The organism is Mesorhizobium sp. M0587 (assembly GCF_040320945.1).
Lineage (GTDB): Bacteria > Pseudomonadota > Alphaproteobacteria > Rhizobiales > Rhizobiaceae > Mesorhizobium.
In genome coordinates, this window is record NZ_JAMYQP010000040.1 from 1 (window position 1) to 49,962 (window position 49,962).

The 49,962-nt window shown below is 64.8% G+C and carries 38 protein-coding genes and 3 pseudogenes; 8 read left to right on the forward strand and 33 right to left on the reverse strand.

From position 1 onward, the window contains the following. Window positions 1-274 precede the first annotated feature (274 nt). The 12 genes and pseudogenes from NKI49_RS27300 to NKI49_RS27355 form a co-directional block, all read right to left on the reverse strand. Window positions 275-5,875, reverse strand: coding sequence for an autotransporter outer membrane beta-barrel domain-containing protein (locus NKI49_RS27300; protein WP_352605762.1), 5,601 nt, complete (start codon window positions 5,873-5,875; stop codon window positions 275-277). Between the two features lie 33 nt (window positions 5,876-5,908). Further along, window positions 5,909-5,956 (reverse strand): annotated as a pseudogene (locus tag NKI49_RS27305) (hypothetical protein); the annotation flags it as partial. A gap of 326 nt (window positions 5,957-6,282) precedes the next feature. Beyond that, a pseudogene (locus NKI49_RS27310) lies at window positions 6,283-11,628 on the reverse strand (beta strand repeat-containing protein); the annotation flags it as partial. A gap of 460 nt (window positions 11,629-12,088) precedes the next feature. After that, a pseudogene (locus NKI49_RS33495) lies at window positions 12,089-12,367 on the reverse strand (integrase core domain-containing protein); the annotation flags it as partial. Next, entirely contained in the window at window positions 12,261-14,105 is a 1,845-nt protein-coding gene (gene atzF / locus NKI49_RS27320) for an allophanate hydrolase (protein WP_352605764.1), read from the reverse strand. The gene atzF and the pseudogene NKI49_RS33495, both read right to left, overlap by 107 nt. Next, the gene (locus NKI49_RS27325; protein ID WP_352605766.1) at window positions 14,102-14,452 is read right to left on the reverse strand and encodes a cupin domain-containing protein; all 351 of its coding nucleotides are present in this window, start codon (window positions 14,450-14,452) and stop codon (window positions 14,102-14,104) included. The genes atzF and NKI49_RS27325 overlap by 4 nt, the downstream gene beginning before the upstream one ends. Continuing rightward, a complete protein-coding gene (locus tag NKI49_RS27330) occupies window positions 14,445-15,113 on the reverse strand; it encodes a cysteine hydrolase family protein (protein WP_352605768.1) in 669 nt (222 codons plus the stop codon). The genes NKI49_RS27325 and NKI49_RS27330 overlap by 8 nt, the downstream gene beginning before the upstream one ends. After that, a complete protein-coding gene (locus tag NKI49_RS27335) occupies window positions 15,113-16,645 on the reverse strand; it encodes an ABC transporter ATP-binding protein (protein WP_352605770.1) in 1,533 nt (510 codons plus the stop codon). Before NKI49_RS27335 ends, NKI49_RS27330 begins: the two co-directional genes overlap by 1 nt. A gap of 10 nt (window positions 16,646-16,655) precedes the next feature. Continuing rightward, complete coding sequence (biuH, locus tag NKI49_RS27340; RefSeq protein ID WP_352605772.1) at window positions 16,656-17,357, reverse strand: biuret amidohydrolase; 702 nt, start codon at window positions 17,355-17,357, stop codon at window positions 16,656-16,658. A gap of 16 nt (window positions 17,358-17,373) precedes the next feature. Next, window positions 17,374-18,300, reverse strand: coding sequence for an ABC transporter permease (locus NKI49_RS27345; protein ID WP_352605774.1), 927 nt, complete (start codon window positions 18,298-18,300; stop codon window positions 17,374-17,376). Then, the gene (locus NKI49_RS27350; RefSeq protein ID WP_352605850.1) at window positions 18,300-19,388 is read right to left on the reverse strand and encodes an ABC transporter permease; all 1,089 of its coding nucleotides are present in this window, start codon (window positions 19,386-19,388) and stop codon (window positions 18,300-18,302) included. The genes NKI49_RS27345 and NKI49_RS27350 overlap by 1 nt, the downstream gene beginning before the upstream one ends. 55 nt (window positions 19,389-19,443) lie before the next feature. Beyond that, window positions 19,444-20,571: a BMP family ABC transporter substrate-binding protein gene (locus NKI49_RS27355; RefSeq protein ID WP_352605776.1), complete on the reverse strand. Its 1,128-nt coding sequence runs from the start codon at window positions 20,569-20,571 to the stop codon at window positions 19,444-19,446. A gap of 292 nt (window positions 20,572-20,863) precedes the next feature. Between NKI49_RS27355 and NKI49_RS27360 the strand changes: the two genes are divergently transcribed. Then, window positions 20,864-21,550 (forward strand): GntR family transcriptional regulator, encoded by a 687-nt coding sequence (locus NKI49_RS27360; protein WP_352605778.1) that lies wholly within the window; start codon window positions 20,864-20,866, stop codon window positions 21,548-21,550. Between the two features lie 117 nt (window positions 21,551-21,667). Here NKI49_RS27360 and NKI49_RS27365 read toward each other — a convergent pair whose 3' ends face one another. From NKI49_RS27365 to NKI49_RS27395, 7 genes are all read right to left on the reverse strand, one after another. Continuing rightward, entirely contained in the window at window positions 21,668-22,021 is a 354-nt protein-coding gene (locus tag NKI49_RS27365) for a cupin domain-containing protein (protein ID WP_352605780.1), read from the reverse strand. Between the two features lie 281 nt (window positions 22,022-22,302). After that, on the reverse strand, window positions 22,303-23,196 hold the full coding sequence (locus tag NKI49_RS27370) for a sugar phosphate isomerase/epimerase family protein (RefSeq protein ID WP_352605782.1): 894 nt from the start codon (window positions 23,194-23,196) through the stop codon (window positions 22,303-22,305). A gap of 70 nt (window positions 23,197-23,266) precedes the next feature. Next, entirely contained in the window at window positions 23,267-24,205 is a 939-nt protein-coding gene (locus tag NKI49_RS27375; RefSeq protein ID WP_352605784.1) for an ABC transporter substrate-binding protein, read from the reverse strand. Between the two features lie 80 nt (window positions 24,206-24,285). Further along, window positions 24,286-25,278: an ABC transporter permease subunit gene (locus NKI49_RS27380; protein WP_352605786.1), complete on the reverse strand. Its 993-nt coding sequence runs from the start codon at window positions 25,276-25,278 to the stop codon at window positions 24,286-24,288. Continuing rightward, a complete protein-coding gene (locus tag NKI49_RS27385) occupies window positions 25,275-26,819 on the reverse strand; it encodes a sugar ABC transporter ATP-binding protein (RefSeq protein ID WP_352605788.1) in 1,545 nt (514 codons plus the stop codon). Before NKI49_RS27385 ends, NKI49_RS27380 begins: the two co-directional genes overlap by 4 nt. Beyond that, window positions 26,816-28,198, reverse strand: coding sequence for a carbohydrate kinase (locus NKI49_RS27390; protein ID WP_352605791.1), 1,383 nt, complete (start codon window positions 28,196-28,198; stop codon window positions 26,816-26,818). The genes NKI49_RS27385 and NKI49_RS27390 overlap by 4 nt, the downstream gene beginning before the upstream one ends. Then, complete coding sequence (locus NKI49_RS27395) at window positions 28,195-28,977, reverse strand: DeoR/GlpR family DNA-binding transcription regulator (RefSeq protein WP_352605793.1); 783 nt, start codon at window positions 28,975-28,977, stop codon at window positions 28,195-28,197. The genes NKI49_RS27390 and NKI49_RS27395 overlap by 4 nt, the downstream gene beginning before the upstream one ends. A gap of 189 nt (window positions 28,978-29,166) precedes the next feature. On the opposite strand from NKI49_RS27395, the gene NKI49_RS27400 reads away from it, so the two are divergent. From NKI49_RS27400 to NKI49_RS27410, 3 genes are read left to right on the forward strand one after another with little or no spacing between them, the layout of a single operon-like run. Next, window positions 29,167-30,210: a class II aldolase/adducin family protein gene (locus NKI49_RS27400; protein WP_352605795.1), complete on the forward strand. Its 1,044-nt coding sequence runs from the start codon at window positions 29,167-29,169 to the stop codon at window positions 30,208-30,210. A gap of 1 nt (window position 30,211) precedes the next feature. Beyond that, window positions 30,212-31,537, forward strand: coding sequence for an FGGY-family carbohydrate kinase (locus NKI49_RS27405; RefSeq protein WP_352605797.1), 1,326 nt, complete (start codon window positions 30,212-30,214; stop codon window positions 31,535-31,537). Beyond that, complete coding sequence (locus NKI49_RS27410) at window positions 31,534-32,385, forward strand: TIGR01459 family HAD-type hydrolase (protein WP_352605800.1); 852 nt, start codon at window positions 31,534-31,536, stop codon at window positions 32,383-32,385. The genes NKI49_RS27405 and NKI49_RS27410 overlap by 4 nt, the downstream gene beginning before the upstream one ends. Here NKI49_RS27410 and NKI49_RS27415 read toward each other — a convergent pair. After that, window positions 32,372-33,388: a sugar-binding transcriptional regulator gene (locus NKI49_RS27415; protein ID WP_352605803.1), complete on the reverse strand. Its 1,017-nt coding sequence runs from the start codon at window positions 33,386-33,388 to the stop codon at window positions 32,372-32,374. The genes NKI49_RS27410 and NKI49_RS27415 overlap by 14 nt on opposite strands. A gap of 156 nt (window positions 33,389-33,544) precedes the next feature. Between NKI49_RS27415 and NKI49_RS27420 the strand changes: the two genes are divergently transcribed. After that, entirely contained in the window at window positions 33,545-34,348 is an 804-nt protein-coding gene (locus NKI49_RS27420) for a hypothetical protein (protein WP_352605805.1), read from the forward strand. A 115-nt stretch (window positions 34,349-34,463) separates the two neighbouring features. On the opposite strand, the gene ptsP is transcribed toward NKI49_RS27420, so the two are convergent. Genes ptsP through NKI49_RS27445 form a run of 5 tightly spaced genes read right to left on the reverse strand, consistent with a single transcriptional unit; the run spans window position 34,464 to window position 39,172 of the window. Then, window positions 34,464-36,431, reverse strand: coding sequence for a phosphoenolpyruvate--protein phosphotransferase (ptsP, locus tag NKI49_RS27425; RefSeq protein WP_352605807.1), 1,968 nt, complete (start codon window positions 36,429-36,431; stop codon window positions 34,464-34,466). Between the two features lie 55 nt (window positions 36,432-36,486). Next, complete coding sequence (locus tag NKI49_RS27430; protein ID WP_027023386.1) at window positions 36,487-36,867, reverse strand: PTS glucitol/sorbitol transporter subunit IIA; 381 nt, start codon at window positions 36,865-36,867, stop codon at window positions 36,487-36,489. A 26-nt stretch (window positions 36,868-36,893) separates the two neighbouring features. After that, window positions 36,894-37,898: a PTS glucitol/sorbitol transporter subunit IIB gene (gene srlE / locus NKI49_RS27435; RefSeq protein ID WP_027023387.1), complete on the reverse strand. Its 1,005-nt coding sequence runs from the start codon at window positions 37,896-37,898 to the stop codon at window positions 36,894-36,896. 16 nt (window positions 37,899-37,914) lie between these two features. Next, complete coding sequence (srlA, locus tag NKI49_RS27440) at window positions 37,915-38,682, reverse strand: PTS glucitol/sorbitol transporter subunit IIC (RefSeq protein WP_352605810.1); 768 nt, start codon at window positions 38,680-38,682, stop codon at window positions 37,915-37,917. A gap of 52 nt (window positions 38,683-38,734) precedes the next feature. Continuing rightward, a complete protein-coding gene (locus tag NKI49_RS27445) occupies window positions 38,735-39,172 on the reverse strand; it encodes a transcriptional regulator GutM (RefSeq protein ID WP_352605812.1) in 438 nt (145 codons plus the stop codon). A gap of 194 nt (window positions 39,173-39,366) precedes the next feature. On the opposite strand from NKI49_RS27445, the gene NKI49_RS27450 reads away from it, so the two are divergent. Then, entirely contained in the window at window positions 39,367-40,008 is a 642-nt protein-coding gene (locus NKI49_RS27450) for a hypothetical protein (protein WP_352605814.1), read from the forward strand. Window positions 40,009-40,113: 105 nt separating this feature from the next. Further along, window positions 40,114-40,788: an HAD family hydrolase gene (locus NKI49_RS27455; protein ID WP_352605816.1), complete on the forward strand. Its 675-nt coding sequence runs from the start codon at window positions 40,114-40,116 to the stop codon at window positions 40,786-40,788. Window positions 40,789-40,829: 41 nt separating this feature from the next. On the opposite strand, the gene NKI49_RS27460 is transcribed toward NKI49_RS27455, so the two are convergent. The 6 genes from NKI49_RS27460 to NKI49_RS27485 all read right to left on the reverse strand — a co-directional run bounded on the left by NKI49_RS27460 (window position 40,830) and on the right by NKI49_RS27485 (window position 47,958). Beyond that, window positions 40,830-42,017, reverse strand: a complete 1,188-nt coding sequence (locus NKI49_RS27460; protein WP_352605818.1) for a DUF930 domain-containing protein — start codon at window positions 42,015-42,017, stop codon at window positions 40,830-40,832. Window positions 42,018-42,195: 178 nt separating this feature from the next. Continuing rightward, on the reverse strand, window positions 42,196-42,951 hold the full coding sequence (locus NKI49_RS27465; RefSeq protein WP_352605820.1) for a 5'/3'-nucleotidase SurE: 756 nt from the start codon (window positions 42,949-42,951) through the stop codon (window positions 42,196-42,198). Continuing rightward, on the reverse strand, window positions 42,948-44,114 hold the full coding sequence (locus NKI49_RS27470; RefSeq protein ID WP_352605852.1) for an MBL fold metallo-hydrolase: 1,167 nt from the start codon (window positions 44,112-44,114) through the stop codon (window positions 42,948-42,950). Before NKI49_RS27470 ends, NKI49_RS27465 begins: the two co-directional genes overlap by 4 nt. Then, on the reverse strand, window positions 44,114-45,193 hold the full coding sequence (locus NKI49_RS27475) for an ABC transporter ATP-binding protein (RefSeq protein WP_352605822.1): 1,080 nt from the start codon (window positions 45,191-45,193) through the stop codon (window positions 44,114-44,116). Before NKI49_RS27475 ends, NKI49_RS27470 begins: the two co-directional genes overlap by 1 nt. Further along, a complete protein-coding gene (locus tag NKI49_RS27480) occupies window positions 45,181-46,884 on the reverse strand; it encodes an ABC transporter permease (protein WP_352605824.1) in 1,704 nt (567 codons plus the stop codon). Before NKI49_RS27480 ends, NKI49_RS27475 begins: the two co-directional genes overlap by 13 nt. Window positions 46,885-46,971: 87 nt before the next feature. Continuing rightward, window positions 46,972-47,958, reverse strand: coding sequence for an ABC transporter substrate-binding protein (locus NKI49_RS27485; RefSeq protein WP_352605826.1), 987 nt, complete (start codon window positions 47,956-47,958; stop codon window positions 46,972-46,974). A 262-nt stretch (window positions 47,959-48,220) separates the two neighbouring features. Here NKI49_RS27485 and NKI49_RS27490 point away from each other — a divergent pair, with 262 nt between their 5' ends. Then, on the forward strand, window positions 48,221-49,192 hold the full coding sequence (locus NKI49_RS27490) for a sugar-binding transcriptional regulator (protein ID WP_352605828.1): 972 nt from the start codon (window positions 48,221-48,223) through the stop codon (window positions 49,190-49,192). 13 nt (window positions 49,193-49,205) lie between these two features. Here the strand turns inward: NKI49_RS27490 and NKI49_RS27495 are convergent, their stop codons facing one another. Together NKI49_RS27495 and NKI49_RS27500 are read right to left on the reverse strand one after the other, a co-directional pair. Further along, window positions 49,206-49,574, reverse strand: coding sequence for a hypothetical protein (locus tag NKI49_RS27495; protein WP_352605830.1), 369 nt, complete (start codon window positions 49,572-49,574; stop codon window positions 49,206-49,208). Window positions 49,575-49,690: 116 nt separating this feature from the next. Next, on the reverse strand, window positions 49,691-49,962 hold a 272-nt coding region (locus tag NKI49_RS27500; RefSeq protein ID WP_352695838.1), incomplete at its 5' end, for a 2-oxo acid dehydrogenase subunit E2.

Genomic DNA, 49,962 nt, shown 5'->3' on the forward strand with positions numbered 1-49,962 from the left:
GAAAACAGCCCCCATAAACCGCTACTCTTGCAATTCCAAAGCCGCTCTCTGCCTCAATCAACATGCCACATCAACGGCTTGCGGATAGTTCACGGTCGACTACATAGATTAGTTTGGGGATGCGCAAACCTGTGCCTTTCTGTTTCGAACGGCAACCCCGAAGGAGATGCCAGGTGACGGCATGCCGGACCGTCGGCAACCGTCTTTTGGTACCCTGTGAATAGCCATGCCGGAGGCTGTGCTCAAGCGGCACGGCTATTTAGTTTAACCTCGGCTACCATTTCACGCTGAACCCGAGCTTGGCGCCTATGGCATTGCTGTCGCCGAAATCCTGGAGGCTTGTCCGGACGCTGCCCTCTCCGAAAACGGAGTAGCGGCCGTCCACCCAGCTCAGCGAGCCACCGAGGCCGACACCGCCCCACAGCGCCTGATTTTCGCTGACCAGCTTCACGCCCGAGACATCGACATCATTTCCGTCGAGGAAGTCGTAGTAGAGGTTCGCGAGCCCGTAGATATGCGTGCGGCTCACTTGCCCTTCGTCACCCGCCCACTGGTCCTCATAGTCCGCGGAGAGACCGAGGCGACCGACGAGGCTGTCGCTGCCACCAGGAGACACGACGGCGCCAAATGGGTCGGTGAAGGCGTCGAAATCGACCGCCGAATACGCGAGCTGGGCCTGCGGCGTGAGAGACCAGTTGCCGTTGAGGGCGATCTTCTGTCCGGTCTCGACACCCACGCCGTAGCCGAAACCGTCGTTGCCGTCCGCAAGCGTCGTGCCAAGCGTGGCCGACCGGATGTCACTGTCATACCAGGTCGCCTGCGCCTGCGCGTCGACGTAGAAGCCGCTGTTGCCGAACCAGGTGAGCGTGCCGCCGATGCCGTAGCCGGTGGCGGCGATCGACCCCACCCCGAAGATCGAGGAGACGTCTGACGAAGCGGTTCCGTAGTGAGCCGTGATCCCCCCGATCAGGATACCGGTCTCGCTCTCGTGCAATAGACCGTCCACGCCAGCCTGCAGCTTCCAGGTGGTCACGCCATAGTTCGTGCCGGAGGTCGACGTCTCCGGCTTGATCTCGGCATGAGCAGCCTCGATGCGTGCCCAGATTGCCTTGCCGTCGACCGGGCCTTGGCCTGGCAGGTCCGCACCTTGCGGCGTCGCGCCTTCGCCCCACGATCGATTGCCAATGCGCTGCTGCAAGGTGCCCAGTTCATTGAAGGTCTGCAGCACTCCTTCGTAAGCCTCGTACAGCGGCACGCCAGGCTGGTAGAGCGGCCCCTGTGGGCCGGTCGGGTTGACCAGCGCCGAGCGTAGATACCAGTCGCCGTCGGCCGGCGTGCTGACACCGTTCTTGTAGAGCCGGTACGCATAGGCGCCACCCACTATGGCCTGGTCGCCCCGGAAGACATAATCACCGACCAGGCTGAAGGTGCCGTTGGAGGCCCCGCCGATATCGACCACCTTGATGCCTTCGACGGTTTGCGCCCCGCCGCCGCCGAGATTGGTGACCTTCAGATCGGTGGTACCCGACGTATTGCCGGTGACCACGAGCCTGTCGGTCGGCGAAGCATCGTCGACCAGCTGGCTCTCGATTTCCAGCACGCCGCCATTACCTACATAATTGCCGGCCACCGTCAGGGTGCCAGGCACGCCGGGATTGCCGACCGCGATGACGCCGCCGGCGAAGTTGTTCGTGTCGCACACGGTGCCCGTGCCCTCGAGGCGCCCGCCCGAGTTCACATTGACGGTGCCGCACAGGCTGCCCGAGACGGAGAGTGTACCAGCGTCGATCGAGGTCGTGCCGGCAAAGCCCGCGCTATCCGAGGTGACCGCCATGGTTCCCGTGCCGCTTTTGGTCAGGGCACCGGCGCCGGTCAGCGTCCCATCCCAGGTCAGCGTCGTGCCAGCATCGGTCAGCACCGTGCCCTGGCCGAGAAGGTTCATCGCGCGGCCGCTGTTGAAGCTCGCCGTCGTGCGCAGCGTGCCGCCGTTGAAAGCAAGATCGCCGGCCACATCGCCGAGATTGGCGTCGGTAGAGAGCTGCAGCGTACCGCCATTGATCGCCGTGCCGCCGGTGTAGCTGTTGCTGGCCGTGAGCACGAGCGTCCCGAGATCGATCTTGATCAGTTGGGTGTTGCCGGTCAACTGCGAGGCGATGGTGGCCGTGATACTCGCTCCGGCTGCGGTGCCGTCGCCGACACGGATAGTCGATGTCGGGCCGCCGGCGAGTGCCACGGGACCGCCTTGGATGAGATAGCCGCCGGTCAGGAACTGCATGCCGGAAGCCGCGACCTGGCCGAGGCCGTTGTCCACCGTCACCGTGCCGGCCGCGCCTGCGAAGATCGCGAACGAGCCGTCCGTGAAGGGCGCGTTGACCGCGCCTGTGCTGTCCGCCCAATTGTCGTTGCCGGTCGAATTCTGCCAGACCCCGTCGCCGCCTTCGATGACGCCGTTGAACTTCGGACCGGCAGCGCCGTCCCAGTAATTCAGTGTCAGCCCTTCCGTATTGACCAGGTTCACCTGGTTGGCGATTGCCGTCTGGACGAAGTAGTCCGTTGACGGGATCGTTCCGATCGAAAGCCCATTGTCGGTCAGCGTACCGTTGTAGCTGAACACCCGGTATACGCCGGGGCCAAATGTACCGCCGGGCGAAACCGACACGTTGAGCGTGCCGTCGAGCACCAGGTTGCCGCCGACAGTGGTCAGGTCATTGAGAGCCCCGCCCGCCACGTTGGCCTGGCCGAAGCTGTAGTACATTGTTGAGCCGCCGCTCAGTGACAGGTCGCCAAGGATGTTCAGCGTGCCGACCCCACCGCCGGCGCCGCCCGGCGACAGCGTCGCGCCGTCGGCAATCGTGACATTACCGCCAATGGTGCCAGTGCCGCCCAGCGTGGCGCTGCTGGCGATGCTGGTAAGGCCGGTCGCTGCCGTCTGGTTGCCGTCGACGATCAGGCTGCCGGCGGAAACAGTGGTGTTGCCGCTATAGGCATTGGCGCCGGTGAGGATGAGGGCGCTGTTGCCGGTCTTGGTGAGCGCACCGGCGCCACCGATCAGGCCCGACAGTGTCAGATCGGCATTGGTCTCGAAAGTGCCGCCGCCGGCATTGAGCGTAACGCCGCGGGCCGAACTGAACGACGCCGTGTTGCGCAGCGTGCCGCCGTCGAAGCTGAACGCTCCGGCCGCAGCACCCAGATTGCCGTCGCTCGACACCTGCAGCGTGCCGCTGTTGATGGCGGTGCCGCCGGTGTAGCTGTTGGTGCCACCGAGCACCAGCGTACCGAGATCGGTCTTCACCAGTTGGGTGCTGCCGGTCAGGTTCGAATTGATGGTGGCGACATAGGCTGCGCCGGGCGCCGTTCCGTCGCCGACGCGGATGATGGATGCCGGGCCGACCAGCGCGATGTCGTTCCCCTGGACGAGGTAGCCGCCGGTGGCGAACTGCATGCCTGCGGCCTGCACCTGGCCATTGGTGTTGTCGACGGTCACCGTGCCTGCAGCACCGGCGAAGATGGCGAAACTCGCATTGGAGAACGGTGCGTTGATGTCGCCGGCCTGCTCGGTCCAGTTGTCGTCGCCTGCGGCACGCCAGACGCCGTTGCCGCCGTCGACGAGGTTGTTGTTCTTGGGACCGGCATCCCCATCCCAGAAGTTCAGCGTCATTGCGCTAATGTCGACCAGGTTCACCTGGCCGACTATCGAGGTCTGCACCGCGTAATTGGGCAAGCTTTCGGAAAGGCCGAGTTGGGTGAGCGTCCCGTCGTAGCTGATGATGCGGTAGATGCCCGGGCCGAAATTGCCGCCGGGCGTCTCGGCGACGTTCAATTGCCCGTCGAGAACAAGATTGCCATGTACGACCGTGAGGTCGTTGAACGCGCCGCCCACGACATTCGCCTGGCCGAAGTTGTAGTTGAGCGTTGCGGCTGCCCCGAGTGTCAGGTCGCCGTTGATCGTCAGCGTCTGCGGCGTCGCGCCGATATCGCCCGGGTTCAGCGCGCCGCCATCCAGCACTGCGACGTTGCCGCCCACCGTGCCGATGCCGCCAAGCACGCCGCCGGCCTCGACCATGGTTGTACCGGTTGCCGCCGACTGATCGCCGTCGACGATGAGCGTGCCCTCGCGCACGTTGGTGTCGCCGTCATAGCTGTTGTTGGCGGTCAGGATCGTGACGCCGCTGCCGATCTGTTCAACCGCGCCGGTGCCCGAGATAAGGCCGGCAAAAGTATAGGCGTCTGAGCGGTCAAAGGCGAGCGTGGCGTTGTCGAGCACGTCGCCGGTCAGCGATCCCGAGGTGCCGCCATTGCCAAGCTGCAGCGTGCCCGCGGAGACAGTCGTGCCACCGGCATAGGTGTTTGCGCCGGTGAAGATGGTCGTGCCGGTGCCGACCTGGTTCACCACGCCGGTGCCGGAGATCACGCCGGCATAGGTCAGGCTGTCGGAGCGGTTGAAGACGAGCGCGGCGTTGTCGAGCACGTCGCCAATCAGCGAACCCGAGGTCCCGCCACTGCCGAGTTGCAGCGTGCCGGCCGAGATCGTCGTCCCGCCGGTGTAGGTTTCGTCCGCCGTCAGGATAAGCGCGCTGTTGCCGGTCTTGGTGAGCGCACCGGCGCCACCGATCAGGCCCGACAGTGTCAGATCGGCATTGGTCTCGAAAGTGCCGCCGCCGGCATTGAGCGTAACGCCGCGGGCCGAGCTGAACGAAGACGTGTTGCGCAGCGTGCCGCCGTCGAAGCTGAACGCTCCGGCCGCAGCACCCAGATTGCCGTCGCTCGACACCTGCAGCGTGCCGCTGTTGATGGCGGTGCCGCCGGTGTAGCTGTTGGTTCCACCGAGCACCAGCGTACCGAGATCGGTCTTCACCAGTTGGGTGCTGCCGGTCAGGTTCGAATTGATGGTGGCGACATAGGCTGCGCCGGGCGCCGTTCCGTCGCCGACGCGGATGATGGATGCCGGACCGACCAGGGCGATATCGTTCCCCTGGATCAGGTAGCCGCCGGTGGCGAACTGCATGCCTGCGGCCTGCACCTGGCCATTGGTGTTGTCGACGGTCACCGTGCCCGCAGTGCCAGCAAAGATGGCGAAGCTGGCATTGGCGAACGGCGCGGCGAAGACGCCGGTGTCGTCGGTCCAGTTCTGGTCGCCTGCCGCCCGCCAGGTCCCGTTGCCGCCATTGACGACGTTGTTGGAATGCGGCCCGGCGTCACCGTCCCAGTAGCTCAGCATCAGGCCAGCCGAATTGACCAGATTGACCTGGTTGGCGATCGAGGTCTGGACGGAATAGTTGGGATCGCTGACGGTCAGGCCATTGTTGGTGAGCGTGCCATTGTAGTTCATGACGCGATAGAGGCCCGGGCCGAACGTGCCACCGGGGCTGGTGGTGATGTTCATCTGGCCATCCAGCGTAAGATTGCCGCCGACATTGATCAGGTCGTTGAACGCACCGCCGGCGACATTCGCCTGGCCGAAATTGTAGTTGAGGGCCGAGTTGTTGTTAAGCGCCAGACTGCCGTTGATCGCCAGGGTTCCGGGGGCGTTGCCGGCGCCACCCGGATTGATGGCGCCGCCGTCGGCTACCGTGACGCTACCGCCGATGATGCCGGTGCCACCCACAGTCGCGCCGACGCCGACCAAGGTCGGCCCGGTCGCGCCCGACTGGTTACCGTTTACGAGCAGGGTGCCGGCATTGACGTTGGTCGCGCCGCTGTAGCTGTTGGTGCCGGTGAACGTCGTCACCCCGGTGCCGAGCTTGTTCACCACGCCGCTGCCCGAGATCGCGCCGGCGAAGGTGTAGGCGCTGTCGAGGTTGAAGGCGAGCGTGCCGTTGTTGGTCACGTTTGGCGTCGTGAGCGCGCCGGTCGTGGCGCCGTTGCCGACCTGCAACGTGCCGGCCTGGATCGTTGTGCCGGCGCTGTAGCTGTGATTGCCGGTCAGGATCAGTGCGCCCGCGCCCTGCTTGTTCAGGCTTCGAAGCTGGTGACATTGGCGCCATCGAGGGTGCGGCCGCCGACTGTATTCACCTGCAGCGTGTCGCCGGCTCCGCTCTCGCCGCCGGTGCCGGCATTGACGCCGGTGCCGGAAAACAGGGCGGTATCATTGAGCACCAGCGTATCGTTTCCGGCGCCAAGGTTCAGCGCGGCGCCACCCGTGTTGAGCGTGCCGCCGACATTGACGACATCGTTGCCGCCGCCGAGGTCGCCATTGGCAAGCAACGTGCCGCCCGCATTGACGTTGATCGTGCTCGCCCCGGCATCGCCAGTGATCGTTGAAGGCGTGGCGCCGGGTGCCTGCACTGTGCCATTCACGGTCAGCGTGCCGGCGCCGGTCATGGCGATCGTCGCGGTGGTCAGGGCGCCGTTCACTTGCAACGTGCCAGCGCTGATGCTGGTCGCGCCGATGGCGTTGCCTGCCGAGGTCAGCACCGTGGTGCCGGTGCCGATCTGAGCCAGGCTGCCAGGCCCGCTCAGCGTCCCCGTAAAGTTGAACGTGTCGCTGCGATTGATCGACAGCGTAGAGGTCGAGGCGTTGACAATAACGTTGCCGGCGCCGGCATTGCCGGACGTGCCGCCATTGCCGATCATCAGATTGCCGTTGTTGATAACGGTGTTGCCGGTGAATGTGTTGTTGCCGGTCAGCACCCAGGTGCCGCTGTCGTTCTTGGCCAACGTGGTGATGCCGGTGCCGGCGTCGCCGATCGATCCGGCAAGCGTGTTGTTGCCGGTGCTGGTGCCGCCCAGCGCGATCGTGCGCGCCTGGTTGGTGCCCGCAAGCGTCACTGGTCCGGTGTCGGTGAAGACCACCGCGCCCGTACCTGAGGATTCGATGAAGGTGGTGCCGGCCGAAAGCGTGAACAGACGATTGGTGGTGTCGCCCGCGCCGGTGTAGCGCAGCGTCGAGCTGTTGCCGATGATCAGATTGGACGCGGCGGCCGACGACGCGCCGATACTGCTCGCGATGCCGCCATTAGAGAGCTTGTCCACCCCGAGCACGCCGCCATTGATCGTGGTGACGCCGGTATAGCTGCTGCTCGGGTTGTTGAGAATCCAGGTGCCGACACCGTCCTTGGTGAGCGAGCTGACGCCCGTCCCATTGTTGGTGATCCGCGCGGCCAGGCTGTTATTGCCGGTATTGGTGCCGCCGAGCGTCAGCGTCTGACTGGTGTTGGGACTCGAGAACCCGATCGGCCCGGTGCCGGTAAACGCGATCGCACCCGTGCCGGACGCTTCCAGCCTGCTTGTGGCCGAGGCACCGAGCGTGAAAAGGCGATCGGTGCTACCGGCAGCGCCGGTGTAGCGCAGGGTTCCGCCATTGAGGATCAGATTGCTGGCGCTGGCGCTGGAAGCGCCGATCGCACTGTTGCTGCCGCCATTGGCCAGGCATGAAGCTTCGATCACACCGCCGTTGATCGTGGTGCTGCCGGTATAGCTGCTGCTGCAACCCGTGAGAATTTGGGTGGAGGCGCCATTCTTGACAAGGCCGCCGCTGCCGCTGATGGCGCCGGCGTAACTGGCTGCCCCGGAAGGCCAGTTCAGCGTCAGCGTCGCAGTGCCGAGCGTGACGTTGCCGCCGAGCGCACCGCCCCCGTTTAGATAGCCGACGGTGTTGTTGAAGCCGGCAAGATCGAGTGTGACACCAGCGGTGTTTGAGAGCGCGACCCCTCCAGAACCGAAGGCGCTGGTCGAGCCGGCGCGCAAGATACCCGCGGTGACGGACGTGCCGCCAGTGTAGGTGTTGGCGCCGGACAGGACCAAGGTACCAGTGCCCGCCTTCTGCAACAGCCCTGCACCTACGACCGCGCCGCCGAATTGAAGCGTGGTGGCGGGATTGTTGACCGTGAGGGTTCCAGTCCCGCCCAGCGTGAACCCGCGATTGGTGGTGGTGCTGCCGCCGGTGTAGATCAGGTTGCCGTTATTCAGGACCAGATTGGCGGAAGCGCTGCTCGACGCGCCGATGCCGCTGGCAAGCCCGCCATTGGCGAGACAGTCCACGCTCAACGTGCCACCACTTACTGAAGTGGCGCCGGTATAGCTGTTGTTGCAGCCGACGATCGTCTGGATGCCGCCGGCCGTCTGGAAGAAGCCGCCGCTGCCGCTGATCGTGCCGGTGAAAGTGCCACTAGCGCCGCCCGATGTCAGAGTGGCCGAACCCAGGACGACGGAGCCGCCGCCGGCAAGTGCACCGACCCTGTTGGCGAATCCGGCGAGATCCAGCGTCGCGCCGGCATTGACGGTCATCAGTGCGGTTTGGCTACCGAAGGCCTGAACCGAACCCGCACGCAGTGTGCCGGCGGTGATCGTCGTACCGCCTGTGTAGAGATTGGTGCCGGACAGCAGCAGCGTGCCGCCGCCTTCCTTGATCAGCCCGCCAGAACCGATCGCCGTGCCGCTGAGCGTCAGCGTGGCCGCAGGATCGCTCACGCCGATCCGGCCATTGCCAGTCCCCAGCGTGAAACCGCGGTCGCTGCTCACCGTTCCGCCGGTATATTGCAAACCACCTCCGCTCTGAAGCACAAGGTTCGCGGAATCCGCTGTCGAGGCGCCGATGCCGCTCGCCACGCCACCATTCGCAAGCGCGTTGACCGACAGGGTGCCGGCCGATACCGTCGTGATACCGGTGTAGGTGTTGGCGGCATTCGCGAGCGTCAGCGTGCCAGAGCCGGTCTTGGTCAGGCTGGCGTCGTCCGGGCCGACCACTACGCCGCCGAAAGTCAGATTGGCGCCGCCATTGTCGACCTGGATCGTCCGCGACGAACCGCCGTTCACGAGCGTGAAGCCGCGATCAGTCGTCGCGGTGCTGCCCGTATACTCCAACGTGCCGCTCTCGATCACCAGGTTCGATGAGGCCGCCGACGAAGCGCCGATGCTGCTCGCCACGCCGCCATTGGCGACGCTGCTGACGACGAGCGTGCCACCGCTGAGCGTCGTTCCACCGGTATAGCTGTTGGCGCCGGTCAGGGAGACGCGGCCGGTGCCGCCCTTGATGAAGCCGGTGGCGCCGCCATTGTCGACGATCGTCGATGCGATCGTAAACGTGCCGGTGCCCGTGCCGTTGTGCAGGACGCCGACAGCGCCGCCGCCGGCGCTGCCGGTGAGCGCGCCGCCGGTGATCGTCTGGCTGGCATTGCCGACGCTGGAGGCGACGATGATTGTGCCGTCCACGCCGAGCGTGTTGCCGCCGCCGACGGTGACCGTGGAGTTGGCCGCCGCGGTATATTTGAGGCCACCGAGCTGGACGCTACCGGTGACGGTGTTGAAAAAAGCGGTATTGGCCGCTCCTCCAGCATCGCTGACGACATCGCCGGTTAGCCAGGTGCTGGCGTCATCCTTGTTCGCGTAGGCGGTGAAGGCGGTGATGTTGCCCGCCTGCACCTGCGCGTAGTCCGTACCGTTGACCGTGGCCCATCCGAGAGCCCCGTCCGCATTGCTCGTGGTGATCGCACCGCTGGTGGGCAGCGTGAAGTCCATCAGACCGCCCGTGCGCGTCAGCGCGCCGAGGTTCAGCGTCATGCTGCCGCCGGCGCCGGACGTGGCCACGATCCGGTTGTTGCCTGCGGTGACGTTCAGCCCACTGAAGGTCTGGCTGTTCGCCAGACCCGCCGCCCCGGCGAGGGTGAGCGTGCCGCCGGCCATGTTGAGGCCGGACGCGCTCGAGATGATGTCGCTGGCCGGCGCCCCTGCGGCGGCGAAATTCAGCGCCAGCGAACCGCCATTGATCGTCGTGTCGCCAGTGTAAGTACTTTGGCCGGTCAGCGTCAGCGTGCTCGTGCCGCGCTTGACGAGGCCGCCGGTGCCGCTGATGCTGCCGGCATAGCTCGTGCTGGCAGCGCCGTTGACTGTCAGCTCGCCAGTGCCGGTCAATGCCACGCTGCCGCCGGTTCCGGCGAGCGACGTGACCATGATATCGTTATTGTTGAGGTCCAGGACACCGCCATTGACGGTTACTGCATTCGGCGTGCCGAAAGCTTGGCTGCTGCCAGCCTGCAAGGTGCCCGATGTAACGGTGGTCGTCCCGTTATAGGTGTTGGCGCCGCTGAGCAGCCAGATATTCCCTGCGCCGCCGTTCATGACGAGGTTGCCGGCACCCGAAATTACGCCCGACAGGCTGTTGTTGCCCGCGAAGCTGCCGCCAAGGGTGAAGGTGTCGGCAGGAGCCGCGGGATTGAACGCGACCGCGCCGCTGAGCGCCAGGGAACCGCTGCCGTCGTTGAGGACGCTGCTGCCGCCATTGATCGACAGGCCGCGATTGGTGCTGCTCCCGGCACCGATATAGGATAACGTACCGCTGTTGAGCGAGATGGTCCCGACTCCGGCACCCGTCCCTAGCGAACTGGCGGTGCCCTGGTCGGCCAGTGCGTTTGCCCTTACGGTAACGGACTGGATCGTGACGGCACCACCAAAGGTGTTGGCGTTATTCAATGCAATACTGCGGTTTGTCCCGCCGCCGGTGAATGCAAACGGCCGAGCTGCAAGGTTGCTGCTGATGACGCCCAGCAGCGCCAGGTCCGCAGTCTGCGCATCCAAAATGACAGACGCTGAAAAACCTCCCCCCGCGATTATGTCTCCGGTTACCGTTAGCGTGCCGGTTCCCTGATTTCTCAGAGCGGAGGAGCCGGTGCTGGGCGCCATGTTCCAGCCGCGGTTTGAGGTGTCGCCGCTACCAACATAGATGGCGGAGGCGTTGCGGACGGAGACTGCGCCGTTGGCCGCCGTGGTCGCCGCTCCCAGGGCACTCGCCTCGCCCAGATTGCCGATCGAGGTGAAGGACAGTGTCGAGCTATCGGTACCTACCGGCCCGGTGAAATCATTGGTGTCGTCGCTCAGCGTCGTCGCTGCGACCAGGGAAAAACCGCCGGACCCAGTGATGTGGGCCGAGCCGACGCCGCCGCCAATTGCGGAGGAGCCGGAGACCAGCGTAACAACGCGGCCAGCGGCTAGCGCGCCGGTGCTTCGCAGAGTCGTGCCTGCCGACAAGGCGATGCCATTGCCCGCGGCGCCAAGCGACGAGTCGCCGCTGACGTTCAGGGTGCCTCCGGCGATGTTGACGCCGCCGCTGAAGGTGTTGACGCCGGTGAGGGTCAGGACGCCGGCGCCCGCCTTGGTTAGCCCCGCATTGCCGGCAAGAATCGAATTGATCGTGGCGGTGCCGTTGGTGGTGATCGTCGGTGTCGCGCCGGCGAGCGTCAGCGTGCTGCCGGTCAGCGTATAGGTGGTGTTGACGTCGAACGTTAGGCTGTTCGCGATGATCGGCGTGTTCAGCGTCACCGTGGCGGTGGTGCCGTTGGGACCGCCGAAAATCGCATTGTCGATCGCGGCGTTGCTCCAGATGCTGTAGGGGCCGCTGACGCCATCCCCGTTGGGACTCCAGAAAGACGAGCTCGTATCCCATATGCCCGTACCGCCGCGGTTGGGCGCCGTGCCGTTGGGGTCCCAGTATCTGTCGGCACCAGCGGCCGCACCTGCGCCAAGTCCCATCAGCAGCGCCGCTGGCAGAAGCCGGGCGCCCCATGTGCGTGCAACAGACGAGACGAGATGCGCCACATTTGCCGCGTAGCTCGCCGCCTCGCCCTTCCACTTGGTCATGCGACCGCCGCGCAACATGCGCCAATCGAAGGCTGCGCTTGCAAGGTTTCCATGCACGCCAAAGCCGGATTGACTAGCGCCTCCGCCAGATCGAGAGAGCCGATGGATCGTCTCGCGATCGAGCAATTCTGACATGCCGCCCCCGTCTAAGTATTACGGGTGACTAATATGCTCACCCATTCCCGCCGCGACTCAACCCTATACTTGAGAAACATCCCAGAGTTGAGCATTACTGCCCGATATTATTGAGGGCACCTTAATTTTCTGCTCAGTGTCGCATACGCGCCACGGTCGCAACAAAGCGACACGGCACCTGCTCCGCAAAGCCGAGACGTGGGATCAATTAAACAGTTCAAAATGCCGTCGACGAACAGTCGGGAAAACGACGGCTTGTGAGCTCACATTTGGCGTTGACCTGCCACCGAACTTTCATCCAGCGGCGATTAGAGCCCCGGCGGTTTTTACGTGGGACCCGATTTTGGACCACCGGTTGGGGGATTTCCCGGGGTAGCACTCTCGGCGGACCGGATGCGCCGGAGGCATTCATGAGCGTTATGGGTGGTTTGTAACCGATGGCACCGTGAGGTCGAACCTCGTTGTAGTCTCGACGCCATTCCTCCAATTTCCGGCGAGCATCGTTAGGGCTCGGGAACAGGCCAAAAATCCGCTGCGTAGCGGGGCTGCGATGCCTAGGCGGGGATGGCTGTGTTTCCAACCATGCCTGTAGTCCCAACCATGCGTTTGCCGCGATCGACGAAACGGCGCCAGCCGCCGAAGGACGAGATATCGGACGCACCGCTCAGGCCAACGGATTCGACCAGAAAACCCTTGGCCGAACTCCCGTCCTCGAGTTCGATGGTGCCGATGCCGAGCGGCGACGGGATGGCCGCGACGAAGCGGCCGAAGGCGTCGGCCGACAGCCGCCAGATCTCGACCTCGACGGCGGCGCCCCCCTCGGTGACGCGGATCAGCCCCGGCTTGGGCACCGACTGGCCGGCCAGGGCATAGAGCCTGTAGGCGGCGGCGGTCCTTGCCGCCCGCGAGAATTGCGCGCCGAGCTGGCGGAGTTGACCGTTGAGCGGCATGCCTGACAGATGCGCACCGACGACCACGAGATCGACCATTGCGTCATCGGCGGGCGAAACCGCGGGCGCAATGTCCAGTTGCTGCCACCCGGTTGCGCCGAGTGGCAGGCCGCTCCTTGCATGGATGTCGCGTGCGAGTGCAGCGGTGAGGCCATCCATGCCCGCCTCGGCGAGCAAGGTCACGCTCATGGGCAGCCCATCGTCGCGCTCGCCTGTCGGCACGGCGATGCCGCACATGTCGAGCAGGTTGACGAAATTGGTGTAGGTGCCAAGCCGGCTGTTGGTGGCGATCGGATCGGCGAGCACCGCGTCGAGGGCATAATGCGTCGGCGCGGTCGGCACGCAGAACAGGTCGACCGAAGCGATAACAGGGGCGAGCTTGGCCTTGTAGGCCTGAAGCGCATACAAGCCCTTGAAGGCGTCGGCCGCCGACAGGCTGCGCGCGCCGCCGATGATCTTGCGCGTCACCGGATGCATGGCCGCTTCGTTGGCGTCCATGAAGTCGCGGATCGCCGCGTAGCGTTCGGCCACCCAGGCGCCTTCGTAAAGCAGATTGGCGGTCGCGTAGAAATCGCCGAATGGGATTTCGACCAGCCGGCAGCCGAGCGCCTCCAATGTGGCAAGGGCCGCTTCGAAGCCCGCCTGCATCGAGGCGTCGCCGAAGAACTGGAGATCCGACTTCGCCGACACGCCGACGCTCAGCACTGGCGGGCGCTTGGCGAGCGGCTGGACGGCCATGTCGCGCGAATACGGATCGGTGGCATCGCGCGCCGCAGCGACCGAGAATACGTGATAGGCGTCGTCGACGGTCAGCGCGAACACCGAGACGCAGTCGAGCGTGCGGCAGGCTGGCACCACGCCGGCGGCCGACAGCGCGCCGACCGTCGGCTTCAGCCCGACGATGTTGTTGAGGCCGGCGGGAATACGGCCGGAGCCGGCCGTATCGGTGCCGAGCGCGAAGGAGACGATGCCGCGCGCCGTCGCAACGGCGGATCCCGACGAGGAGCCGCCCGGTACCAGGCTGGCGTCGACAGCGTTCCTCGGGATCGGATATGGCGTGCGCACGCCGACAAGGCCGGTGGCGAACTGGTCGAGATTGGTCTTGCCCACCACCAGCGCGCCGGCCGCCTTCAGCCGTGCCACGACGGTGGCGTCCGTCTCCGGCACATAGGCATATTCGGCGCAGGCGGCAGTCGTCGGCATGCCGGCAACATCGATATTGTCCTTGACCGCGAAGGGCACGCCCCATAGCGGCTTGGCCACCGGGTCGAACGGCCCGAGCTCTTGCGCCTGCGCCAGCATCTGCGCCTTGCCGGCGAGATGAATGAAGATGCCTGGATCGTCAGCCGCCTCGATGCGGGCATGAACGGCATCGATCATGGCGGCGACATCGACGCCGGCCGCGTAGGCCGCGTGCAGGCTGCCGATATCGAAGCGGATATCACTCATTTGGCCTCCCCCAGAATGATCACCGGCAGATCCCATTGGATCAGTACGACGCAGCCGTCCTTCGTCCACACCGAATGCTCGGTCCCGACCGGGTTCAGGATCACGCTGCCGGCCGGATAATGCCCGTTCTCGTCGCTCTGCGTGCCTTCGAGCACGACGATGGTTTCCAGTCCGACATGGCGGTGGCGCGGCACGCCGGCGCCGGGCCGGTAGTCGAGGATCGCCACCGACGGTTCGGCCGGCCCGCCCTTGAGCAGCCAGTGCACCGTGATGCCCTCGCGAAAGTGCTCGAACGCCAGATCGCGCCAGCCGCCGTCGAGCAGCCCGGGAAAACCAAGATTAGGCATTGGCAATTCCCTCGAGCACCTGGTCGGTCGTCGCCGTCCAGCCGACGATGGCGCCTTGCGCCCTGATCATGGCAAGTGCGGCCGCTTTGAACTCCGGAAAATAGCTTTCCGTCGCGTCTTCGGCCAACAGGCACTCATAGCCGCGATCATTGGCCTCGCGCATCGTCGTCTGCACGCAGACCTCGGTGGTCACGCCGGCAAAGACCAGCTGCTCGGCGCCGATCCTCTTGAGATCCTCGCCGAAGGAGGTGGCATAAAAGGCACCCTTGCCGGGCTTCTCGATGACGATCTCGCCGGGCAGCGGCGCAAGCTCGTCAAGGATCGCCGTGCCCGGCTCGCCGGCGATCAGCACGCGGCCCATCGGGCCGGCATCGCCGATGCGGATAGACGGATTGCCGCGATTGCGTTTGGCCGGCGGCAAGTCCGAAAGGTCGGGCTTATGGCATTCCATGGTGTGTATCACCGGCAGGCCGGCGGCGCGAAAGCCCTCGATCAGTCTCTTCACCGTCGGCACGATCGCGGTCACCCGGCCGACGTCGTTGCCCAGGCTGGCGCCGAAGCCGCCGGGCTCGGCGAAATCGCGCTGCATGTCGATGACGACCAGCGCCACGGTCTGGGGCCTGAAGGCGAACGGAAACGGCTGCGCTGCGATTTCGGCCATCAATGATGGCCCGCCATGTGCGCGCCGATGGTCTGGACGCTCGCCTGCGCGATCGGCGTCTCGTAGACCAGCGCGCCGTCGGACATCACCAGGATGCGGTCGGAGAGTTCGAGCAATTCGTCGAGATCCTCCGACATCAACAGCACGGCGGCCCCCGCATTGCGCGCCTTCATGATGCGGGCGCGGATTTCGGCCACGGCCGAGAAGTCGAGGCCGAAGCACGGGTTGGAGACGATCAGAAGATCGACCTCGCCGGTGAGTTCGCGGGCGAGCACGGCGCGCTGGACGTTGCCGCCCGACAGCGACGCGATCGGCGAGGACAGCGAGGCAGTCTTGACCTTGAACTGCTCGACCAGCCGGGCGCTGAATGCCCGGATCGCACCGGCGCTGATCCAGTTCACCGGCCTGCCGTTGCCGTCGATGTCAAAGGTGCGGAAGGAGATGTTTTCGGCCACGGTCATTTTCGGTGCGCAGGCGTTTTTCAGCGGTTCTTCCGGGATCAGGCGGACATTGAGCGCCCGCGCTTCGGCACGCGTCGCCGTATAGCCGGAGCCGCGAACCATGACCTCGCCCGCGTCGCGCGCACGCTGTCCGGCCAGAACTTCGAGGAATTCCTTCTGGCCGTTGCCGGAAATGCCGGCAATGCCGACGATCTCGCCGGAGCGCACGCAGAGATCCTCGATGCTGATCGATTTCAGGCCGGTTCTGTCAGGCGCTTTCAGCGATTTGACCTTGAGCACGATCTCCGCATCCGGCCTGGGTTCGGCGCGACTGTCGAGCGCGGCGATCGGCTGGTCTCCGATCATCATCGCCGCCATCGCCCGGTGGTTGAGATCGGCGACGCGGCCGGTGCCGGTAAGCTTGCCCTTGCGCAGCACGCTGACCTCGTCGGCGAACGCCGTGACCTCGTGGAATTTGTGCGAGATCATCAGCACGGTGAGATCGCCGGCCTTGGTCATGTCGCGGACGAGGCCCAGCACCTCTTGGGCCTCGCCGGGCGTCAGCACCGAGGTCGGCTCGTCCAGCACCAGGAAGCTGCGGCCGAGATAGAGCTGCTTGACGATCTCCAGCTTCTGCTTCTCGCCGGCGGCGAGTTCGGCCACCTTGACGTCGAGCGGCAGCTTGAACGGCATGCGGTCCATGAACACGGCAAGTTCGCTGCGTTCCTTGCGCCAGTCGATGACGCCGGGCACCTTTTCGCGCGAGATGACCAGGTTCTCGGCACCGGTCAGCGAAGGTACCAGCGTAAAATGCTGGTAGACCATGCCGAGGCCGAGCGCGGAGGCGTCCCTGGGGCTGGCGATCCCGACCTCGCGGCCGTCGACCAGAATGTCGCCGGAGGTCGGGTGATAAAACCCCATCATGCATTTGACCAGCGTCGACTTGCCGGCGCCGTTTTCGCCGAGCAGCGCATGGAATGATCCCGCCGACACCTTCACCGACACGCCATCCAGTGCCGCGAAGCCACCGAAGCGCATGGTCATGCCGATGGTTTCGACGCCAACCGCCTTCTTGTGGATCGTTGCGCTCATTGCGGCGTCCTCACGGCAGCTGGGCGACGAGCGCGGCCGCGTTCGACACCGTGCCGAAGACGCCGCCCTGCATCTTGATCATCTTGATCGCCGCCAGATGGTTGCCATGGTCCGTCGCCCCGCAGCAATCCTCCAGCATCATGCACTCATAGCCGCGGTCGTTGGCCTCCCGCATGGTGGTGTGAACGCACACATCGGTGGTGATGCCGGTGAGCACGACGTTGCGGATGCCGCGCTGATTGAGGATCAGCTCCAGGTCGGTGGCGCAGAACGAGCCCTTGCCCGGCTTGTCGATGATCGGCTCGCCCTCGGTCGGGTAAAGGTCGGGGATGATGTCCCAGCCGGGCTCGCCGCGCACCAGGATGCGCCCGCACGGGCCAGGGTCGCCGATACCGGCATTGATGCGACGCGAGCGCCAGCGCTTGTTGGCCGGCAGGTCGGCGAGATCGGGGCGATGCCCTTCGCGCGTGTGTATGATGGTGTAGCCCTTGGCCCGCATTGCCGACAGCACCGACTTGATCGGCTCGATCGGCGCCCGCACCAGCGACAGGTCGTAGCCCATATGGTCGACATAGCCGCCCGGCCCGCAGAAATCGGTCTGCATGTCGATGATGATCAACGCCGTGTTGTCGGGCCTCAGATCGCCATTATAGGGCCAGGGATAGGGATCGGCGTCGATGTAGCGCTGGGTGATACCGGCCCTGGCGTTCATGGCAAAAACTCCGGTCTCATTTGGTGATCGACAGTTCGCCCGGCGCACCGGCCAGCGAGCGGCTCGGCGACGAGGTGGCGATCATGATGACGAGGGTGAGGATGTAAGGCGCGGCATAGAAGAGGTAGTAGCCTTGCGTGACGCCGACCGATTGCAGCGCGGGGCCGAGCGCGCCTGCCCCACCGAACAGAAGTGCGGCCGCAAAGCAGCCGAGCGGATTCCAGCGCGCGAAAATGACCAGTGCCACCGCCATCAGCCCCTGGCCAGACGAGATGCGTTCGGTCCAGCTGCCGGGATAATAGAGCGACAGATAGGCGCCGCCGATGCCGGCCAGCGCGCCGCCGACGCCGGTGGCGAGCAGGCGCACCGTATCGGGGTTGAGGCCCATGGCGCGTGCCGCGTCCGAGCTGTCGCCAACCACGCGCACGATGAGGCCGGCGCGCGTGTTGCGGAAGGCCCACCACAGCACGACCGAGAGCACTGCGCCGATGAGGAACAACACGTTGACGTCGAGCGCCGCCTGCACCTGCGGGATATCAGACCAGCCGCCGAGAGGAATGGCCGGCAGGTTGGGCGCCTTCGGCTTGATGAACGGCTTGCCGAAGAAGAAGGCGAGGCCGGATCCGAACAGCATCAGCGCTATACCGATGGCGATATCGTTGACCCGCGGGAATTTGCAGATCCAGCCGTGAAACAAGCCGAAGCACAAGCCGGCACCGGCGGCGGCGAGCAGGCCCAGCCAGGGCGAGCCGGTCATCACCGCCACGGCATAGGCGGTCATGGCGCCGAACACCAGCGTGCCTTCCAGCCCGAGATTGATGCGGCCGGACCGTTCGGTGATGGCTTCGCCGAGCGAGACGAAGATGAAGGGCGTGGAGACGCGGATGGCGCCGCCGAGGATGGCGAGCGGCACGCCCCAGAGGCCGATCCCGCTGGCGTCCATCAGTTGCTCCTCCGCCAAAGATCGGGATTGAAGGCCCTGAAGCGGCCGTAGAAGGTCTCGCTGAACAGGATGACGATGAACAGCATGCCTTGCAGCACCAGGACCGTGGCGTCGGGCAGGTCCATGCGGCGCTGGATCAGCCCGCCGGAGGCATCGATGCCGCCGAGCAGGAAGGCGACCGGAATGATGGCCAGCGGATTGTGGCGGGCAAGGAAGGCGACGAGAATGCCGGTATAGCCGTAACCGGCCGCTAGCGAGGCGTTGGCGCTGCCCTGCACCGCCGCGACCTCCAGCATGCCCGCAAGACCGGCAAAGGCGCCGGCCAGGCCGGTGAAGCCGACGACCAGCGAGCCCACGGCGAGCCCCTGCACCTGGGCCGCCCGGACATTGCCGCCGGCGATGCGGGCGGCGAATCCCCAGCGCGTCTTTTCGATCAGCACCCAGGACAGCACGCAGGCGACGACGCCGACGGCAAGCCCCCAATGGACCTCCATGCCCGGCATGTTTCCGATGCGGTAGATGTCGGCCAGCGGTTGGGTCGAGGGCTTGTTGAGCGAGGCCGGGTCGCGCAACGGTCCTTCGACCAGCTGGTTCATCAAGGCGATCGCGATATAGGCCATCAGCAGGCTGGAGATGGTCTCGTTGACGGCACGGTAGTGGCGGAGCGCGCCGACGGCACCTATCCAGATGCCGCCGGCGGCCATGCCCGCCACGCCCATGACGAGAATGACGATGAAGGAGGGGGCGCCGTCGAGCGCCATGCCGGCTGCGGCTGCGGCGACGCCGCCGAGCACGATGGCGCCCTCGCCGCCGATGACGACGAGGCCGAGCCGGGCCGGCAGCGCCACGCAGAGCGCCGCCAGCAACAGCGGTGCGGCGCGCGACAGCGAGTTCTGTACCGAGAACCACGAGCCGAAGCCGCCGCGCCACATCGTTTCATAGAGCTGGACCGGCGACTTGCCGACAGCCAGGATGAACAGGCTGAACATGGCCATGCCGACGACCAGCGCCGCGAGCGGAATGACGAAAGCCTCGGCCCGCCGGGCGATCCGCTCCAGTGCCGCCGGATAACCCTTGGCGCCGAACATCGCCGGCGCGCCGGCACTTGCCACGGTGTCAGTCATGTTGCCGCCTCCGTCCGGTTCAGGCGGTCGAGCCGACGACGCCCTCGACGAGATAGTCCATGCTTTCGAGTTCGATTGCCGTCTCGGCGAAGGCCTGGCTTTCGGTGGCAACGACCCCGCCCTTGTTGTTCTTCAGCGGGCCCTTGATGACGGAGAAGCCGCCCTTCGTCATTTCGGCCAAAGTGGCGTCGAACTGCTTTCGGGCCGGCTCGGAGACGGCGGGGCCGAGTGGGCTCATCTTGACGAAGCCGTCGGCCAGCCCGCCGCGTGTGAAATTGGGCAGCGGCTTACCGGCGATGAGGTCGTCTACGAACATCTTGTAGACCTTGGCCCAGTTCCATTCGGCGCCGGTCAGGTATTTCTCGGGCGCCAGCGGGCTCTGGTTGGCATGGTAGCCGCAGACGAAGGCGCCGCGGCCGGCGGCCGTCTCGACCACGACCTTGGGGCTGTCGACATGACAGGTGACGACATCGATGCCCTGGTCGACTAGCGCGTTGGTGGCCTCCGCCTCCTTGACCGCCAGCGACCACTCGCCGGTGAAGATCACCTGGCAGGTGATAGTGGGATCGACCGAGCGGGCGCCGAGCAGGAACGAGTTGATGTTGAGCAGCACTTGCGGAATCGGCTTGGCGGCGACGAAGCCGAGCTTCTTGGTTTTGCTTGTGTGGCCGGCGACGACGCCGTTCAGGTACTGGCCCATGCCGATATAGCCGAAATAGGAGCCGGCATTCATCGGGTGCTTGTCCTTGTTCCACATGCCGCCGCAATGGCGGAACTGCACGTCGGGGAATTTCGCGCACATGGCCAGCATGTGCGGGTCGAAATAGCCGAAGGAGGTCGGGAAGATCAGCGAGGCGCCGTCGAGGTTGATCATCGATTCCATGGTCTTCTGGACGTCGACGGTCTCGGGGACGTTCTCCTCCTCGACGATGGAGAGCCCTTCGATGCCCTTCAGCGCCGCCGCCCCTTCGGCATGCGCCTGGTTGTAGCCGTAGTCGTCCTTCGGGCCGACATAGATGAAGCCGACAGCGGCGGAGGCAGCGAAGGCGCGGCCGATGGGAAAGGATGCCGAGGCGAGCCCAAGTGCGGCTCCGGCGGCGGAGGTCTTGAGCAGCTCGCGGCGGTTAAGCGTGAATCTCGCGGTCATAATGAATGCTCCCCTTCAGGACCCTTTCCGGGTCGGTTAACATGCCGTCAAGGAAGTGTATGCAATCGCCGTGCCAGTTCAGAAGGTTAGATTATCGAATGAAATCAATGATCGTCTTAAAAACACCTGCTCACGCGGCAAGCAATTGCATGCACTTTTTGCCTTGAAAGTAGCCAGTTTGACAGGCAGATTAAAACGGAGGCATACAGAGGTATATCGAGTCGAAGAGGCTGGCGGGCCGGCCGATTCCGCGAAAAGACCATACGGAGGAGATTTGTCGGGGAAGCGCAGCTTGATCAGGTCGGGCACGACCGTGGATCAGATGGTGAGGGCGATCGGCGACCGCATCGTCACCGGCTTTCTGCGCCCCGGCGAAAAGCTCGACGAGACTTCGCTCGCCGCCCGTTTCGACGTCTCACGCACCCCGGTTCGGGAGGCGCTCGGCCAACTCAGCGCCATGGGCCTTGTCGAAAGACGGCCCAACCGTGGCGCCATCGTCGCCGTCGTCACCCAGGAGCATCTCGCCTCGATGTTCGAGAGCATGGCCGAACTGGAAGCGATCTGCGCGCGCTTCTCGGCCGAGCGCATGACCAGCGCTGAGCGCCGCGCGCTCGAGATCGAGCATCAGGCTTCGGCACGGCTGGTGCGGCTACGCGCCGAGGAGGATTACGAGTATTTCAACACCGAGTTCCACAGCCGGCTCTATCGCGGCGCCCACAACGGTCACATCTGCGAGATGACCGTGATGACGCGCAGCCGCCTGGCACCGTTCCGCCGCGCCCAGTTCATGCTGCCGGGCCGTCTGGCGAAGTCCTGGCAGGAGCACGACGCGATCGTTACGGCGATCATGCGCGGCGATGGCAATGCTGCCGGCAAGGCCGCACGGGATCACGTTTCCATCGTCAGCGAGGCGAGCGCGGTCTTTGCCGCCGGCGACCAGCCGAAAGCCGCAAGCACGACGTCGGTCACCGCCGACTGACATCCATCCGGCTTCAGCGGCGACACACCGCGCCAGCCACCGAATGTCCGCCTGCCCGTCCGGATCTCGGCATCCACTACGGCCAGGAAGGCGTGCGGTGCTTCAGTTCAAACCAGCTCAGCCCACGCTGACCACAAAATGCTTCGTCACCGGCTCGAGGATCTTCCAGGTTCCCTTGAAGTCGGCTTCGACCACGAACGCGTCGCCAGGGCCGACTTCGACCGGCGCGCCGCCGTCAGGCGTAATGACGATGCGGCCGGCGATCATGTGCACGAACTCATAGTCGGTATAGGTCGCATGATAGGTGCCCGGCGTCGCCTGCCATGTGCCCGACATCACCTTGCCGTCCTCGGTCGTGTGCTGCACGGCGGTCTTCATGGTCGGCTTGCCCTCGACCACGACCCAGCCAGCGAGATCGCCGGTGTCCGCGTTCTCGACGGCGCCGAATTTGAGGATCGTCTTGTTCGTCATCGCCGCGGCTCCGTTTTGCTTCGCTATCGCAACGTCGCATAGTCGATCCGCGTGGCGTGGGCAATGCTGCGCCACACGCAACCAGGGCAACGGATCCGGGTTAAGGGGTTCCTCCAGAGCGTTCGCCGGCACGTTGGTTGAGAAGCATCAGACGAAAAACCCGCCTGTGCGGCGGGTCATTGGCGCAAATCTGCACCATGGATAAATATCTACCATAGCTGCACTCACCCTGTCAAGAAAAAATTCCTATCATGAATAGCTGCCCCGTCGATTTGGTAGCTTCAGGGCCTGTGGCGCGCCGAGACGAGTTCCGCCTTGCGTCTTGCCGTCTCCAGTCCGAGACCGATGAAGGCGCGCGCGTGCTTGGCGAGCGCCATGTTGTCCGTCCACAGATTGCGCCAGATGGCGGTCTTCTTCGACAGGTTCTCGTCGACGATCTCCGAAGAAAAGGATTCGAAGCTGATATCGTCGGCATAGCCGATCGCGGTCAGCGCGTCGAAGATCGCCGCGAAGTCGATATTGCCGGTGCCGAGGAAGCCGCGATGGCTTTCGCCGATATGGACATAGCCGATCTTGCTTGCGGCATGGCGGATGGCCAGCCCGACATCGGCTTCCTCGATGTTCATGTGGAACGTGTCGAGATGCAGGAAGATGTTGTCCGAGCCCGTATCCTCGATGAAGGCCAGGCCTTGCGCGGCGGTGTTGAGCAGATTGCTTTCGAAGCGGTTGACGATCTCGAGATTGAGCGTGACGCCGGCCGCCTTGGCCGTTTCGGCGACCTTCGCCAGCGTGGCAGCGCTGCGGTTCCATTGAGCGCGCGTCGGCGGCTCGGTCTGCAACCCATGGCTGGTCGAGAGAATGCCGGCGACCTTGCTGCCGCCGAGGTCGCGCGTCAGCGCGACGGTGTCGTTGAGGATCTCGACGCCGCGCGCGGCGACCGCCTTGTCGGCGCTCGATATGTCGCCGTCCGCCGGCAATCCGATACTGATCGCCACGCCGAGGCCGAGATCGGCGATGCGCCTGGCGAGCCCGCTTATGTCCACGTTGGCTGGGTCGAGATAGGAAAATTCGATCAGCTCGAAACCGGCTTCCTTGGTGTTGGCCAGCGTGCGTTCGAGCTCGCCCTGCGCGGAGCTTGCCGACCAGACGAAAGAATGGATTCCGATGCGCGACATGATCGTCTCCGGTTTAGCACGATGAGGACAGGCGCGGCCGGGTTAACCGGCCGCGCCCGTGTCGAACGAATCAGCGGGCGGCGGTCCAGCCCTTGTAGTCCTTCAGGTTCTCGGCCGTGATCAGCTTGGGATCGAGCAGCACGACCGGCTCCGCCGGCTTCTTTCCGGCAAGCAGGTCAGCAGCCATCGTCAGCGACTGGCCAGCCATCACGTAAGGGTCCTGCGATGCCGAGGCCTTGATCATCGATTTGCCGGATGCGAGTTCCTTCTCGATGTCGGGAGCGCCGTCGACGGCGGTGAAGACGAACTCCGAGCGGTTGAGCTGCTTGGCGGCAAGCTGGGCGCCGATCGCCGTCGGATCGTTGATGGCGAACACCGCGTCGATCTTGTCGAAGCGCGTCAGCAGCGACTGGAATACCTTCAAGCCGCCGTCACGCGAGCCTTCGGCGTTCTGGTCGTCGGACAGGATCTTTATGTCGGGATGCTGCGCGAGCACGTTCTTGCAGCCCTTCACCCGCTCCAGGATCGACGACGACGCCGGTCCATTGAGGATCACGTAGTCCCCCTTGCCACCAGTTTGGTCGACAAGGTACTGGCAGGCCTCCTCGCCGGCCTTGACGTTGTTGGTCATCACGGTGACGTCGGCGCCCGGCGCCGAGACGTCGAAGGCGGCAACGACGATGCCGGCAGCCTGTGCCTTCTTCACCGCGGGCGCGATCGCCTTGGCGTCGACCGCGTTGAGCATGATCACGTCGACGCCGGCGGCGATGAAGGAATCGACCTGCGAAACCTGCTTGTTGAGGTCGTAGTCGGCCGACACCGAGGTCACTTCGACGTTGGGATTGATCTTCTTGGCCGCGTCCTCGATGCCCTTGATGGTGGCGACGAAGAACGGGTTGCCGAGCAAGCCGACCGAGATGCCGACCTTGTTCAGGTCCTTGGCCGATGCCGGCGCGATGGCGACGGCCGCGAACGCGGCGCCGCAGAGCAGTTTTGCAATGGTCTTCATTACGCTTACTTCCTCCTGATGCCCCGCGCCTCTCACGGTGCTTTACACAAGCCGGTCGTTGATGCCGGCGACAAGGTCATTCATGTTCTTGCTCCTGCCTGGAGCCTGTAGCGGTCGAGGGCGACCGCCACGATGATGACCAATCCCTTGATGATGTACTGCCAGATATCCGAAACGCCGGCCAGGATGAGGCCGTTCGACAGCACCGCGATGATCAGGCCGCCGATCAGCGTGCCCCAGATCGAGCCGACGCCGCCGACGAAGCTGGTGCCGCCGAGAATGACGGCGGCGATGGCGTCGAGTTCGTAAGACTGCCCGAGCTGCAGCCCGTTGGCGGCATAGAGCCTGGCCGCCGACATGGCACCGCCAAGGCCAGCCAGAAGGCCGGAAACGCCATAGACGAAAAGCAGCACCAGCGGCACCTTGATGCCGGTCAGCCGTGCTGCTTCGGCATTGCCGCCGACGGCATAGATCCAGGTGCCGAGCACGGTGCGCTTCAGCACCAGCCAGGACAGCACCACGACCGACAGCGCGATGATGACCAGCCAGGGGACGCCCAACAGCGAGCCATTGCCGATGAAGTCGAACGGCAGGTCCGAGTTGAACACCGTCGTGTCTTCGCCGAGCAGGCGGGCGACGCCGCGCACCGCCGTCAACGAGCCGAGGGTGACGATGAAGGGCGGCAAGCGGATATAGGCGACGAGCAGCCCGTTGATGAGCCCGAAGCCGAGACCGACCAGAATGGCCGCCGGTACGCCGAGCAGGCCCCAGTCCGGCACCAGCGAGACCAGCACCGCCACCATGGCCGAGGCGGCAAGGATGGAACCGACCGACAGGTCGATGCCCCCGGTCAGGATGACGAAGGTCATGCCGGCGGCGAGCACGATGTTGATCGACGATTGCTGCGTGACGATGAGCAGGTTGGTGCCGGTCAGAAACCGCGGATTGATGAATTGGAACCCGGCCGCGAGCAGCACCAGTACCGGCAGCATGCCAAGTGCCGCCAAGGCGGTACGCAGCCGCCGGCTTCTGACCGCCGCCTGATCCGTGGACGTCGTCGTTCTGTCGGTCATCCCTTGGCCGCTCCCGTGGCAAGTTCCATGATTGCTTCCTGGCGAAGCGGCTCGCCTTCGGACGCCGTCACCTCGCCTGATATGGCCCCGTCGCGCATCACCAGAACACGGTCGGCGACGCCAATCACCTCCGGCAGTTCGCTGGAGATCATCAGGATGGCTATGCCCTTGCTGGCGAGGCTGTCGATCAGCCGGTAGATTTCCGATTTCGCCCCGACATCGACGCCGCGTGTCGGCTCGTCGAGGATGACGACCTTCGGCTCGGTCTCGAGCAGGCGGGCGAGCAGCACCTTCTGCTGGTTGCCGCCCGACAGCGAGCCGGCATTGGCTTGCGCCGAGCGGGTGCGGATCGACAGCTCGGCGATGGTTTTCGCCGCCCGCCTTTCGGCCGCCGCGAAGTCGCGAAAGCCGCCTGCCCGGGCATCCCTGGCCAGCACGCCCATGTTGATGTTGTCCGAAATCGACATGTCGAGGAACAGCCCGAGTTCCTTGCGGTCCTCGGTGAGATAGGCAATGCCCGCGTCGAGCGCCTCGCGCGGCGAGCCGATGGAGATCGGCTTGCCGTCAAGTTCCATGGTGCCCGTGGTGCGCTTGTCGGCGCCGAAAACCAGCCGGGCGAGTTCGGTGCGGCCGGAGCCGACCAGACCCGCCAGGGCCAGCACTTCGCCCTTGTGGAGATCGAACGAGCAGTTCTTCAGCAGACGGCCGTCGGACATGCCGCGCACCGACAGCGCCACGGCGCGCGCGCTGTCCGGCGGACGATGGTCCTTCTTGTAGAAGGCGGAAAGGTCGCGGCCGACCATCATCGACACGAGGCGCGGGGCACTGAGGTCGGCGCGCTCCAGCGTGCCGACATAGCCGCTGTCGCGCAGTACGCTGACGCGGTCGGCAAGTTGGTAGACCTCCTCCATGCGGTGACTGATGTAGATGATGGCGATGCCTTGCGCCTTCAGCGTCGCGATCACCTCGAACAGCCGCTCGGTTTCGCGCGAGGTCAGCGAGGTGGTCGGCTCGTCCATGACGATGATGCGCGCATTGGTCGAAAGCGCGCGCGCGATCTCGACCAGCTGGCGCTCGCCGAGCGACAGGCCTGCGATCAGGGCACGTGCCGAAAAGGATACGCCGAGCCGGCCGACGATCTCGCTGGCGCGCCGGTTGCATTGGTCGCGGTCGACGATGCCGAACCGGCGCGGCTCGTTGCCCAGGAAGATGTTCTGCGCCACCGTCAGGTTGGGCGCCAGCGACAGTTCCTGGTAGATCACCGCGACGCCGCTGGCGCGCGCCTTGATCGGATCGCCGGTCGCGGCGGGCACGCCGTCGATGAGGATCTCGCCGCCGGGATCTGGCCGATAGGCGCCCGACAAAACCTTCATCAGCGTCGACTTGCCGGCGCCGTTCTCACCCATCAAAGCATGCAATTCGCCGGCATGGACGGTGAGCGAGACGTCCTGCAACGCGCGGATCGTGCCAAACGTCTTCGAAATGTGCCGCATTTCCAGCACCGGCTGGCGCGCCGGCTGCGTCTTGACCGCCGCGCTCATCGTACACCTCCCGCCGCTTTGCCGGCGGTCCCGTGCCCGGCGGCAACAAAATCACGCCAGCCGTCGCGGTAGCCGGCAAGGCCAGCCAGGCTCGCCGCATGCACCGGCTCCGGTCGCTCGGCGGCGAATTCACGCCCGGCGCTCTCGAAGGCGAGAGCCGCCGCCCCGGTGGCGCTGCCCTCCAGCGTGGCGCCTTGCATGAAGGCTTGGCCAGGGCGCAGTTGCGCCAGCAGGCTGGCGAGCAAGCCGCCATTGTTGAGCCCGCCATCGACGATCACGGTGTTGCTCGAATGGATCAGATCGAGACAGAGATCGACCATCAGCGCCACATAGAGCAGCGCCGCGGCCGCACGTTCCGCGGCGTCTGGCTTGCGTCCGACCAGCCGGCCGGCACGATCCGGCATCGGCCCACCCGGCGCGAAGCTCGGCAGCGCCATGATGCCGTCATCGACCGCCCGCCGCAGCGCCGAGCCTTCGATCGGGCCTTGCCAGTCGCCGCTGATGGCAGCGAATTCGCGTCCGCCCATGAAGCGGATGGTCGGCACCGGGCCGCCGTCGACATCGACATTGACCAGCATGTCGCGGTAACGGTCGAGCGCTTCGAGCGGGCAATCGGGATTGAGCACGACCACCCAGGTGCCGGTCGAGACGACGGTCAGCGGCCCCAGCTCCTGCCGGCGATAGGCATACAGCGCCGCGTTCGAATCATGGACGCCGTTATGGATGGCGATGGGCCGCTTGCCATGGCCGAAACGCCGTTCGCCGACGACAGCGCCGGCGCGCGCGAAGGCCGGCATCTGGTCGCGCCACCCCTCGCCGTCCACCAAGGAGGAAAAGTCGGATTTGCGCGGCGCCCATAGATGCGAATGGCAGCCGAGATAGGACACTTCCGAGACCGGCCTGCCGCCGAGGCGCCAGCTCCAGTATTGCGGATAGCCGAGGATCGATTTCGCCGCCGCGAACGCATCGGGATCGACCTCCTGCAGCCACAGCATGTGGCGGCCATAGTTGAAGCCAAGCGGCAGGCGCGGCGAGAAAGTTTCGGCAAAATCGGGAATGCGGCGATCGATCCGCGCGGCGATTTCAGCCGGCGGCTCCTGCTCGTAATCGAGGATCGGATGCGTCAGCGCGGTATCGTCGACCAGCGCGAAGGTACAGCCATGACCCGAGATCATCAGGCCTTCCACGCCATGGCGATCGACCGCATCGCCCACGGCGCCGACCGCCCAATCATGAAGCTCGGCCTCGTCCAGCACGACGAAATCCGCCTGGCGCGTCCATTTCGGCTGGGTCCGTCGTTCGTCGAGGATGCAGCCGTGCTCTCCGAAGACGAACAGCTTCGAATTGGTCTTGCCGAAATCGAGGACGGCCAGCTTCACGCGATCGCTCCCGAGGTGGACGCGATCCGCACCGTGACGCCGGCATCCTCCAGCATGCGCGCGTCGGCATCCGAAAGCCCGTCGTCCGTGATCAGCGTGCCGATGCGTGACAGGGGCAGCGCCACGTTGCGGGCCTGGATCGACAATTTGCGGCTGTCGGCCAGCACCACGATCTGATCGACGCAAAGGCTGAGCTCGACGATCGAGCGCACCAGCAGCGGATGCGATTCCAGCACGCCTTCCGCGCCGATGCCTTGCGCGCCGACAAAGAACTTCGAGGCGTAGAAGGGCACCGCCTGCGTTAGCGAATGAATGATGCCGGGCTCGCGATGCAGCTCGCCGCCGGCGACGGTGAGGCTGCAATGGCCATGGTCGCTGAGATAGGCCGCCAGCGGCATCGAATTGGTGTAGAGCCGGATGTTGCGATCCGCGAGCTTGACGCCGAGATGGAAGCAGGTCGAGCCGCCATGGACGATGACCGCGTCGCCGTCGCGCACCATGGTCGCCGCGATCGCTGCGATCTGCCGCTTGGCCTCGACCGCAAGGTCGCGGTTCTCGTCATAGGGACGGGCATAGGCGACTCCAGCTTGCGAAGCGCCGTCGAGCGCCGAGATGCCGCCATAGACCTTCCGCGCCTCGCCGGCTTCGTCGATCCTGTCGATATCGCGCCGCACCGTCGCCGCCGAAACGCCAAGCCGCTCCTGCAGCTCGCGCACCGAGGCGAAGGGGCGATCCCGCAAGAGTTCGACGATCTGACGCTGGCGGCCGGAGTCGCTCACCTGTTTCCTCCCAAATGTCGTTCTGCGACGGCAATTGGTGTAACTTACTCAACATTAGTTTGATTGCAAGTCGCATCTGACGAGATTAGATCACGGTTGACGGAACTCACTCTTATCTGCGATATCACCTGTTACCCGCACCGCATGTGAATTTCAGGTCGGGCAAGACGGATTGTTGGAGGAAATGCGATGGGGACCCATGCGGATGCGCAGGAAATGGCGGCGCTGCGGTCGCTTTCGGCAGCCATCGGACGCGATCCGCATCTGACCCAGGCCGCTGGCGGCAACACCTCGCTGAAAGCCGGCGACACGCTCTGGATCAAGGCTTCCGGTACCTGGCTGAAGGACGCGCTTGCCGAAGACATCATGGTGCCCGTGGCGATGTCGCCGCTCGTCAAAGCGGTGGAACAGCGCGACCGCGCCGCCGACCAGCCGCAGGGCTTCGCCATCGGTGAGCTCAACGCACGCGGATTGCGTCCCTCGATCGAGACCACGGTCCACGCTCTGATGCCGCAGCGAGTGGTCCTGCATGTCCACTGCGTGGATACCATCTCGCTTGCCGTGCAGGCCAATGGCGAGGCCGAGGTGGCTAGGCGGCTCGCCTCGATCGAATGGGCCTATGTGCCCTATTTCCGGCCGGGCTTGCCGCTTGCCCGCGGCATTGCCGAAAGGCTGCGGCCGGGCGTCGATGTCCTGATCCTCGGCAATCACGGACTGGTCGTCGCGGCGGACACGGTGGCCGAGGCCGAAACCTTGCTGCGGCGCGTCACCGGGCTGCTGGCGCGATCGCCGCGCAAGGCAGCCGCACCGGACATCGCGGCGCTGAAGGCGCTTGCCGGAGACACCGGTTACAGGCTGCCGGCCGATGTCGAGGCGCATGCCGTGGCCATCGACCCCGAAAGCCGACGCATGGCGTCAGGTGGCAGCCTGTACCCGGATCACGTCATTTTCCTTGGCCAAGGCTCGGTCGTGGCGGGCCCCGGCGAAAATGCGGCCGCCGTGGCCGAGCGCTTGGGCGACCAGCCCGCGTCGATCCTGTTTCCCGGGCTTGGCGTCCTGATGCGCGGCAATGCCAGCGCCGGCGCGGACGCCATGCAGCGCTGCCTTGCCGACGTGACGGCGCGGGTCGATGTTACGGCGACGTTGAATTACCTTACCGAGGCGGAGAATGACGAGTTGGTCAACTGGGACGCCGAGCAGTACCGCCAGAAGCTGAACGCCTCGGGGGGTTGATATGTCGTCCGTTGCCGGCTCGCCTCTTTCCGGTTGCCTTGTCGTCGGCGTCGATATCGGCACCTCTGGCGCGCGCGCCGTCGCCATGCGCCCGGACTTTTCCATTGCCGGCCAATCCGCCGTCCGCCTCGATGCGTTTGGCCAAGATCCGCGCAACCCGATCGCATGGTGGCAAGCGGTCCGGACGGCGCTGGCGGAGCTGCTTGCCGGCATCGACCGGACCACGGTCCGCGCCATCGCCGTCGACGGCACCTCGGGCACGTTGCTGCCGGTCGATGTTGCCGGACGGCCGCTCGCCGAGCCGCTGATGTACAACGACAAGGTCGACGACGACGACATACTGGCCGCGATCGCGCGCGAGGCGCCGGCGGCGAGCGCCGCGCATGGCGCGACGTCAGGCCTCGCCAAGGCGCTTCACTTCCAGCATCTGCCGGGCGTGGCGGCGGTGTTGCATCAGGCCGACTGGATCGCCGGACAGTTCTCGGGCCGCTTCGACGTCAGCGACGAGAACAATGCCTTGAAAACCGGCTACGATGTCGAGGCCCGCCGCTGGCCGGTCTGGATCGCGGCGACCGGAATGCGCCTGGACTTGCTGCCGCGGGTCCTCCAGCCGGGCGATATAACCGGCACGCTCACCACATCTGTTGCCGACCTGTTCGGCCTGCGGCACGATGTGGTTGTGGTGGCTGGCACGACGGACGGCTGCGCGTCGTTTCTGGCGACAGGTGCGGACACAGCCGGCGACGGGGTCACGGCGCTTGGATCCTCGCTGACCATCAAGATCCTGTCCGACCGGCCGATTTCGGCGCCGCGATACGGCATCTACAGCCATCGGCTGGGCAATGACTGGCTGGCCGGCGGCGCCTCGAATTCCGGCGGCAAGGTGCTGGCGCAGCATTTTCCGCTCGCCCGCGTCATCGAACTCAGCGCGGCAATCGACCCCGCGACCGAGACCGGTCTCGATTATTATCCGCTCGCCACATCAGGCGAACGGTTCCCGATCGCCGATCCGGCGCTCCCCCCGCGCCTTGTCCCGCGCCCGGTGGACGATGCCGACTATCTGAAGGCAATGTTCGAAGGCATGGCCGCGATCGAAGCGCTCGGCTATCGCCGGCTTGGCGAACTCGGCGCGCCGGCGCTGACCTCGGTCCGCAGCGTCGGCGGCGGCGCGGCAAACCCGGCATGGACGGCGATCCGGCGGCGCAAGCTCGGCGTCGACTTCCTGCCCGCGCTTTCCGACGAGGCAGCCGCCGGCACCGCCAGGCTGGCGCTGAAGGGGGCGGACAAGGCAGGGTTGCTATGTCTGAAACAGGCCGGGCTGCTATGAGTACCGCAATGGTCGAACGCCTCGACGGCATCGGGCCGCTGGTGGAGCGCTACCAGGTTTTCCTGCTCGACCAGTTCGGCGTGCTGCATGACGGCTCCGCCCCTTATCCAGGCGCGGTGGCTGCATTGTCGGCACTGAAGCGCGCCGGCAAGACCGTGGTGCTGGTCTCCAACTCCGGCAGGCGCGCCAGGCCCAATGAAGACCGTTTGCTGAGGCTCGGCTTCGAGACCGGAAGCTGGGATCATTTCGTTTCCTCCGGCGAGGTGGCGTGGCGATCCTTCCACGAAATGGCGGCGACCGAAGCGCTACGGCCTGGCACGAACTGCCTGTTGATCAGCCGCGATAATGACCGCACCGCGATCGAGGGTCTGCCTTTTGTGTTGACCGGAGCCGGCGATACCGCCGACCTGGTGCTGATCGCGGCCAGCGAGGGCGACCGCTACGACCTCGACCACTATCGCCGGCTGCTTGCGCCGGCAGCGGCGCGGCAGGTGCCGTGCTTCTGCACCAATCCAGACAAAATCATGCTGACTGCCGTCGGTCCCCGGTTCGGCGCCGGTCGGCTGGCGGACCTCTATGAAAGCCTGGGCGGCAGCGTCACCCGCATCGGCAAGCCTGGTCCGGCGATTTTCGAGACAGCGCTGGCGCTGGCCGGCGAGCCGGACCGGCGCAGCGTGGTCTGCGTCGGCGACAGCGTCGAGCATGACATCGCAGGCGGCAAGGGCGTCGGGCTCGCCACGGCACTGGTACTGAGCGGGATATTGGCGGACACGCCGGACCTTGCCGCCGTTTTCGACGAATACGGGGCCGAGCCGGACTACATCACGGGCGCCTTCAGCTTGCGCTGACCGCTTCCAGCATGCGCCTTGCGCTTTCCTCGTCGGTGATCAGGATCGTCGGGGCGATAAGAGACATGGCGCCAAGCAGCGCTTCGGTCTTCTCTTCGCCGCCGGACGTCAGGATGCGGATCGGCGCCTTGCGCAGACGGTCGACATCCACCGACATCACATGGCTGTTGACGGGATGGTCGACCAGGTCGCCATTGCGGTCGAAGAAATGAAACAGGAGGTCGCCGACGGCGCCGCGCGCGAGCAGGGCCTCCCGGTCCGCTTCCTTGAGAAAGCCGCCGCGAGAGAAGGTAGTGGCCGAGGCGATGCCGCCGACGCTCAGCAGAACGGCATCGAGCACGTTGGCCATTTCAAAAACCTCCTGCAGGCCGCAGCGTTCGACCAGCGCGATCTTGGTCTCGACGCTGTCGACGACGGCCGGCGTCGGGATAAGATGGCCGTCGCCTTGGAAGATTTGGGCGAAGCGCCAGGCGAACTCGGCTGGGTTGTAGCGGCGCACGACGCCGACACCGCCCAGCAACGAAATGACCTTGAAATCGGTGAGCGACTTGGCGCTGATAAAGGGCAGGCTTGAGAACAGCGTCCGTCCCCAGCCGACGCCGACGCGCATGCCGGATTTCATCGTGTCGGACAAGAAGCTGCCGGTCTTGGCGCTGATCGCGGGGAGCGGATCGGCATTGGGCGCGGTCAGCGGCGCCACCAGCGCCTGCTGCAGGCCGAACGTGCGCTCCAGCGCGCGCTCCAGCCTCACGATCTCGGACAGTTCGCTCTCGATGGTGATTTTCACCTCGTTGCGCGACCTGGCTTCCGCCAGCATGCGCACGATGGTGACGCGGCCGACGCCGAGCACGTCGGCTATCTCGTTCTGCGTCATCTGCTCGACGAAATACATCCAGGCGGCGCGGATCCTGAGACGATCCGTCCGGCTTTCGTTGACCACCTGCTCGGTTGCCTCGCTTGCCTCTCGACCGTTCTCGATTTCGCCCTGTCGTCGCCTGCCCAACTCTGTTCCTCCTGCGGCGATGGACGAACGCGCCGTCGCCGATTCTGCATGCTGGTCTACTATCGCCTATTGATCTACCAATCGATAGGAACAATGTAGAGTTGGTGACCGGCCTCCTGCTGGCGGCCGCTCGCAGCAACTTCGAGGCGAACCGCGATGCTCCGACAAATTTCCGAAGACGTCCGCGTCAACCTGAAGGACCGGCTGCGGGAAGTCCGCGATGCCATCCGCCAAAGCCGTCATGACAGCACCGGCGACGCCAGCATCTTGCGCGAAGCGACCAGCCATCTGCCGCCCTTTCCGGGCAAGGGCATCGAGGGACTGCTCGGTCATGCCGCAAGCGCCGTCGACGAAGCGCTGTCGATCGCTGAGTCCTTTGTTCCACATGAGCGCCCGATAGCGGTGGACGGAACCACCGTAAAAGGCCTCGGCACCTATTTCCCGGCCGGCAACGAGGACCGGCAGTTGAGCGCCGAACGCCTGTTCCGGCGCGATATGTATTATCTGACCAAGGCGGTGCTGGGCGGCCTGAAGATCGAGAACGCCCGCATCCACGAAGCCGATTTTGCCGCTGTCCATGCGTCGATGCGCAAGCGGCACGGCGACCTCTTGGCCACCTTGGCCGCGCCCGACCCGGGATTGCAGGCGATCTCGGCTGCCTGTTCGGCGCTGCTGGTCGAGTGCCTCAATCAGCGTCCGGTCCGATTTGCCGAAGCCACCCCGGAAACGCCGGCAGCGTTTGCCGACCGGGCGCTCGATATAAGCTGCCTGGCGCCGGTCGTCCTGGCCTGCGGCCTGGCGACGAAAGGCAGCGACGGTTCGCCGGAGCCGGATATGCTGGAGATCGCCATCCTGGCAGCCGGTATACGTCACGACCGCCTTGTCCAGGCCTGCGCAAAGGCAAGCCCGATCGGTGAATTGACGCCTGTCTTCGCTACCTTGCTCGCCCACCTGCCCTGACTGTCCACAATCGCCTGAGGCAATTCCAGGAAAAGTGCAGAACGCTTTTTCGTCCGCAATTGCGCAAAAACAAAGAGATGGAGCGGTTCGGCTTTTCAGCAAACGGTGAACCGCCCTAGCCTTCGGCCGCCATGGCCATAATCGCCTTCTTCGCGCGCTGGATAGAGGCCGGGCTCATCGACAACTCGGTCAGCCCCATCTTGACGAAGGTCGCAATGAGGTCGGGACGGCCGGCCGCCTCGCCGCACATGCCGACCATGATGCCGGCGGCGACGCCCGCCTTGGCTGTCAGTTCGATCGCCGACATGACCGCCGGATTGGTGACGTCGTTGAGTTTGGCCACGGTCGGGTTCAGCCGGTCGGCGGCCATGATGTACTGGGTGAGATCATTGGTGCCAATCGAGAAGAAAGCCACCTCCTTGGCCAGTGCCGGCGCGATCAGCACGGCGGCCGGGGTTTCGATCATTACGCCGAGATCGAACGTCGCATAGGGCACGCCTTCGGCGTCCAGTTCCGCCGCGCATTCGTCGACCAGCACCCGCGTCTGCCTCACCTCGCCGATGTCGGACACCATCGGCAGCATCACCTTGATGTTGCCGTGTACGGCGGCCCTCAGCAGCGCCCTGAGCTGGCGCTTGAAGATGTCGGGCCGGTCAAGGCACATGCGGATGCCGCGCCAGCCGAGGAAAGGGTTTTCCTCGTCGGGAAATTCGATGCCGGCGATCGGCTTGTCGCCGCCTATGTCGAGCGTGCGCACGATGACAGGATAGGGCGCGAAGGCCTTGGCCAGCGCCGCATAGGTCTCGGCTTGCATGTCCTCCGACGGCAGATGCATGTGGCGCATGAACAGAAGCTCGGTGCGGAACAGGCCGACGCCCATCGCGCCCGCCTCTTGCGCCGCCTCGATTTCCTCCAGCGAACCGATATTGGCCGCGACCTCGATCACCTTGCCGTCGGTGAGCTTCGGCGTCACTGTCTTGAAAACGGTCAGGCCGGCACGTTCCTTTGCCGCCGCTTCGACACGGCCGGCGAAATCGGCGGACGTCGCCGCATCGGGATCGACGATCACTTGGCCGGTGTTGCCGTCAATGGCCACCTTGCGCGCCATGCGCAAGGCATTGACCTGGTCGCCAAGACCCAGCACCGCCGGAATGCCATGCGAGCGGGCGATGATGGCAATGTGCGAGGTGGCGCCACCATGGCCGCATACCACGCCGCCGATGCGCGTCAGCGGCGCGCGCGCCAGATCCCAGGCACCGATGTCGTCGGCGATGAGGATGGCGCCTTCGGGGATGTTCTCGAGGCTGACGTCATCCTGCCCGAGCAGCACTAGGCAGATCTGCCGTCCGACCGCGTGGACGTCATCCGCCCGCGCGTTGAGATAGTGATCGTCGACGGCGCTGAAATCGGCGGCGATGGCGGAAGCGGCGGTGATCACGGCTGAAACCGCGTCATTGCCGCCCGTGATCAGGTCCTCGGCCTCGCCGGTCAGGCTATCGTCGGCGGCGATATCCCTGAGTGCCGCGACGATGCCGCGGTCTCCAGCCGACAGGCTGTCGTGCGCCAACGCCCGGTCCATCCGCGCCTGAACGGCGCTGACGGCGGCGCGGAACCTGTCGATCTCGCTGGCGATCTCTTCAGCCTGCAACATGCGGCCTTGTCCGGCGATATCAGGCGGAAAATGCGCGAAAGCCGGCCCGATGGCGACGCCCTCGCTTGCCGCGACGCCACGCAGGTGGTTTGGCCCAACAGGCGCCGCCGCCGCGGATACCAAGTCCTGCCCGGCATCATTCGCCGCGCTCTGCGACTCAGCCTCATCGTCGAGGCCCGCCTTGGGGTTCTCGAGATAGCCTATCAGCGCCTCGATGGCCTCGATGGCGTCGGCGCCGTTCGCCCGCACCGTGACCTCCTGGTTCTCCTTGACCGCCAGCAGCATCAGCTTGACCGAACTCTTGGCGCTGACCGCCTTGCCGTCCTTGACCAGTTCCACGTCGGATTCGAAAGCCTTGGCGAGCTTGACGAACCGCGTGGCGGGCCGAGCGTGCAGACCTTCATGCACTCTGACGATGGTCGAGCGTTCCATGGCAAATACTCTGGTTTTGGCACCCGGCCGGACCTCGGTGCGGGCGCGGATGCTTTCAGGCGGCGATGGTGATGATCGCGTCTGTCTTCAGGGCGGCCACGAGGGCTTGGCTGTCGACTTGCGACGCGCAGATCTCACCCGGCCTTTCGGCCTCCGTGGCGCCATTGAACGAGATGACGACATGGCCCATTTCGAGGACCTTGCTCCAGGCGCTGGAGCCGACGGCGGTGATCGTCGCGGAAACCGGACCAAGGGTAATCGTCGCGCCCTTTCGAGGCGCACCGTCGCTGGGTCCGTGCTCCGTCTTGTGGAGCACGGAAACCTCGGCAAGCTCGGGCGGCGAGCCATCCGCGAACAGGATGACCACGCCCCCTTCGGCGAGATCCGCCACTTCGGGCCCGATGGATGTGACCCGTGTTCTCAACAGAACCGTCATGTGGCGAACCTCATTTCTTCTTTTTCTCAGAACACGATCAGGCTGACGACCCAGGCAATGAGCACCGAAACCGGACCCATGATCTGGCGGCTGATGAGCACCGCCGGGACGCCGATTTCAATCGTCTTCGGCTTGGCCTCGCCAAGCGCCAGGCCGACGGGAACGAAGTCGCAGCCGACCTGGGTATTGTAGGCAAACAGCGCCGGCAGCGCCATCGCCGGCGAAATCGTGCCGTTGGCGATCTGCGGGCCGATGATGGCGACGCCGATGACCTGCGCGATGACCGCGCCTGGCCCGAGGATGGGCGACAGGAACGGCAGGCCGCAGATGGCCGAGATGATCAGCAGGCCGACGATGTTGTTGGCCAGCGGACCCATCGGCTGCGCCAGCACATCGCCGATGCCTGTGTAGAGGATCAGACCGATGAGCATGGTCACGAAGGCCATGAACGGCAGCACGTTGCGCACCACCTGATCGATCGTGCGGCGGCCGGCATTGAAGAAGATACCGACCACACGGCCCATGACGCGGCCGATCGAGCTGATCAGGCCGATAACGCCGCCTTCGCTCGGCAGCGGCTTCGGCGCCGCCGCCGTATTGTTGGTGCTTGAACTCATCGATGCTGCTCCCCCCGCAGTGGTGACCGCTTCGGATCCGTCCGCCATTGTGACGTTGGCCGGCTTCACGCCCGAAACGTAGATGTCCTCCGTGATGAACTGGGCGAGCGGCCCAGCCTGCCCGACCGGCGTCAGATTGACGGTCGGAATGCGCTTGCGCGGATAGACGCCGCACCGCGCGGTGCCGCCGCAATCGACGACGACCACCGCCATTTCACTTTCGATCGGCGGCGCCTTGAAGCCGTCGACGGCTTCGGCGCCGGTCATGTCGGCGATGAGCTGCGCTACCGGGTGAATACCGCCACCGGTGACGGACACAACCTTGCTGCGCTGTTCGGTCGGTTCGATCACGAGTGGACCGCCCCAGCCTGTCTTGCCCCTGGAAATACGTACGGCTTTGTATGTCTTGGCCATGATGTCCTCCCCGCCCTTACAGCTCAACGCCCTGACGGCGTGCCATGATGGCGGTGATGCGCTCGGTCAGCATGCCCTTGAGCAGGATGACGACGAGGCCGACGATGGCATACCAGATCGCCACCTTGACGTGATAACCTCCGGCGACGACACCCCGCTTCTCGAGGTCGAGCAACGCGACCAGCATGCCGCCCCAGACGAAGTATTCGCCGGGGTTGATATGCGGGAACAGGCCGAGCGGCGGATGCACGTAGGACACGGCCGCGTCATAGAAAGCGGGCTTGTGCTTTTCTTCCAGGAATGAGCCGAATGTGTACGCCATCGGGTTGGTCAGGAAGAACACCGCCAGCAGCGGCAGCAGCGTATAGCGCGTCAGTGCGATCCTGCCGGCGCCGCGCGCCAGGCCATGCACGCGCTCCTCGCCGACCAGTTCGGTCACGGCGTAGAAGGCGGTCATCAGCACCACCAGTGTCGGGATGATGCCGGTGACGAAGCCGGCGAACACTTCGCCGCCCTTCTGGAAGATGCCGATGAAGTATTTGCCGATTGCCGTGAGCCAGCCGAGTTGCTCTTCCTGCTGCACGTTTTTCAGCTGTTCCTTTAGCTGATCGGCGGTGACTGGCGCGTTGTCGGTCTGCGCCTGCGCCAAAACCACGAGATGATCGGTGGCATGCTCGACGCCAAGCTTGCCATGCCAGGCAGCATCCGAGACCATGGTGCCTGCGACATGCAGGTTATGCACGGCCATGTCGGCATGCTGCGCCAATAACGAAAATACAGACATTTCTCCTCCTTATGCCGACTTGCCGGTTATCCCAGCCGGCGCTCGGCGTCCTCTAGACCCTTGCTAAGTTCAAGCCGGACAGGCCCGGCTTCTTCCCCGGCTCCGACCGTGCTTTATCGATCTGTTCGATCGCGCGTTTCACGGCCTCGGCCACACCGGGTTCCCCCTCCCCCATGATCGCAGGGTTGGACCGGAGTCGATCGAGGGGAACACCCTCGAATTCTTGATGTCTCTTGAACTTGGTGAACACGGAACGGCCGCTCATCACCATCAGGCGGCGCACGATGAGGTCAGGCGTCACCACGACGAGCGCGATGGTGCCCTTGGCCAATCGACCGCGAAAATTGCCGGCTCCGACGAAGCCATCCTTGTACTGGTCGGTGACGCCCCGGAAGACATCCGAATAGTGCCGCATCTGCAGCCATACGCCGAGCGACTGCAGCGCCCACACGATAACCAGCAGAAGCAGTCCCCACTGCCAAATCGCCATTCGGTTCTCCTCCCGAAGTCTCCGTTGAACCGCACTTTGGACCAGCACGTGACAACAGCAAAGTGAGAACATTTGTTTCCGAGAATGTCAATATGTATGATATTAGCGTTTGCTGTCGTCATCCACAGGCCGCTGGTCGATTTCGGCGACGGCGCTGTTGTGGTAGCCTTGCCGGGAAACAGGATACGAGGAACATGGATCTGCCCTTTAGGGACGAACTGGCCCTGATGCCCGACCTTCGCCATCGGTTGCGGCAGTTGCGCTGGTTCCGCGCCACCTTTCGCGGCAGCGCCAAGGTGGTCTCGGATACGTTCGGCGTGCGCTTTGAAATCGACGAAGCGAAGCTCACCCGGGCCTTTCTCGACTGGGTCGAGATCATGGAGGCGCAGAAGCGCTTCGCCGCGGTCGACCGCGCCGACTTCATCGTCTTCGCCGCCGGCCTCGTGCTGCGCGAATTGATAAGGCAGGCGCCGGCCAGGGAAATCTCCGGACTCGCCCATCTCCTCGAAACGGAACAGAATGCCGGCACGCTGGCAATCGTCCGCTTCTGGCCGGAAGGGTTCCTCTACACCAACTATTGCGTCTCGGCCATTTCGGCGATCTACGAGCAGGAATTCGGTAGCGCACCAAGCATCGACAAATGCGCCGACGACCTGCGGACATGGTGGTCCTATCGCGAGAACGTGACCGAGATGCCGGCCTATGCGGTGGCTTTCCTCGACCGTTTCCTCGGTGCCGAACCGAACTGGATCACGCCGGACCGCGCACAGTCCCGGCAAGCCATGCAACGGGCGCTCGGATCCTCCCGTGCAAGCGATGCGCTGCGCCAGCTTTGACTGGCCATCGTTTCGTGCCTCAAACGGGCTCAAGACACATCACGCTATTGAACATTTGAGTTCTAGCCGATAGCGATGTGCAAAAATCGACTGGGAGAAAAGCGCGTGGCGCGATCAAGGCCTATCATTTTCGATTGCGACGGCGTTCTCGTCGACAGTGAACCGCTGGCGGCGCGCGCCTATGAGCGTGTCTACGAGAAGCATGGCATGCCTGGCGTCCACGGCGGCATCATCGCCCAGTGCGTGGGCATGAAGCAGTCCGACATCATCGTCAGGATCAGGGAATTGACCGGCCACCAGTTTCCGGCGGCCGCCGACACCGACATCTGGGCCGAGACCAAGATCCTGTTTTCGGAAGAATTGAAGCCGACACCCGGGATAGCCGCGTTTCTGGAAACGCTTGCTGGCGACCGTTGCGTTGCCTCTTCGTCCTCGGTCGAGCGCATAAACCACAGCCTGAAGGTCACGGGACTGGCACGGTTCTTCGGCGATGCGATCTACAGCTCTTCGATGGTCAAGAACGGCAAGCCCGCACCGGACATCTTCCTGTTCGCCGCCGCCAAGATTGGCGCCAACCCTGGCGATTGCATCGTCATCGAGGATTCGCCCTTCGGCATCCAGGGCGCGGTTGCCGCCGGCATGACGGCGATAGGCTACACCGGCGGCGGCCACACCTATGCCGAGCACGCCGCGCGGCTGACAGCGGCGGGCGCCGCCGCCATCTGTTCGGACTGGCATGAAGTTAGCCGGCGGCTGGCTGGACTCGGTGTCCCCGCCTGATGTGAAATGGTTCCTTTGGCGTTTCCGTGAAACGGTAACCACTAGCGAGTAGGCAGTCCGAGGCCGGCCCATTCGCTGGGCGGGATCACTGGCCCTACACGGAAGTCGAAAGACAAGACCCTCGTCGCATCGGTGTCGACCTCGCACCGGAAGCCCAGATGGTACCATGTGGTAGCTGTGCGGAAGGCGACATCCGGGGCGTTAAGGATATTGCCGACCTTCAGCGGAACACTTGGGATCAACTGGGGGAAATAAGAGGCGTCCAGCAGTTGCTGCTGCAACGCGCTGGCGCAAAGTTTGGCAGCCCGCTGGCCGCGAGGCACACCTCCCATCGACGTCGTGGCCAGCGCATCGCCGGTAGCGCCTTGCGAATACAGCTTGCGGACGCCCGGAAGGCCCGAAAAAGCCCGCGATTTAGCAACGGCCACGTCCGTGGAGCTTGGCCCCTTGGCGCTCCCGCTCCCAGACTTCGAGACTTTCGCAGGGCTGGGTTTCGGCGCGTTTTCGGGTCTGGGCTTCGGCGCTTCAGCCGACGTGGGAAGCTCGATCTCGTCATCGCCGCCGGCGGCTGCCAACGGCATTGGTAATGTGGCCGTCTGCTTGTCGGCGTCGTGCACGTCCGCCTCTTGTTTGTCCGCCTGCTGTTTATCCCGGTCCTGGGCCGAAGTTGGCTGCTTCACATCCTGTGCGGGGTCGGCGTCCTTCGCCGCGGCTGCCGGCTTCTCGCCGGGCTTGGCTGAATCCGCCCGCTCTCCGGTGTCTGGAGACGCGGCAGATTTGTCCTCTGCCTGCTTCGGCGCGACAGGCGGCTTCGCATCATTATCCTTGGCCGGCGACGGCGAATTCTCCTGAGCGCTGCCCCCATCCAGGGACTTCCTGGGGCCGGTATCCTTCTCGCCGAACTGAAAGACAGGCTTCAGCACCTCGATTGGCGGAGATCTCTGGGGCTGCTTTTGCGGCGGAGGTGGCTTTTCAACCTTCTGCTCGGGCGGTTTTTCAGCCTTCGTTTCCGGCGGCTTTTCGGCTTTGGGCTGCTTTGGCGGCGGTTTCGGTTTTGGCTGTTCGGGCGGAGGCACGAGCGCGACGTTCACCGGCTGCTCCTGCTGCGGCTCTTGGGCAGGCCTCGGCACGCTGTAGATCAAGAGCGCGGCGATGAGCGCATGCAGGATCAACGATGCGGGCAGGCCCCACAGCAAGTTCCGACGCCGTTCTCGTGCCTCGTCCTTCATCCTGACCGATGTGGAATGAAATAGCCGCGGCTTCAAGCATTGGCAATGAATCGGCGCAATTTAGCCTCTGCACAGCTTAGTGATCTGAAGACCATGCGCAGGGCCTCGCCATCGGGTGTTGGCGCGACCAAACGAGCGGCGGTGCCGTCCTGACAGTCGCGACGACCGAAACTCAGGGCTAGCTTTGCCGCTGGTGCAGGATCTCGTCCAGAAACCGTCCGTCCAGCCGCGTTTCGCCAAACCAGGTCAGCCGGTTGATGCTGACAAAGCCGGCATCGATCGCCTCGTTCTCGTCGCCCGGCTCACTTGCATGAGCGCGCCCGCGCGGGACAGTGATGACGGTCCGCTCGCCCTCGCTTTCCACAATCTCCGCCTTGCGGCCGATCTTGTCGCGGCCGATACGCGGCTGCTGGATTTCGGCCGGCAGCGAGGTCGGCAGATTGACGCTCAGCCAGTGGCCTTCTATCGCCCAGTCGGCACGCGACTGCCACAATGAGGCGATCAGCGCCGTCAGCCATTGGTCGTCGGCGTCGGTGATGTCAGGATTCTTCACCCGCGAAAAGCCGATCGCCGGAATGCCCCAGAATGTCGCCTCGCGCGCAATGCCCAGCGTCCCGGAATAGGCAAGGTCCTCGGCGACGTTGCGCCCGTCATTGACGCCCGCCAGCACAAGGTCCGGTGTCTTCACATCGGCAAACAGCCAGGTCATCGCGCTCACCACGCAGTCGGCCGGAGTGCCGGAACAGGAATACCAGCCAGGCTTGACGCGCCGCATCGTCAATGGCCGGGCGATCGTCAGCGACGCGCCAGCGGCGGTGCGCTTGCCGTCGGGCGCGATGACCCAGATATCGTCGCTCAATCCACTGGCGGCGTTGACGAGACGGGCGAGCCCCGGCGCTTCGATACCGTCGTCGTTGCAGATCAGAATTCTCACTCTTTGCTCCCTTGCGGCACCATGATGCGCTGGCCGGTGCGGCACTCTGCTTGCAGTGACGGAATATGGCTTTTTAGATCGTCGAGAGCATCGGTCCCGCAGGAATGACCGAGCGCCACCGGCCGCCCCGCTCTCTGCCAGATGTCGACATTGCCCGACAGCGTCGGATGGGTGGGCATGCGGATCCAGTCCGCCCGGTGGGCCTTATGCAACAAATCGCCTGGGGAGCCGGACGGCAGATGGCCGGTGAGCAGCACCGGGAAACCGGCCTGGTCGGCGCGCGGCAAAAGCCGCGACGACGGACCTGCCTCGCCCATGCCGTCATCGGTCAGCAGCGGCACCGCCGGCAATGGATCGGCATCGGTCCAGTCGGCCGCACCCCGCAAACGTCGAAGCAAGAGCTCGGAAACGCCGGGCAGCAAAGACGCTGTCGCGCCGATCTGCGCTTCGAGGGACGAACGCATGCTGGCATGGATGGCGAAAGGCCCAGGCAAGGCCGCGATCAGTTCCAGCGACCGGCCCGACAGCGGCGTCGGCAGAAGGCATCCCTTCGAATGTCTCGCCACCCAATTCGAGATTTCGTGTGCGCGCGCCGCTCCAGGCACAGGATCGGCGCCATAGGAGGCATCCAGAACCAGAAGGTCGCACTCTGGAATCACGTCCATGGCGAACACGTTGCTGTCCGGCACCACGTCGGCTGAATAGACGACGCGGTTCTTGCCGTCATCGACGGCAAACCAGACGCCGCCGACGACATGTCCCGATCTCCCCGTGCTCACCGTGAAATTGCCGCTCTTCAGCATATCGCCGGGTTCGAAAATCTCGATGCGATCATCCGGAAAGGGAAACCGCTTCAGATCTCCCGGATCGGCATAGCCGGCGAGCGTGGCCGGAGCCTCCGCGCGGGTCTCGGCCGTCATGAAAATCGGGCCGGCATAGCCGCGCGACAAAAGCCAACTCAGGGCACCGACGTGATCCTCGTGGGCATGCGAGACAAATAACGCGTCGATGTCAGCGATCGGCCCGCCAAGTGCCGGATAGTACTCCGCTCCCGCGGCCCCGACCTTGATGCCGACATCGAGCAAGATGCGGTCGTTTCCGCTGCTGACGGCGAGGCTGGTGCGGCCCTTTTCGCCAAAGCCGCCGGCCAGGTCCAGCATCATCACCGCGCTGCCTCCGCCGCCGGGATCAGCCAGCCGGACTTTATGCGCAGGCGCGCCTGGGCTCCGCTCTCCAGCACGACCGGGTCGGGCTGCTCGAAATGCAAGGTAAGATCGGGTCCTGCGGAAGGCGCAAATTCGATGCGCGCCGCACCACCCTGGTATATCACCCGCTTGACGAGGCCATCGAAGCCGGTGCCGTCCGGCGACACGTCGAGATCGGCCGACCGGCAGCAGATCTTTGCGTCGGCGCGCGGCCGCTCGCCGGCCCGGCAGCGGACGACCAGCTCGGCTCCGAGAACCCGGACCTTGCAATGGCCGGCCTCCTCGGCGCTGAGCACATCGGCCGGAAGCAGAATGCCTTGCGAAATGAAGGAGGCGACCATTTCATTCGCCGGCTCATGATAGAGCTCGTGCGGCGTCGCGAGCTGCGCCAGCCGCCCGTGGTCCATCACGGCGATGCGGTCGGCCAGCGCCATCGCCTCGGCCTGGTCATGCGTGATGTAGACGATGGTCGTGCCGGTGCGCTTGTGGAAGGCGGCGAACTCATCCTCCATCGAGGCTCTGAGATGCACATCGAGGTTGGCCAGCGGCTCGTCGAACAGCACCAGCGAGGGCGCGGCAACCAGGCAGCGCGCCAGCGCCACGCGTTGGCGCTGGCCGCCAGACAGGTTGGCGGGCCTGCGCTCGCCCAGCCCTTGCAGATTGACCAGGGCGAGCGCGTCTTCAACCTTCCGGCGCGCGACGGCCTTGTCGAGCTTCGCCACCTTCAGCGAATAGCCGATGTTTTCTGCGACCGTCATATGCGGCCACAGGGCATAATTCTGGAAAACGATGCCTACGCGCCGCTTTTCCGGCGCAACGCTGCCGCCCGCGCCCGACACGACCTCGCTGCCGATGCGGATTTCGCCCGACGTCACCTTCTCGAAGCCGGCGACAAGCCTGAGCAACGTCGTCTTGCCGCAGCCGGAGGGCCCGAGCACGGCAAGGAATTCGCCGTCGCCGACGTCGATCGAAACATCCTTGACCGCATCGAACTCGGCGAAGCTCTTGGTCACATGGTCCAGGGTCAATCGCGCCATGGCAGAACTCCGCTCGGAAGATGAGGGGCAAGCAGGTTGGTCACCAGCATCAGCACGAAGGTGACCGCGACCGTGATGACGGACATCGCCGCCGCATAGTTGGAATCGCCGCCTTGTTCGAAGGAGAACATCACCACGCCGATCGTTTCCGAGCCCGACGACCACAGCAGTGCCGACACGGTGAGCTCGCTGAGCGCCGTCATGAAGATCAGCAGGCCGCCGGCGATTGCCGCCGGCGCCACCAGCGGAAAGACGATGGTGCGCATGCGCGTGAACAGGCCGGCTCCAGCGACCTGCGCCGCTTCCTCCAGCGCCCGGTCGATCTGGTGATAGCCGCTGATGGTCGGGCGCAGCGCCAGCACCAGGAAGCGGGCGAGATAGGCATAGAGGATGATCCAGACCGTGTTGTAGAGCTGGACGCCGGTCAGCGGGATCGGCCGCAGGAACAGCAGCAGCGACGCGATCGCCAGCACCACGCCGGGCAAGGCATAGGGCAGTTCGACCGACAAATTGAGCAGCCGCACCCAGCGCTGCTTGCCCCAGGCGATGAGATAGCCGATCGGCACGGCGACCAGCACCGCGAAGACGGCGGCGGCGATCGACAGCCAAAGGCTGTTGAAGAAGGCACGGCTGGCGGCATCGTGCTCGAACAGAACGAAGCGGTAATTGTCGAGCGTCGCCGTCTTGGCGGTGAGCGCGATGCCGTAACCCGGAACCAGTGAGGTCAGCACCAGCCCGAATAGCGGCAGCAACAACACCAGCACGATCAGCAGCCACATTGCCGCCTGGACGGCAGGCCTCCATTTGCCCAGTTCGTAAGGCTCGGCCGGTAGCGACGTGGAGCTGATGCGGTAGTCGCGGCGCCGGCTCATCACCTCCTGGGCGAAAATGCCCGCCATGGCGATGATGCCGATCAGCACCGACAGGAACGCGGTTTCGCCGAGTACGGCGGGGCCGCCGCCGGCCAGCTTCTGGTAGATGAGCGTCGGCAGCACGAGATAGTTGGCGGGAATGCCAAGGAAGGCCGGAATGCCGAAATTGCCGACGCAGGAGACGAAGGCGAGTGCCGCGGCCGCCATGATCGACGGCGTCATCAGCGGCAGCACGATAGTGGTAAGCACCGTAAACCAGCTCGCGCCACCGGCCCGTGCCGCCTCGACCAGTTCGCGCGGCAGCTTGCGCAGGCCGGCGCGCACCAGCAGGAACACCAGCGGGCCATACTGCACGCCGAGCAGCAGGATGATGCCCGAGGTGGAATAGAGCGGGTTCTTGGTGCCGAGCGGCGGCGCGGCGCCGAACAGCTTGAGGAACGGGCTGGCCGGTCCGAACAGTTGCAGCCAGGCCAGCGCCGTGACCTGCGGCGCGATCATCAACGGCATGACGTAGCAGAGCACCAGGGCGCCGCGGCCGCGAATGTCTGTCAGCGTGATCAGCACAGCCACCAGCGTTCCCGATAGCACCGCAAGCACCGTGCCGCCTATGCCGACCACAAGCGTGTGCCAGGTGGCGATCCAGGTCGCCGGACTTCTCAGTCCAGCCTCAAGGGCCATCGTCGACACGGTGCCGCCGGGTGCGACGATCTCCTTGATCAGGCGCAGCATCGGCAGCAGCGAGAGCAGCACGATGACGACGGCCACCGCCGCCGTCAGGGCCATCTCCTGGCCCCGACTTTCCCTGATTCGTGTTGCCATGACTGGGTTCCTGAAATGGATGCGATCGAGTCTCGCCCAATGCCGTCCGGGATGCCGTCGAGGCGGCATCCCGCTGGGATCGCCGGCTCAGCCGCCGAACAGTTCCGAGAACTTCGCCTTGTCGGCGTCGGTCTTGGCGACGATTGCCTTGGTGTCGAACGACATCACCTTGATCTTGACGCCTTCCGGCAGCCATTCGGGGCGGCCGACCGAGGCGCGCGCCGGCAGATAGCCCATGGAAAGCGCCAGCTTCTGACCCTCATCCGAAAGAATGAAATCGACGAACTTCTTGGCACCATCGACATTCCTGGCGGTCTTCATGATCGCGACCGGCTCGGTCACCGCGGGCACGCCCTCGGACGGGAACACGAATTCGATCGGCGAGCCCTTCTTCTTGGCGTTCATCGCCATGAAGTCGACTAGGATTCCATAGGGCTTTTCGCCTGATGCCACCGACTTCAGCACGGCGCCGTTGCCCCGCACGCTGACGGTGTTGTTGGTCTTCAACTTCTGGAAGAAATCCCAGCCATAATTGGCATCGCCGGCGAAGCCTGAAAGCAGATAGGCGGCGGCCCCCGAATAGAGCGGGCTTGGCATGACCAAGCCATCGGCATAGGCCGGTTTGGCGAGATCGGCCCAATGCTCGGGTTTTTGCGCCGCCGCGGTGTTGTAGACGATGCCGGTGGTGATCAGCTTGCTGCCGAAATAGGTCTTGTCGGCGTCGTAGGCATCCGGCTCGATGCCGTCGAGCTTTGCCTCGGGATAAGGCAACAGCCGGTCGTCTTTTTTCAACAGCTCCATGCTGACCGCGTCGGCGATCAGAAGCACGTCGGGCTGCGGGCTGCCGGCGGCGAACTCGGCCGCCATCTTGGTCAGAATGTCGCTGGTTCCCGAACGATAGATGGTCACGTCGATGCCGGGTTGCGCCTTCTTGAAGGCCTCCACGGTCTTGGCCGCATCGGCCTCCGGCTGGGATGTGTAGAGCGTCAGCGTTTCGGCACTGGCGGCGCCGGCAAACAAAGTTGCCGCGAGCGCCAGCTGGCTGGCCAGCAGCTTGATGAATAGCGTCTTCATGAGACCTCCTGTCTTGTCAGTGCACGACCGGTCCGGCCCCTGGCCGGTTCCCCGTCTCTTCCTCCCTGCACGGCGCATATGACTGGTGGATGACATAGCGCGTGAAACCCACAACATATGTTCATATGTACAAAGTCAATTACAAATGAACACAACTATGCAACAATCGCCGCGCCGGAAGCCCGGCATCAGTTGACAGCCTGCCGCCGCTTCTCCGAAGAGGCAATACGGTCAGGCGATGACTCATGAGGGACGAGAACCGATGCCCGCGAAAAGGCCCAGAACGGCTCGGCTGCCGATGGTGTCGTCGGACCTGAACGTCAAGACGGCGTGGCTCTACTATGTCGAAGGCTTCACGCAGGAGCAGATTGCCGAAAAGCTGGACGTCAGCCGGGTGAAGGTCATGCGCACGCTCGCCGCCTGCACCGCGGAAGGCATCGTCGTCACCATGATCAACGCGCCGACCGCCGAGCAGGTGGCGCTCGAACGTGCACTCGAGAAGCGCTGGGGTCTCGATGCCGCCGTCGTCATCCCGACGCCTTCGGCGCAAGAGCACCTGGAGAAGGCGATCGGCCACGCCGTGGCAGCCTATCTCGGCGAGCAGATGCAGGACGGCATGACGCTGGCGATAGGCGGCGGTGCGACGCTGCATGCCAGCCTCGGCTTTCTCGCCCGCCGGCAGTTGAAGCGCGCCTCGGTCGTGGCACTCGTCGGCAGCCTGCCGCATTCGCAATGGATCAATCCGTCCATCGTCGCCGCCAAGGTCGCCGATGTCTTCGAGGTCGACAGCTACCAGATCACCGCGCCGGTAACGATCGACGATCCCGCGCTCCGCGATCTCCTGTGGGCGCAGCCGGCCCTGCAGGATGTGCGCCGGCGCGCGGCAGCTGCCGACATCGCGCTGCTCACCGTCGGGGACATGTCGCCCGACGCCACCATCTTCCGGCACGGCATCGTGCCGTCGTCGCTGATCGCGTCGTTGAAGGCAAAGGGCGCTGTCGCCAACATGCTGTGCTATTTCATCGACGCCTCGGGCAGGCTGGTCGACCATGAAGTCAACGGCCGCGTCATGGCCATCGATCTCGATGTCGTCGGCCAGGTGCCGAATGTCGTGCTGGCCGCCGGCGGCAGGCGCAAGGTAGCGGCGATCCTCGCCGCGCTGAAAGCCGTCAGCACCAATGTGCTGATCACCGACAGCGACACGGCGACGGCGCTGCTGGCCAAGGCCGGCTGAAACGGTCCTCGAGCTAAATCAGCCCGCGTTCGCGTAAAAAATCCTCGACGCCCACATGGGTCATGGACTCGAACTCGGCGACCGCCTCGGCCACTCGCCTGCGCTGGGCCGCCAGCAGGGTGAACACCTGCTTCATCTCGCCGGAAACGCCGAAGCGGCTCCAGCGCTCCGCGATATGCATGGGCAGGCCGATGTCCGCGCAGAACGCATCCAGGCTCTCGTAGCCGAGGCTCGCGACAAGTTGCCTGGTTTCGTCCGCCGACATGCGCGGCTCGAAGGCGTGGTCGTGCAGGCGCTGCGCGACCAGCTTGATATCGGATGGCGACGCGCCCATCATCTTGCCGAACAGGGTCTTGACGTCGGATGGGTCGAATGCGGGCATGGCTATCCTCCCTTGATCGCGGTCCACTATGAAACATGGGCGAAGGGCCGACGCCTGACAAGTCGCTTCTGTCGTGAGCCGGCGCATCATTCGACGCCGATTCACATCAACGTGACCTAGACTAGCATGCCCATCGGGTTCTCGATCAGCCGCTTGAAGGCGACCAGCAGCTCGGCGCCGAGCGCGCCGTCGACGGCGCGATGGTCGGTCGACAGCGTCACCGACATCACGGTGGCGATCTTGATTTCGCCGTTCTTGACCACCGCTCGCTCCTCGCCGGCACCGACCGCCAGGATCGTCGCATGCGGCGGGTTGATGACGGCGGCAAAGTCCTTGATGCCGAACATGCCGAGATTGGACACCGCCGTGGTGCCGCCCTGGTATTCCT

Bases quoted from the DNA above. Each gene is read 5' to 3' on its own strand.
- atzF (WP_352605764.1), bottom strand. From the start codon at position 14,105: ATGAGTGATATCCGCTTCGATATCGGCAGCCTGCACGCGGCCTACGCG.
- NKI49_RS27325 (WP_352605766.1), bottom strand. From the start codon at position 14,452: ATGCCTAATCTTGGTTTTCCCGGGCTGCTCGACGGCGGCTGGCGCGAT.
- NKI49_RS27330 (WP_352605768.1), bottom strand. From the start codon at position 15,113: ATGGCCGAAATCGCAGCGCAGCCGTTTCCGTTCGCCTTCAGGCCCCAG.
- NKI49_RS27335 (WP_352605770.1), bottom strand. From the start codon at position 16,645: ATGAGCGCAACGATCCACAAGAAGGCGGTTGGCGTCGAAACCATCGGC.
- biuH (WP_352605772.1), bottom strand. From the start codon at position 17,357: ATGAACGCCAGGGCCGGTATCACCCAGCGCTACATCGACGCCGATCCC.
- NKI49_RS27345 (WP_352605774.1), bottom strand. From the start codon at position 18,300: ATGGACGCCAGCGGGATCGGCCTCTGGGGCGTGCCGCTCGCCATCCTC.
- NKI49_RS27350 (WP_352605850.1), bottom strand. From the start codon at position 19,388: ATGTTCGGCGCCAAGGGTTATCCGGCGGCACTGGAGCGGATCGCCCGG.
- NKI49_RS27355 (WP_352605776.1), bottom strand. From the start codon at position 20,571: ATGACCGCGAGATTCACGCTTAACCGCCGCGAGCTGCTCAAGACCTCC.
- NKI49_RS27365 (WP_352605780.1), bottom strand. From the start codon at position 22,021: ATGACGAACAAGACGATCCTCAAATTCGGCGCCGTCGAGAACGCGGAC.
- NKI49_RS27370 (WP_352605782.1), bottom strand. From the start codon at position 23,196: ATGTCGCGCATCGGAATCCATTCTTTCGTCTGGTCGGCAAGCTCCGCG.
- NKI49_RS27375 (WP_352605784.1), bottom strand. From the start codon at position 24,205: ATGAAGACCATTGCAAAACTGCTCTGCGGCGCCGCGTTCGCGGCCGTC.
- NKI49_RS27380 (WP_352605786.1), bottom strand. From the start codon at position 25,278: ATGACCGACAGAACGACGACGTCCACGGATCAGGCGGCGGTCAGAAGC.
- NKI49_RS27385 (WP_352605788.1), bottom strand. From the start codon at position 26,819: ATGAGCGCGGCGGTCAAGACGCAGCCGGCGCGCCAGCCGGTGCTGGAA.
- NKI49_RS27400 (WP_352605795.1), top strand. From the start codon at position 29,167: ATGGGGACCCATGCGGATGCGCAGGAAATGGCGGCGCTGCGGTCGCTT.
- NKI49_RS27405 (WP_352605797.1), top strand. From the start codon at position 30,212: ATGTCGTCCGTTGCCGGCTCGCCTCTTTCCGGTTGCCTTGTCGTCGGC.
- NKI49_RS27410 (WP_352605800.1), top strand. From the start codon at position 31,534: ATGAGTACCGCAATGGTCGAACGCCTCGACGGCATCGGGCCGCTGGTG.
- NKI49_RS27420 (WP_352605805.1), top strand. From the start codon at position 33,545: ATGCTCCGACAAATTTCCGAAGACGTCCGCGTCAACCTGAAGGACCGG.
- ptsP (WP_352605807.1), bottom strand. From the start codon at position 36,431: ATGGAACGCTCGACCATCGTCAGAGTGCATGAAGGTCTGCACGCTCGG.
- NKI49_RS27430 (WP_027023386.1), bottom strand. From the start codon at position 36,867: ATGACGGTTCTGTTGAGAACACGGGTCACATCCATCGGGCCCGAAGTG.
- srlE (WP_027023387.1), bottom strand. From the start codon at position 37,898: ATGGCCAAGACATACAAAGCCGTACGTATTTCCAGGGGCAAGACAGGC.
- srlA (WP_352605810.1), bottom strand. From the start codon at position 38,682: ATGTCTGTATTTTCGTTATTGGCGCAGCATGCCGACATGGCCGTGCAT.
- NKI49_RS27445 (WP_352605812.1), bottom strand. From the start codon at position 39,172: ATGGCGATTTGGCAGTGGGGACTGCTTCTGCTGGTTATCGTGTGGGCG.
- NKI49_RS27450 (WP_352605814.1), top strand. From the start codon at position 39,367: ATGGATCTGCCCTTTAGGGACGAACTGGCCCTGATGCCCGACCTTCGC.
- NKI49_RS27460 (WP_352605818.1), bottom strand. From the start codon at position 42,017: ATGAAGGACGAGGCACGAGAACGGCGTCGGAACTTGCTGTGGGGCCTG.
- NKI49_RS27470 (WP_352605852.1), bottom strand. From the start codon at position 44,114: ATGATGCTGGACCTGGCCGGCGGCTTTGGCGAAAAGGGCCGCACCAGC.
- NKI49_RS27475 (WP_352605822.1), bottom strand. From the start codon at position 45,193: ATGGCGCGATTGACCCTGGACCATGTGACCAAGAGCTTCGCCGAGTTC.
- NKI49_RS27480 (WP_352605824.1), bottom strand. From the start codon at position 46,884: ATGGCAACACGAATCAGGGAAAGTCGGGGCCAGGAGATGGCCCTGACG.
- NKI49_RS27485 (WP_352605826.1), bottom strand. From the start codon at position 47,958: ATGAAGACGCTATTCATCAAGCTGCTGGCCAGCCAGCTGGCGCTCGCG.
- NKI49_RS27490 (WP_352605828.1), top strand. From the start codon at position 48,221: ATGCCCGCGAAAAGGCCCAGAACGGCTCGGCTGCCGATGGTGTCGTCG.
- NKI49_RS27495 (WP_352605830.1), bottom strand. From the start codon at position 49,574: ATGCCCGCATTCGACCCATCCGACGTCAAGACCCTGTTCGGCAAGATG.